We start from the raw sequence: 51,975 nt of genomic DNA on the forward strand, positions 1-51,975 counted from the left end.
ATCAATCGAAGAAACGGTGAGCGAGATTCCTGTGCGCATCCGGCAGACTCGCACACACACCGCCAAAGGGGAATCCCAAATCGGACTCTTCCGTTAGGTGGAAACCACTAGTCAGCCGCCCCACTAGGATTACTGACCATGAAATGCCGCGATTGCGGCATGGGCCCCCCCGAGTGCCAAGCCATACCTTGCAGCTAGTAAAGGCAGTTTCTAGGATTCAGAGATTGCGGGCGCACGCTCGCTAAACGGGGTCAGGACCGTGGTTGTGCCACCGCCACCGTAGGAGAAATTGGTTATATTCTTCCCTGAACTCGAACTTGGCCGTTCGATCGCAGAAGACCAGCACTGACTGGAGTGGCTACGTATCCAAAGCCCCCGTCAAGGGATTGCTGCTGGACCCACGATTCGTGTTCTACTCCCGGGAAAAGATGATTGTCTGGACCAGCCCTCCCCCCTGCCTGTTCTCCAGCGTGATCGTCCCACCATAACGCTCGATGATCTCCTTGGCGATCGCCAGCCCAAGTCCTGCGCCGGGAATGAACTGCATGCGCGCCGGGTCGACCCGGAAGAACGGCTCGAAGGCTTTGTTCAAAAGGTCCGGCGGAATGCCGGGGCCGCGGTCGGCGATGGTGAGAACCGCTCGGTTGCCTTGCCCGTATAGCGAGACCGTGCAGTTCTTGCCATGCGTGGCGGCGTTGACGATCAGGTTGCGCAGCGCCCGGCGCAAGCCAAGCGCGCCGGCTTTGACCGACACATGGTCGAGATGGTCGATCGTCACCGCATGACCGAGCGAGACCATCTCGACTTCGATATCGCGAACCAGCGTGTCCAGCGCCACCGGCTCAACCGCGTCCTGGTTGACCTCCTCGCGCACCAGGCGGATGGCGCTGTCGGCGATGCGATCGAGCTCGTCGAGGTCGCTCAGCCATTTCTCGCGATCCTCCTCGAGGAACTCGGCACGGAGCCGCATCCTGGTCATTGGGGTCCTGAGATCGTGGCCGGCGGCGGCCACCAGCCGCATGCGGCTTTCCATCGCCGTTCTCAATCTTGCCGACAGCTCGTTGAGCGCATGGGCGGTGGCCCTCACCTCGACCGTACCTTTTTCCGGCAAGGTCGCCAGCACTCCGTCCGATCCGATCTTGCTGACGGCGCTTTCCAGCATTTCCAGCGGCCGCACCAGCACGCCGGTGAAATAGATCGACACCGGCGTCGCGCCGAGCACGATCAGCGCCATCCAGCCGGCGAAAACATACCAGACATCGCGCGGCGGGCCCAAGTCGGGGACATTGACGATCATAAAGCGATGATCGGGCAGCGCGACCGAGGCGACCATCCCAGGTTGCCCGGCATTGCGGCTGACGACCGCCGAAACATCGAGGCCGTTCTGGCGCAGCATGTCGTTCAGCACCCGCGTGTGCTTGCGGTCCTCGAAACCCGGCGCCGGACGATCGCTGATCGGCACCCGCGCATCGCCGCTGCCCGGCACATGGCCGGGAGCCAGTTGCACCATGTACTGTATCTGGTGCGCCAGCGGCCCCATGGTCAGCTCCGGCGACGGCCCGCCGAGCACCTTGACGGCGACGAAGGTGGCGAGCCCGACCACGCCGAGAATTGACACGACCAGAAGGATGATCAGCCGCCGGCGCAGCGAGGTCATACCCCGGTCTCCGCCGTCTCGACGCGCGCAGTCAGTTGATAGCCGCCATTGCGCACGGTCTTGAACAGGTTCTCCTCGCCCGCCTCGGCGAACTTCCGGCGCAGCCGGCTCATCAGCACATCGACGGACCGGTCGAGTGGCTCGCGGTCGCGCCCTTGCGTCAGATCGAGCAGCTGGTCGCGCGACAAAAGCCGCCCCGGCCGGTCGAGAAAGACCTGCAGCAGGTCGAACTCGGCGCCGGTAAGATCGATCAGGGCTCCGTCGGCGTTCATCACACTGCGCGTGTCCGGCTCCAGCCGGTAACCGGCGAAATGATAGACGCGAACCTTGGGCGGGGCGACTTCGTCCGGCGCCGAGCGCCTGAGCACCGCCCGGATGCGAGCCGTAAGCTCGCGCGGATTGAACGGCTTGCCGAGGTAGTCGTCGGCGCCGAGCTCCAGCCCGATGATGCGGTCGACATCCTCCTTCAGCGCGGTCAGCAGGATGACCGGGATATGCGGCTTGCGGTCCCGCAGGCTCCGGCAGATGTCGAGACCGGAGCCGTCAGGCAGCATGACGTCGAGCACGATGAGGTCGAACTGGCCGGAGCCAAGCTTGTGCTCGCATTCGCGCCGGTCCGCCGCCACTGAGACACGAAATCCCTGTCCGTCGAGATAGCGCCCGAGCAGCGTCCTGATCTCGCGGTCGTCGTCGACGACGAGGATGTGGGATTGTGTCTGCATTCTTCGCCCGCTTGCCTTTTCGTCCCTGATTATAGGGAGCGACGCCGCCAAGCGGCACGGAAAATTGCAACGGAACGTTTCCGCAAAGCCGTTGGAAACATTCGGAAACAAATCTCCTTTTTCCGGAAACCTTCGGCAATGCCGCGACGCGAAGCGGCAAAAGACGCCTCCTATCCTCCAGCCATCCGAAGCATGCAGCAAAGGATCACGTCATGCGAAGCAAACTCTTGGCGCTCGGCCTGTTTTCGGTCGCGGCCATCCATCCCGTGCTGGCCGCTCAGCCCGATCCCGGCGCCGCACCGGGCGACGAGCCGCCGGCCATCAATCAGAAGGACGACACGGGCCCGGGGCCGATGCCCTGGCCTCGCCCGCCTGGGCCGATGCGGCACGGGCCGCAAGGGCCGGAAGGCTTCGGCTTCCGCCGCATGGGACCGCCGCCGCCGGAAATGCTTGCCGCCCGGCTCTCGGCCCTCGAGACCCGCATCGGCATCCGGTCTGAGCAGCTCGATGCCTGGCGCGACTATACCAGCGCGCTGCAGGCGGTGCTGGCGCCTCCGCGGTTCGACCGTGGCCCCGGCGCTCCCGGCGGTCCCGAGGCGGGCGGGCCGGGTTCCCCCGGCGGCCCCGGCCAGGCGCAACGCGATCCCTTCGCCTTCCAGGAGCGCCTGGCCGACGAGGTCACCAAACGCGCGGCTTCGGCCGCCAAGCTGAAGGATGCGATCGCCGTGCTGCGCACCAAGCTGACGCCCGAACAGCTCGAAATCCTCGCTTCGGCGGATCGGCCGCACGGCCCGCCCCCCGGTCCATGGGGCAATCCGCCGGACGACGCAGCCGGCCCCGGAGGTCCGCACGGACAGCTTCAGCCACCCCTACCCAGCAACTCTGACCGTCTGCGCCGGCCGGTCCGCTGATCCACCCGTTCAAGGGCCGGCCGGTACTTTTTGCGAAGCATGGAACGCATTTATGATCTGGGAAGCCCTGATGATGCTGCGGCTGCTTGCCTCCCTGGGCTCGCCCCTGACGATCCGCCCCGGCGCTAATGCCAGCCAGCGGATCCTGTCGAACCAGGCGCTGACGGGAGCGATTCGGCTGAGCTTCGCCGCGTATCGCCTGTCACTCCCAATCGCCTCGCCCAACGTCAAAAACGATGACCGCAAAATTGCGTAAACGATATCTTCTTCTGCTGGCTTTGCTTGTCGTGGTGGCCGCCGCCGCCGCGCTCAAGGCCTACGGCCGCGCCGCGCCCGTACCCGCCACGCAGACACCTGTGTCGGCGGCGGCACTTACGGTTTCCGTGGAGAAGGTCGCCTCCGAAACGGTCACGTCGTCGATCAGCGCCACCGGCACCCTCGCCGCCTGGCAGGAAGCGACGATCGGCGCGGAAGAAAGCGGCCTGCGCCTGACCGAGGTGCTGGTGAAGGAAGGCGACCACGTGAAAGCCGGCGATGTCATCGTCCGGCTCGACGACTCGCTTCTCAAAGCCCAGCTCGCGGAGCAGAAGGCAGCCGTCGCGCAGGCGCAGGCTACCCTCGATTCCGCCCTATCGGCCGCCGTGCGCGCCAAAAAGCTGCTCGCCAGCAACGCCGTCAGCACGGAGACCGCCGAGGAGAAGGCGACCGCCGTCAAGACCGGCAAGGCCGGTGTCGACCAGGCAGAGGCCGCCGCTCAGCGGCTGCAGGCCCAGCTCGACAGGACGATTATCCGCGCGCCGTTCGACGGCATTGTATCCAGCAAGCCGGCTGTGACAGGCTCCATCGTCCAGGCCGGTACCGAGCTGATGAAGATCGTCCGCGACGGCAGGCTGGAGGTCGGCGTGCTTGTCCCTGAAAAGGACCTGGCGTCCATCTCGGCCGGTCAGCCGGCGAACATCGTCGATGCATCCGGCCGCGCCTTTTCCGGCAGCGTTTCCCAGATAGCCGAGACGGTCAACTCGACCACCCGGCTCGGCACCGTCTATGTCGCCGTCGGTCAAGGCTCGGGCCTCAAGCCTGGCATGTTCGCCCGCGTCACGATCGAGACGGCGGCTTCCCGGCAGCTGACCGTCGCCGAAACGGCCTTGGTCTGGCATGCCGGCAAACCGGCTGTGTTCGTCGTCGGCGATGACGGCAAGGTCACCGAGCGTCCAGTCGTCACGGGCACGCGCCAGAACGGCCGCGTCGCCATCGAAAGCGGCTTGTCGGAAGGCGACCGCGTCGTCGTCGCCGGCGCCGGCTTCCTCAACGACGGCAATCTGGTGCGTGTCGCCGACGACGAGCCGAAGGCGGCCGATGCCGCGAGCACGGCGGAGCCGGCGCAATGAACGCCATCTCCTCCTGGTCGATCCGCAATCCGGTTCCGACCATCGTGCTGTTCCTGTCGCTCAGCGTTGCCGGCGTTTACGGCTTCATGCAGTTGCGCACCAACAACATGCCCGACATCGACCTGCCGACCGTCACCGTCACCGTGGCGCAGCCGGGCGCGGCGCCGAGCGAGATGGAAGTCCAGGTGGCGCGCGTCATCGAAAACGCGGTGGCGACGCTCGAAGGCGTCGATGACGTCTCGACGTCGATCAGCGAAGGCTCATCCGTCACCACGGTCGAGTTCACCCTCGGCACCGATCCCGAGACCGCCACCAACGATGTGCGCAATGCTGTGTCGGGCGTGCAGTCCAGCCTGCCCGCCGCCGCGCAGACGCCGGTCGTGGCGAAGATCAACGCAACCGGCAATTCGGTGCTCACCTTTGTCGTCGAGGCGCCGACCATGTCGCCCGACGCGCTGAGCTGGTACATCGACAATGACGTCGCCAAGGTCCTGCTTGGCGTCGACGGCGTCTCCAAGATCACCCGTTCCGGCGGCGTCGACCGCGTCATCCGCGTCGAGCTCGACCCCGACCGGCTCGCGGCGCTGGGCATCAGCGCCGGCGATGTCAGCCAGACGCTCGCCTCGAACAACGTCAACCAGCCGGGCGGTCGCGCCAATATCGGCGGCCAGGAGCAGTCGGTGCGCACGCTGGCCAGCGCCACGACCGTCGAGGCGCTGGCCGATACCCGCATCGCGCTGAGCGGCGCCGGCGACGTCAAGCTGTCCGACCTCGGCACTGTCGTTGACAGCTGGGAAAAGCCGCGCCAGGCCGCCTATCTCGACGGCCGGCGGGTCGTCGCCTTCAATGTCTACAGATCAGTCGGCTCGAGCGAGATCGACGTGGTCAAGGCCGCCCGCGCCGCGATCGCCGATATGGGCGCGAAGACGACGGCGGCAAGGTTCACCGAAGTCACCTCCTCGTCCGGCTTCGTCCAGGAAAGCTACGACGCCGCCTTCGAAGCCTTGTGGCTCGGCGCCCTGCTCGCCATCGGCGTGGTCTGGCTGTTCCTGCGCGACATCAGGGCGACGCTGGTGTCGGCGGTGGCGATGCCGCTGTCGCTGATCCCGACCTTCGCGGTGATGGCGGCCTTCAACATCTCGCTCAACAACATCACGCTGCTGGCGCTTTCGCTGGTCGTCGGCATCCTTGTCGACGATGCCATCGTCGAGATCGAGAACATCGTGCGCCATATGCGCCAGACTGGCATCAGCGCCTACCAGGCGGCAATCGAAGCGGCCGACGAGATCGGCCTCGCCGTGGTGGCGACCACCGCGACCATCGTCGCCGTGTTCCTGCCCGTCGCCTTCATGCCCGGCATTCCCGGCAAATTCTTCTTCTCCTTCGCCGTCGCCGTCTGCGTGTCGGTGCTGTTCTCGCTGCTGGTGGCGCGCATGCTCACCCCGCTGATGGGCGCCTATCTTGTGCGCGCCGGCGGCCATGACGAGGACGATACGCCTGCCTGGGTGCCGACCTATCTGTGGCTGCTGCGCAAGGCGCTCGATTACCGCTGGATCACATGGCTGGCCGGTATTGCCTTCTTCGCCGGTTCGATGCTGCTGGCGACCCGGCTGCCGACCGAGTTCATGGCGGCGGCCGACCGCGGCCGCTCGATGATCTCGGTCGAGTTGCAGCCCGGCTCGACCATCGAGCAGACCACGGCGGTGGTGCAGGACATCACCAGGCGGCTAGAGAAGGAGCCGGCCGTCGACAGCGTATTTGCCACGATCGGCACGGCTGCTTCTTCGGGCGGCGGTCCCAACCAAAGCTCGAGCTCGGCCGAAGTGCGCACCGCGACCGTCACGGTCAACCTCAAGCCGCGCGCTGAGCGGAGGATAAGCCAGCAGCAGTTCGAGGCCGAGGCCTCGCCTCGGCTCAACGACATCCCCGGCGCCCGCATTCAGTTCGGCGCCGACGGCTTCGCCGGCGCAAAGGTGTCGATCACCCTGGTCGGCGACGATGGCGCGGCCCTCGAGAGGGCGAGCAACGCGCTGATCGACGGGATGAAATCGGTTCCAGGGCTAATCAATCCGACCTCGACCGCGGCCACCACCAAACCGGAGTTGATCGTGCGGCCCGACAGCGCCAAGTCGGCCGAGCTTGGCGTCACCCCGACCGAGATCGCCGCGACGGTGAAGATCGCCACCATCGGCGACACCGACACCAGCCTGGCGAAATTCAATCTCGGGGACCGTCAGGTGTCGATCGTCGTCACCTTGCCCGACGGCGCCATTGATGATCCGGCGAAGCTCGCCATGCTGCCGCTGACCGGCAGCAGGGGCACGGTGCCGCTCGGCGCCGTCGCCGATATCGGCTTCAACGCCGGCCCCAACAGCATCACCCGTGTCGACAGAAGCCGCAGCGCCACGGTCGAGGCCGATCTTTCCGGCCTGACGCTCGGCCAGGCGACCGAAGCCATCCGCGCCCTGCCCGCGATGAAAAGCCTGCCTGCCGGCGTGCATGAGCTTGCGCGCGGCGATGCACAACGCATGCAGGAACTGTTTTCCGGCTTCGCCACCGCAATCGCCGCCGGCATCATCCTGATGTACCTGACGTTGGTGCTGCTTTTCCGCAGCTTCGTGCAGCCGGTGACCATCCTGGTCGCGTTGCCGCTGTCGGTCGGCGGCGCGCTTGGTTTCCTGCTCATTACCGGCAAGGCGCTCGGCATCTCACCGTTGATCGGCATACTGATGCTGATGGGCATCGCGGCCAAGAACTCGATCCTGCTCGTCGAGTATGCTCTCGTCGCCGAGAAGGAGCACGGCATGAGCCGCTTCGAGGCGCTGCTCGACGCTGCCCGCAAGCGAGCTCGCCCCATCGTCATGACATCGATCGCCATGGGCGCCGGCATGCTGCCGATCGCGCTCGGCATCGGCGCCGACGCCGAGACGCGTGCGCCGATGGCAATCGCCGTCATCGGCGGGCTCCTCTCCTCCACCGTGCTCAGCCTCGTCTATGTGCCGGTCGTCTATACCTTCATGGACGACATCCAGCGGTTCCTTGCCAGGCATCTCGGCAAGCTGCTGGTCGAAAGATCTGATGCTGAAACGTCGACTGAAGCAGCAACCCCAGGGAATCATCCGGACAATGCCTATTCAACTTAGTCGATCTGCACTTGGCGCACGTTTATCCCTTGTGCCCCGGACGGGGGTGGTCTGCGCCGTCATGGTCCTGGCAGGCTGTACTCAGCAAAGCGCGACTAGCGCGCCTCCCGGCGGGGCACCGGCCCGGCCGCAGGTCGGGGTCGTCACAGTGCATCCGCAATCGGTCGCGATTACCGCTGAGTTGCCGGGACGCACGGTCGCCTCCCTCGTTGCGGAGGTGCGCCCTCAGGTCGACGGCATCATCCAGTCGCGCCTGTTCAAGGAGGGCAGCGAGGTTGCCAAGGGCGATGCGCTCTACCAGATCGGTCCGGCGAGCTACCAGGCCTCCTATGACAGCGCGATCGCCACCGAGCAGAAAGCCGAGGCAGCGGTGCCGAGCGCGCAGGCGAAGTTCGACCGCTATGCCGGATTGATCAGTCAGAATGCGGTGAGCAAGCAGGATTATGATGACGCCGCCGCCTCGCTGGCGCAGGCCAAGGCCGAGGTTGCGTCAGCCAAAGCAAGCGTCGAGACTGCACGCATCAATTTGGCCTACACGAAGATCATCGCGCCCATCGGCGGGCGCGTCGACAAGTCCTCGCTGACGCCTGGAGCCCTTGTGACGGCAAACCAGACCGATGCCCTCACCACCATACGCACGCTCGATCCGATCAACATCGACGTCACGGAATCGAGCACCAACCTTCTCGACCTGCGCCAAGCAATTGCCGAGGGGCGGCTGAAGTTCAACGGCGAAGGTGTCAGCGTGAAGCTGAAGCTCGAGAACGGCACCATCTATTCGCAGACCGGCAAGATGGAATTCGCCGAGGCCAATGTCAGCGAGACCACTGGCACGTTCGCGCTGAGGGCCCAGTTCCCCAATCCCGACCGGCTGCTGCTGCCAGGCATGTATGTGCGCGCAATCGTCGAGGCGGCGGTGGCACCGAACAGCTATCTGGTGCCGCAGCGCGGGGTCAGCCGCAATACCAAGGGCGAGCCAACTGCCATGGTCGTTAATGCCGACGGCAAAGTTGAACAACGCATTCTCAGTGTGCGCAACAGCGTTGGTAACGACTGGCTGGTCGATTCCGGCATCAACGATGGCGAGCGTATCATCGTCGAAGGCACGCAACTCGTGAAGGCCGGAGCGGACGCGACGCCGGTCGAAGTGACGATCGATCCGACAACCGGCGAGATCAAGGACCGCGAGCAGAGCTCCGCTTCGGCGACCGCCACCGGCGGCAATGCCGCCGGTGCCGCCAAGCAGCCCGCTTCTGGCGCAACCGGGAACTGAAGCGATGTCGGGATTCTTCATCAACCGGCCGATCTTCGCCTGGGTGATCGCCATCGTGATCATGCTGGGCGGCCTACTGGCGCTCCGATCGCTGCCGATCTCGCAATACCCGCAGATCGCTCCCACCACCGTCAACATCAGCGCCACCTACCCCGGCGCCGACGCCCAGACCGTCGAGAACTCCGTGACCAAGGTCATCGAGCAGGGCATGACCGGCATCGACAATCTCGACTACATGACGGCGACCTCGACCTCGACGGGTTCGGCCTCGATCACTCTGACCTTCACCAGCGGCGCCAACGCGGACACCGCCCAGGTGCAGACGCAGAACAAGCTGCAGCTCGTGCAGTCGCAGCTGCCGCAGGTCGTCCAGAACAAAGGCATCACCGTCTCCAAATCCTCGACCGGCTTCCTGATGGTCATCGGCTTCGTCTCCAGCGACGGCAAGATGAACTCGACCGACCTCGCGGACTATGTCGACTCAACCGTCAACGACACGCTGAAGCGTGTCGAAGGCGTCGGCTCGACGCAGCTTTTCGGCTCCGGCTATGCCATGCGCATCTGGCTCGACCCGGACAAGCTCTCCAAATATGCGCTGATGCCGAGCGACGTGTCGTCGGCGATCGAGGCGCAGAACACCCAGGTGTCGGCAGGACAGCTTGGCGCTTTGCCGGCACTCAAGGGACAGCAGCTCAACGGCACGGTGACGGCCAGGAGCCGGCTGCAGACCGCCGAGCAGTTCCGCAACATCATTCTGAAAAGCAACACCGACGGCTCGCTGGTGCGGCTGAACGATGTCGCCAAGGTCGAGATCGGCGCCGAAAGCTACACCACCCAAGCCCACTACAACGGCAAGCCGGCCGCGGGCGTCGCCGTCAGCCTGGCGACCGGCGCCAATGCCCTCAACACCGCAGAAGCAGTGCGCGCGACCATCAACCGCCTGAGCTCGACCTTCCCGCAAGGCGTCGAGGTCGTCTACCCCTACGACACCTCGCCTTTCGTGCGCCTGTCGATCGAGGAAGTGGTGAAGACGCTGGCCGAAGCGATCGTGCTGGTGTTCCTGGTGATGCTGCTTTTCCTGCAGAACCTGCGGCCCACCATCATCCCGACGATCGCCGTGCCGGTGGTGCTGCTCGGCACCTTCGGCGTGCTCTCCTTCTTCGGCTATTCGATCAACACGCTCACCATGTTCGCCATGGTTCTGGCGATCGGCCTGCTCGTCGACGACGCCATCGTCGTGGTCGAGAATGTCGAGCGCGTCATGCAGGAAGAAGGCCTGCCGCCGAAAGAAGCAACGCGCAAATCGATGAACGAAATCACCGGCGCGCTGATCGGCATCGCCACCGTGCTGTCGGCCGTGTTCGTGCCGATGGCCTTTTTCGGTGGCTCGACCGGCATCATCTACCGGCAGTTCTCCGTCACCATCGTCTCGGCCATGGTGCTCTCGGTGCTGGTCGCGCTTGTGCTGACGCCGGCGCTTTGCGCCACGATCCTGCGCCCTGCCAAGGACCACGCGACGCAGAGGGGGCCCTTCGGCTGGTTCAACCGCCTCTTCGACCGCGGCACGATCGCCTATCGCGAAGGCTCGCGTGGCATCATCAACCGCTCCTGGCGCTTCCTCGCCGTGTTCCTGGCCATCGTCATCGCCATGGGCTGGATGTTCGCCCGCCTGCCGAGCTCGTTCCTGCCGGACGAGGACCAGGGCATCCTGATCACCAGCGCCTCGCTGCCCTCCGGCGCGACGCAGGATCGAACCGAGCGCGTGCTCGCCCAGGTGACCGACCACTATCTCAACGAAGAGAAAGACGCGGTCGAAGGCGTGTTCACGGCTTCCGGCTTCGGCTTCGGCGGCGCCGGGCAGAATGTCGGCATCGCCTTCGTGCGGATGAAGGATTTCGACCAGCGCAAAACGCCGGCTCTTTCCGCGTCGGCGGTCGCCGGCCGCGCCATAGGCGCCTTCTCCAAGATCAGGGACGCGCAGGTGTTCGCGCTCGCCCCGCCCGCCATCCAGGGTTTCGGCAACACCAACGGCTTCGATTTCTACCTGCAGGATGTCAATGGCGCCGGCCACGATGCACTGATCCAGACGCGCAACCAGCTTCTGGGTGTCGCCGCAAAGAGCAAGCTGCTCGCCAACACCCGTCCCAACGGCCAGGAGGATCAGCCGCAATTCTCGGTCGATATCGACCAGGAAAAGGCCAGCGCGCTGGGCATCAGCCTCGCCGACATCAACAACACGCTGTCGAGCGCCTGGGGCAGGGACTACGTCAACGACTTTATCGATCGGGGACGGGTGAAGCCGGTCTATCTGCAGTCGGACGCGGATTTCCGCATGCAGCCGGAAGATCTCGACAAATGGCAGGTCCGCAACTCCGGCGGCGCCATGGTGCCGTTCTCGGCCTTCGCCTCGAGCCACTGGACCTATGGATCGCCCCGCCTCGAACGCTACAACGGCTCGGCGGCGGTCGAGATCCAGGGCGCCGCGGCCGCCGGCCAAAGCTCCGGCGCGGCGATGGACGAGATCGACAGGCTGGTCGCGCAACTGCCCGCCGGATATTCGCATGAATGGACCGGGCTGTCGCATCAGGAGAAGCTTTCCGGCAACCAGGCGATGTCGCTCTACGCGATTTCGGCGCTGGTCGTGTTCCTGTGCCTGGCAGCGCTCTACGAAAGCTGGTCGATCCCGTTCGCGGTGATGCTGTCGGTGCCGATCGGCATCTTCGGCGCGCTGGCGGCGGCCACCCTCTTCGGCCAGACCAACGACGTCTATTTCAAGGTCGGCCTGCTCACCACGATCGGCCTTGCCTCCAAGAACGCCATCCTCATCGTCGAGTTCGCCATTGAGCGGCAGGCGGCAGGCATGGGCCTGGTCGAGGCGACACTCGACGCGGCACGGCAACGCCTGCGGCCCATCCTGATGACGTCGCTGGCCTTCATTCTCGGCGTCACGCCGCTTGCGATCGCCAGCGGCGCGGGCTCGGGCGCGCAGAACTCGGTCGGCATCGGCGTGATGGGCGGCATGATCGCGGCGACCGTGCTCGGCGTCTTCCTGGTGCCGCTTCTCTTCGTCACGGTGCGCCGCATCTTCAAGGGCAAGGCAGCCAACGAGAATTCGGACGGGACCCCAGCCACAGCCACTCAAGAATAGAGGTTTCTTTCCATGCCAGGTTTTGAACGCGGTCTCGCGACCGCGAAGGGGCTTCTTTTGCCCGCGTTTGCCGCTGCCCTGCTCTCGGGATGCGTCGTCGGTCCGGATTACCAGAAGCCTCTCCTGGCTATGCCGGCGAGTTGGAGCGGGCAGAAGGCGGTGAAGCCGGCTAAGCCGGCGCAGCTGTCGCAATGGTGGCAGCGCCTGCGCGATCCCGAGTTGAACGCGCTCGTGGAGGAAGCGGTCGCCGGCAATCTCGATGTCGCGACCGCCAAGGCCAAAATCCGCGAGGCGCGGGCAAGCTACCGCCAGTCGGTGGGCAAGTTGCTACCATCCGCCGAGGGTTCGGCCTCGGCCACCCGCAATAGGACCGCAGCAACCAGCTCGGGCACGGCAACCAGCACAACTTATGACCAGTACGAGGCAGGCTTCGATGCCAGCTGGGAACTCGACCTCTTCGGCGCCAACCGCCGCAGCGTCGAGGCCGCCAGCTACGGCTTGGACGCTTCCGAGGAAAGCCTGCGCTCGACCCTACTGACCTTGGTCGGCGATGTCGCCTCCAACTATATCCAGGCGCGCGGCTATCAGACCCGCATCGCGCTGGCGCGGCGCTCGGCTGCGTCACAAAGGCAGACCGCCGAGCTTACCCGCACGATGGCCCTGGCCGGCACCGCGACGGCGGCAGATGTCGCCAAGGCCATGGGACAGGCAAGCAGCACGGAAGCGGAGATTCCGACGCTGGAAGCAAGCTACGCCGAAGCCGTGCACCGGCTTTCGGTGCTGACTGGCCGGCCGCCGGCGGCCCTTACCGAGCGGCTGAAGCGCGCCAAGCCGATCCCAGCGCCCCGCCTGCCGATCCCGACCGGCATCCCGGCCGACATCCTGCTCACCCGTCCGGACGTGCGCATGGCTGAGCGGCAGTATGCGCAGTCCACCGCCAAGATCGGCCAGGCCGAGGCGGCGCGCTATCCGAGCGTCAGCCTGACCGGCGACATCAGCACCACATCCCTCAAGCTCGGCGATCTCGGCAAGAACTCCACCATCGGCTGGTCGTTCGGTCCGTCGCTCAGCGTGCCGCTGTTTAACGGCGGCCAGTTGCGGGCGGCTGTCGACGTCGCCAAAGCCCAGCGCGACCAGTACTTCATTGCATACAAGGCCGCCGTGCTGACCGCGCTGGAAGACGTGGAGAACTCCACGGTTTCACTATCGCAGGAGCGCATCAGAAACGGCAGGCTCGCCTCTTCCGCGAAATCCTATGGCGAAGCCGCGCGGCTGGAAAGGACGCTCTACAAGGCGGGCGAGACGAGCCTTCTCGATGTGCTGGATGCCGAGCGATCGGCCTACTCAGCCGATGACACTCTGCTCCAAAGCCGAGTGTCGATCGCCACCGACTATATAGCATTGAACAAGGCGCTCGGCGGCGGCTGGGACGGCGTCGTCGACAGCACGACACCCGAGATCATAGACGTCACGACTGGGCCACGCTTCGCGTCGAGAGCCGTGGCGCAGTGAACAAGATGCACGGTCAATCAGAGGAGAGAGAAATGACCGACAACGGCTCGAAAGATGCCATTTTGAAAGTCATGGCAGACGTGGTTTGTTCCGGCAGGCGAACTGCCAGTCGTGATCCACCAGATCTACCAGTCTTTCGATTTGCTGCGATCCGACCATCAGGCGAAAGCTAGGATGGAGCCGTTGAAGCCAGCGGTTCCAATCAAGAAATCCGTTACGCCGGATTTCATCATTTCGCTAGAGAGCGGCAAAAAGTTCAAATCCCTGAAGCGCCACCTGCGCGTGAGCTACGGCCTGTCACCGGACGAGTATCGCGCAAGATGGGGCCTGCCCTTTGACTATGCGATGGTAGCTCCAAATTACGCGGCATCGCGCGATCCTGGCAAAGAGATTTCGCCTAAAGCCGCAGGAGGCGAAAAGAACGCGGCGAGCAAAATATGAGGACCGTAAAATGGGTGTGGCGGAGAGATTGTGACGACCAGGAAGTAAATTCCGCTTCGTGTCAGTCGTCGCTTTGCACCGAGGATGTGGGGCACGTAATTTTCCGCTGGGCGCGGTCTGGAAAAATCGCGGATGGTGCTTAAACACCGCGGCGCGGTTGGTGTCGCAGGCGACGGTAAAGATCGGCTTCGCCGCCTGGGCAACTTGGTCCGCTTCGACGATGGCCGCCGTTATGACGCCGCGTCCGCGCCGCTTGTCTTGGGATTGTCGGTATCGCTCGAGGCGACGGTCAGCCGTCACCGGCAGGTGAGCGAGTGGCGGTTCTCAGGAGCAAGTAAAGTTGGCTCGAACGAATGTGAGACGCATAGCCACCGTTCAGCCGCACTAGGAATATAGCGACTTCGTGCGGACGCTCCGAGAGGAGGCATGCGTCAGAAAGCCGATGTTCCTGCCGAATCTACGCCCCAATTTGTCCCATCAACCCACGTAGTTCGGGCTGGTGGCGCGACCCAGAAAGTTCGAAAAGCTTCCAGGAACCCCAGCCAAACTGGATGCCCTGTGGATAACTTGGTTCCTCGAGCTTCTTGCAACGCAGCAGCCGTCGCTGTTTCTGCAAGTAAATCAAAAGGTTGCCTGAAGGCTGCACGAACTTCGCCCTGATGCCATTCGCAGTTCGATAGCACCAGCTTCAGAAGTCTTTTTTCTCGCCAGGAGCCCGCCGAGCAAACAAATGGCTGGCGTTGCGGGCCAGTTCCAGAAGCCGAACGCCGTCCTCCATGTAGGATTCTTCCGCTTCACCGTGGCGTTCGATCTCACGCAAGAGACGCGTCTGTTCGACCCGCCATTGCGCTGACATTCGACCGTAGAAGGCGTTGTCGATGCGCCCATCGAGTTTGTCCAAATACATGTCGCCCATGCGACGGCCAAGCGGCCAAGGATATTGGAATCAATTTTCGCGACGATTACCTTGTTTGAATCAATTTTCATGTACTAGGATTATTTTTCAGAGATTCCAAGAGTTCAGAGTTCAGATCAAAGTTCGCAGGTAAGGAACGGTTTTCATGGCTGCCCTACCGCAGCATCAATTTTCAGGGCCAGTAACTGTTTTTCAGGAAGTACGCCTTCCTGAAACCGCGACGCCTGCCGGCTATAGCGCCCTGATCGGGGCTTACGGGCTCGCCGTCCCGTTGCCGCGCACGCTTTTCGCCACCGGCGAACATCACCGGATCACCGAGCGGGACGGCTGGCGCATTATGACGCTGCGCCATGCGCCGCATCCTACTCTAGAAGGCCACCTGACCTTCGCCCTTAAGTATGAAGGGCTCGACCTTGCCATCCTCAAGCGGCTGTTTCAGGCGACCGGTCCCGCGCCGATCGAAGCGCTCGTGCGCGCAAGCCCGACCGGCAGCTACGCCCGCCGCATCTGGTTCCTGTTCGAGTGGCTCACCGGAATCCGCCTTGATCTGCCCGACGCGGACGCCGGACGCTACGTTCCGGTGGTCGATCCCGAGCTGCAATGGGCGGCGCCGGAGACGACGGCCTCGCGCTACCGCGTGAAGGACAATTTGCCCGGCACGCCGGAATTCTGCCCGCTGGTCTTTCGGACCAGGGCTCTTGACGAATTCATCGGCATGGACCTGCCGCAGCGCGCGCAGGCAATCGTCGCCGACGTGCCGCGCGACGTTCTCGCGCGAACCGCCGCCTTCCTCCTGCTCAAGGACTCGCGGTCAAGCTACGCGATCGAAGGCGAGCGTCCGCCGCATGACCGCATGCAGCGCTGGGGCCGCGCCATCGGCGAAGCCGGCCGCCAGCCGATCGATCGCGATGAACTGCTGCGCCTGCAACGGATCGTGCTTGGCGATGGCCGTTTCGTGAGACTCGGCTTCCGGCAGGAGGGCGGCTTCGTCGGTGAGCACGACCGCGACAATCGCATCCCGCTGCCCGATCACATCAGCGCCCGACACGAAGACCTGCCCTCACTCATTGACGGCATGGTCGGGTTCGACCGCGGCCCGGCGCAAGGTCTGGATGCTGTCATTGCCGCTGCGGTCCTCGCTTTCGGTTTCGTCTACATTCATCCCTTCGAGGATGGGAATGGACGCATTCACCGCTACCTGATACACCACGTCCTTGCCATGCGCGGCTTCAACCCGCCCGGCGTGGTATTCCCGGTCTCGACCGCCATCCTGGATGAGATCGATGAGTACCGGCGGGTGCTCGAGAGCTATTCGCAACGCCTGCTGCCGCTGATCGAATGGGAACCGACACCGCAATTCAACGTGCGGGTCCTGAACGACACCGGCGATTTCTACCGCTTTTTCGACGCAACGCCTCATGCCGAGTTCCTCTACGCCTGCGTGCGCAGAACCATTGAGCGGGATCTTCCCGACGAGACTGCCTTCCGGCAGCGCTACGACCAGTTCCGGCAGCAAGTTGACGCCTTCATCGACATGCCCGAACGGCTGACCGATCTGCTCTTCCGCTTCCTGCAGCAGAATGGCGGCCGTCTCTCGAATCGCGCCCGCGAACGGGAATTCGCCGCGCTGACGGATGCGGAAGCGGAACATATCGAGACGATCTATCGCGAGGTTTTCGGCAATGGCTGACGCGGGGGCGAACGCCATCAATTATCCCGAATGGATGGAATACCGCAAAAAGAACGGTCTTGATCCGCGGCACAGAACAGCAGCGTCAGCCTGTGTCAGACGCTCCTTCCCGGCAGCGTTTGACACGTCCCCAGCTGGCCGCGTCCAGCGTCAACTTTGTGTTTTAACGACTGCTTATGGACGGCATCTCCAACCCTGCCTCGTCGCGATCAGGCGCCTTGGATGGCGATTGCCGTGGTCAGCAGGATCAGGCTCAGCGTCGCCAACGCAGCGCGGGCAACATGCGAGAGTTCCCACCGGTTACGAAGCGCAGTCCAGTCATCGGTTTGCGGGAGTGCGGTCCCGGCGCGGCCCTCGGTCGCGAAGAAGCGCTTCGCCGGCGCGTTCAATTCCACCTCTTGCAGCCAGTGCTTGTTGATCGGCTGGGTCATGAACCAGAAAACGAGCTGCATGCCGAGGAGCGCAGCCAGCGCGCCGGCGCTCAGTCGGAATTGGACAGGATCGCCCGACGTCAGCATCAACGCAAACGTCGCGACGATCCCGCCGACCTCGGCGACACCGCCTCCGATCGTGAAGCCCGGATAGTAGATCCGCTGGACGACAAAATACTCTTGCCTGCCAAGCCGCAATTTGCCCGGCAACTCCAGCGCATGGGCGAGCGCCATGGCCATCGCGCTCGCCACGAGGATGACGGTCAGGACTTCCAGGAAAACATACATCGGATGAGGCCTCCGGTTCCGGCCTGCCTGCTCGGCAAAAAGCAGTTTCGATGATTTCGAGCGACGCTCCAGAGCGAACGTCACCGTCCCAACCGGGGTTCCATCGATGTGCGTTTCAATTGCGCCGCGTGGCGATCTGCTTCGGGACTAGGAACCTCGCTGCAAGGGTGTAGAGCAACGCGGTGAACATCAGGATCAGGGCGGCGGAGAAGAACCGGTGATCCAACCGGTCTAAACCTTTTGCGCCGACAGGCGTTGTTCGTTCCAGACGGAGCGAGCGAGCGCCGGCGGAGAGGATCACCCGATGTATTTCATGGCCTTGGCCACCGACTACGATGGCACGCTGGCGCATAACGGCCTGGTTTCGGCAAGCACGCTCGCGGCACTGGAGAAGCTGAAGAGGTCCGGCCGCAAGCTTATCCTGGTCACCGGCCGCGAATTGCCCGACCTCAAGGAGGCGTTCCGCGAGATCGGCATGTTCGACAAGGTCGTCGCCGAAAACGGCGCGCTGATCTACACGCCGGCGAGCGAAGAAGAGCGCACGCTTTCGCCCTCCCCTTCCGCCGATCTCGTCGACCGACTGAAGAAGCGCGGCGTCAAGCCACTGTCGGTCGGCCGCTCGATCGTCGCCACCTGGGAACCGCACCAGGCCACGGTGCTCGATGTCATCAAGAAGCTCGGGCTGGAGCTCGAAATCGTCTTCAACAAAGGCGCGGTGATGATCCTGCCATCTGGCACCAACAAGGCGACGGGGCTCGCGGCCGCGCTTGCGGATCTCAGGCTGTCGCCGACCAATGTTGTGGCCGTCGGCGATGCCGAAAACGACCACGCCTTCCTCAGGGCCGCGGGCTTGAGCGCCGCCGTCGCCAATGCCTTGCCGGCAGTGAAGGAGACCGCCGACCTCGTCACCAAAGGCGCGCGCGGCAAGGGGGTCGAGGAGCTGATCCAGAAGCTCATCAAGCTTGACCATCTGATCGTCGGTAAGCGCTCGCGCGGTGTCCTGCTTGGAACCGCCCGCGACAAAAACGTCTATCTGTCACCGGTCGAGACGGTCCTGATCGCTGGAAGTTCCGGCATCGGCAAGTCGACATTGGCCACGGCGCTGACCGAGCGGCTCGTCGAAAAAGAATTGCAGTTTTGCATCTTCGATCCGGAAGGCGACTATGACGGGCTGCGGGGCGCGGTGCCCCTCGGCAATGTTTCGAGCGCGCCGGGCAAGGACCAGCTGTTAGAGCTGGTCGACAAGCAGGGCACCAATGTGGTGGTCAACGGACTGGCGCTGAAGGTCGACGAGCGGCCCGACTTCTTTGCCGAATTGCTGCCCGGCCTCGGCAGCGTCCGCTACCGCACAGCAAGGCCGCACTGGCTAATCATCGACGAGGCGCACCATCTCCTGCCTAAGAAGCGCGAGGACACGCGCGCGGTGCTTTCACTCGAGCTGCCCGGCACGGTGCTGATTACCGTGCATCCGGAAGCGATCTCGACGGGTGTCCTGCGCCTGGTCACCGCGGTGATCGCGCTTGGCCCGAAGGCGAAGGACGTCATCAAGACCTTCTGCAAGGAGACCGATCTGAAGGTGCCCAAGGACATTCCCACACCGGAGGGCAACCGCGTGCTGCTGTGGCGGCCGCGCGACGACAAGAAGCCTTTTACCGTCAAGCCGGTCGAGCCCAACCAATCGCTGAAACGACACAGCCGCAAATATGCCGAAGGCGAGCTCGATGAGGCGGGCAGCTTCTATTTCACGGGGCCGAAGAAGGCGATGAAGCTCAGGGCTCACAACCTGATCATCTTCGCCCGGATGGCGGAAGGCGTCGACGACAAGACTTGGGAATACCACCTGCGCGCGGGCGACTATTCGAAATGGTTCCGCCAGCAGATCAGGGACAAGGACCTGGCGCGCGAGACGGCAGAGGCCGAGAAAGACAAGCGTCTATCGCCCGAGGAAAGCCGCAAGCGCGTGCTGGAAGCCGTGCGCCGCCGCTATACGGCACCGGCCACGGCTCCGGAGAAGTAGCGGCTAGCCGGTCCGGGCGCGATCCCGCCTCAGCTCGCCTCGCGCATCGCCTCAGCGGCCTGTAGATCGACCGAAACCAGCTGGCTGACGCCCTGCTCGGCCATGGTGACGCCGAACAGCCGGTCCATGCGCGCCATGGTGATCGGGTTGTGGGTGATGATGACGAAGCGCGTCTCGGTGGTCTTGGCCATCTCGTCCATCAGGTTGCAGAAGCGCTCGACATTGTGGTCATCGAGCGGTGCGTCGACCTCGTCGAGCACGCAGATCGGCGCCGGATTGGTGAGGAAGACGGCGAAGATCAGCGACATTGCGGTGAGCGCCTGCTCGCCGCCGGAAAGCAGCGTCATGGTCTGCGGCTTCTTGCCCGGCGGGCGGGCGAGGATTTCAAGCCCCGCCTCCAGCGGATCTTCGGACTCGATCAGCTGCAGTTCGGCCGTGCCGCCGCCGAACAGATGCGAGAACAGCCGCTGGAAATGGCCGTTGACCACCTCGAAGGCCGAGAGCAGCCGCTCGCGGCCTTCGCGATTGAGGTTATGGATGGCCTGGCGGAGTTTGCGGATCGCCTCGATGATGTCCTCGCGCTCGGAAACAATCGTCTCAAGCCGCTCGGACAGTTCCCTTTGTTCTTCCTCGGCGCGCAGATTGACGGCGCCGAGCCGCTCGCGCTCGATCTTCAGCCGGTCGAGCTGGCGTTCGACCTCGGCCATGTCCGGCATCGGGTCGTCGGCTTCGAGTCCGGTGTGTTTGATGACCAGATGCGGCGGCGTGTTCAGCGCCTCGTGGATGCGCGCCTCGACCTCGGCGCGACGCTCGTCCGCGGCGGTCAGCCGCTCCTCGGCGCGGACGCGGGTCTCGCGCGCTTCGGCAAGCGACTGGATTGCAGCAGTCGCCGCCTTGTCCAACTCGGCCTGCTTGGTCTCCGCCTCCTGCAGGCGGTCGCCGGCGGCCTGGCGCAGCGCTTCGGCCTCGGAAAGCTGCGTCAGCAGCGCGCGGCGCTTGGCGTCGATCTCATCGGGCGCGTCGGCCAGCCTTTCGCGCTCGGCTTCGGCTTCGGCCTTGCGCTCGCCAAGGGCGGCGATCTGCGTCGAGGCATTCTCGGCACGCTCCAGCCAGTTCCTGCGCTCGATACCGATGGCATCGAGCCTTCGGATACGCGCCTCCGCCTCGCGGCGCAGGCCCTCGTGCACGGCGCGCGCGTCGGCAAGCGTTGCGCGGTCGCGCGCGACATTGGCGGAGGCCTGTTCGAGCTGGAGCTGCAGGTCGCCGAGATCGGGCGCATCCTTCAGCATCTCCTCGGCTTCGAGGAAAGCGGCCTGCGTTTCTTCATGGCTGTCGACGATGCGGGCGCGCGCCTCGTCGAGCGCGGCGCGGCGGCTTGCCAGCTCGCCGCCGGCCTTCTCGGCCTCGGCCAGCGCGTTGCGCGCGGCGTCCAGCCCGTGCTGGGCGTCGCGGCCGGCCTGGCGCGCGTTGCGCTCGGCCTCGCTCGCCTGGCGCATAGCCTGCTCGGCGCGCGCCAGCGCCTCCTCGGCCTCGCGCACGACGCGCGTCGCCTGCACGGCTTCGGCGTCGAGCTCGGCCAGGCGGTTCTTCTGCGCCAGCCGCTGCGCGGCGGCAGTCGGGGCATCGGCGCTCGCCGTCAAGCCGTCCCAGCGCCACAGCGCGCCGTCGCGGCTGACCAGCCGCTGTCCGGGCGCCAACTGCCCCTGGAGACGACGGCCGTCGGCGGCTTCGACGATACCGATCTGCGCCAGGCGCCGGGCAAGCTGCGCCGGCGCGCGCACCACGCTCGCAAGGCTCTTCACGCCTTCGGGCAGCGCCGCGTCACCGGGCTGGACCGCGCTCTCGCCCCAATGCACCGGCGCGCTGCGGTCGAGCGGCACGTCGAGGTCCTCGCCAAGTGCTGCACCCAATGCAGTCTCGTAGCCGCGTTCGACGCTGATCTGCTCCAGCACCGAGGGGAAGAGGTCGCCGCTCGCGGCGTTGAGGATCTTGGCCAGCGTGCGCGCTTCGGTCTCGATGCGCGCTAGCTCGGCCTTGGCGTCCTGCAGCGGCGGACGGGCGGCGCTTTCGGCCGCGCGCGCCTCGGCGACGGCCTGCTCGGCGGCGATGGCACCTAGCTCGCTCTCTTCCAGGCGGGCCAGCGCATCCTCGACCAGCAGCCGCTTCTCGGCGGGGTCGGGGAGGCCTGAAATGCGCGCCACGATGTCGGAGAGCTCGCGGTCGACCTCGGCGAGCTGGCGGGCGAAGCGGTCGCGGCGCTCGGCGGTCTCGCGCAGCGTGCGTTCGATCTGGTGGCGCGAGGCGGCCGCCTCGGCGCGTTCGGCGGTTAGCGCGGCAAGTTTCGCCTCGCTCTGCGAGAGCGTCGCGCCGGACTGCTCGAAAGCGGCGCGCGTGGTGGCCTCGCGCTCGGCGGCGCCGGCGTTTTCCGAGTTGAGCTCGGCTTCCTCGGTGCGGAGGCGCTCCAGGATGTCGGCATTGTCGCGCACCATCCGCTCCTCGCGGGCGATGTCGGCGTCGAGCTGCTGCAGCCTGCGTTCGAGCTCCGCCTGGCGCGAGCGGATGCGGCCGGCTTCCTCCTCGATCTGCGTCTTGGCGATCGACAGGCGTTGGAAGGCGGCCGCCGCGGCGGCTTCCGCGTCACGCAGGTCGGGCAGCCGGTGCGCGGCGATGCCCTGCTCCCTCGCGGCCGCCATTTGCGCCGCGGCACGGTCACCGACCAGCGTGGTGGCTACGGCAAGTGCGGAACGCGCCTCGCCTTCCTGGGTCTTGGCCAGCGTCCAGCGCAGGTGCAAGAGCGTGGCTTCGGCCTTGCGGATGTCGGCTGACAGGTTCTTGAAGCGCGAGGCCTGGCGCGCCTGGCGCTTCAGGCTGTCGATCTGGCTTTCCAGCTCGCCGACGACATCGTCCAGCCGTTCGAGGTTCTGCTCGGCCCCTTTCAGCCTGAGCTCGGCCTCATGTCGGCGCGTGTGCAGGCCGGAAATGCCGGCCGCCTCTTCGAGAAGCGCGCGGCGGGCCTGTGGTTTCGCCTGGATCAGCTCGCCGATGCGGCCCTGACCGACCATCGACGGCGAGCGTGCGCCGGTCGACTGGTCGGCGAAGAGCAGCTGCACGTCCTTGGCGCGCGCTTCCTTGCCGTTGATGCGGTAGAGCGAGCCGGCCTCGCGCTCGATGCGGCGCGACACCTGCAATTCATCGGCATCGTTGAAGGCGGCGGGCGCCGTGCGGTCGCTGTTGTCGAGGAAAAGCGTGACTTCGGCGGTGTTGCGCGCCGGCCGCGCGCCGGAGCCGGAAAAGATCACGTCGTCCATGCCGGACGCGCGCATGTTCTTGTAGGAGCTTTCGCCCATCACCCAGCGCAGCGCCTCGACAAGGTTCGACTTGCCGCAACCATTCGGCCCGACAATGCCGGTCAGCCCGCGTTCGATGACGAACTCGCCGGGCTCGACAAAGGACTTGAAACCGAGGAGGCGAAGGCGCGAAAACTTCATTCGCGCCGCCCCATGCTACAGGCACGCGCGCCGAGCCGCTTCGGCGCGGCCTGGATGTCAGAGCAGAGGGTCGATGATGGCCGACATTTCCTCAATCGACATCGCCCCTTTGTAGGTCTTTCCGTTGATGAAGAAGGTCGGCGTCGAGTCGACCTTGAACTCGTCCGCTCCGCGTTTCTGGACTGCTCTCACATCGTCCAGAAGTTTCTGGTCCGTCAAGCAGGCCTCGAAGGACTCCTGTGTAAAACCGGCGAGCTTGGAGATCTGCAGCAGCGCTTCCTTGGTGTTGTTGACGCCAACCCAGCTCGGCTGCTGCTTGAACAGCACGTCGACCATGGCGAAATAGTTGTCCTTGGCGCAGCGCGCCAGCATGAAGCCGGCTTCGGCGCTCGGATCGAAGGGGAATTCGCGCAGGATGTAACGCACCTTGCCGGTGTCGATATACTTGGTCTTCAGCTCGGGGAAGGTCGTGTTGTTGAAGTGCGCGCAATGCGGGCATGTCATCGAGGCATATTCGACGATGGTGACCTTGGCGTCGTCCTTGCCGAGCTGTTTTTCAGGCAAAGCGCCGGGCTTGAGCAGTTGCGCCATGTCGACCGTGCCCTGCGCCTCCGGCACCTGAGCCGCCGCCGGCGTGGCCGGCTTGGCAGGCGTCGACGGATTGGCCGGCTTCACATCGGCCGCCTTCGCCTGCTCGCCCGAGTCGCTGCATGCGGCAAGCAGCGCCACCGCAGGAACGGCGGCCAGCGTGGTCAGAAGGTTTCTGCGGGACAAGCTTTTGCCAAAGGGGGCACTGTTCATGCGAATCACCTGATATCGGTTGGATTTTGCAATGCAAGGGCTAGAAAAGGCGAGAGTTGGCGCGAATTAAGGCATCGCCGTCCCCAATCCAATCGCCAAATTTTTCGGGCGCGATCACGAATACGCGATATTGACGACAATTTTGCAGCACGCCGCATGTCTTTTCCCGAACCCGCCGCACACTTGTCGAAGACATGCTCATGGCCTTTTTTGCCCCAGGATGGTTGCCCCAAGCCGCTCCAGCGAAGCGCGCAAGCCGTCGTCCTCGATCTTGCCGACGGTGCGCGCCAGCTTCGATTTCTCGGCCTCGCTCAGCGGCCTCGGCACCGGTTTCGGGCGCGTTTTCGCCGAAAGGACCGGCTTCTGCAGGATCTTGATGCGGCCGATGGCGTTGAAGCCCAGAAAGGCGTTGACGCGGTTGATGACCTCGCCTGCCTCATGTTGCAGATGCAGCGCCGCCATGCCTTCGCAGGCGATGATGAGCAGTGCCGGCTCGAACGGATCGTCCTCATTGAGGCGGCGCGGCCACTGGATCTTCTCCGGGCGTGAATGACGGGCAAGCCGGGGGCCGGCGATCTCTTCCCAGGATTGCACCAGCCCGATCGAGATGCCGGCGCGCTTCCTCAGCACCGGATCGAGGATCTCGGTCGCGAGATCGCTCACCGGAACGGGATTGCCGAAGGGCTTTTTCCCTGCCATGTGCGTTCTCCGATCCTGAACTCACCCGATCAATGGCACCGCTAGACCAGACCCGCAAGGCCGCCGCCGAGAAGGCCGTATCCGCAGATACGAGCCAAGCTCGATCCTTAGATACGAGCCAAGCTCGATCGTCAGATACGAGCGAAGCTGGATCCTTGGATATCGCCGCCCGCCTGCTTGCCTGGTACGACGCGCATCACCGCGACCTGCCCTGGCGCGTGACGCCCGGCGCGTTCGCGCGCGGGACAAGGCCTGACCCGTATCGCGTCTGGCTCTCCGAGGTGATGCTGCAGCAGACGACGGTCGAGGCGGTGAAGGCCTATTTCCGCAGCTTCCTGGAGAAATGGCCGACCGTCGAGGCGCTGGCGGCAGCGCCCGCCGAAGAGGTCATGAAGGCCTGGGCCGGGCTCGGCTATTATTCCCGGGCGCGCAACCTGAAAGCCTGTGCCGATCTCGTGGCGCAGCAGGGTGGCCGCTTCCCCGATACAGAGACAGGCCTGAAGGAATTGCCGGGAATCGGCGCCTATACCGCGGCGGCGATCGCGGCGATCGCCTTCGACCGGCCGGCTGCCGTCGTCGACGGCAATGTCGAGCGCGTCGTCTCGCGACTCTATTCCGTGGAGACGCCGCTCAGCGAGGCCAAGCCGGAAATCCGCGCGCTGGTCCAAAAGCTCGTGCCGCGAAAAAGGCCCGGCGATTTCGCCCAGGCGATGATGGATCTCGGCGCGACGATCTGCACGCCGCGGCGGCCGCGCTGCATGCTGTGCCCGCTGCACGGGGATTGCAGCGCCATCCTTTCGGGCGATCCGGAACGCTTTCCCGTCCGCCTGCCGAAGGACGACAAGCCGCTCAGGCGGGGCGCGGCCTTTGTCGCCCAACGCGATGACGGCGCAATTCTTTTGCGCAAGCGGCCTGATAAGGGTCTGCTTGGCGGCATGACCGAGGTGCCGACCACGGCCTGGACGGCGCGGGCCGATGGGGCGACCACACAAGATGCCGCGCCCTTCCCGGCGGACTGGCGTCGCGCTGGACGGATCGGTCACGTCTTCACCCATTTCGCGCTCGAACTCGACGTCTTTCATGCCCACATCAAGGTTGATGCGCCCAACGGGCATTTCTGGTCGCTGGCCCATGAAATTTCCGGGGAAGCGCTGCCCACCGTCATGAAAAAGGTAATCGAGGCGGCGATACCGGGCGCGACCAAAAAGCAAGCCCCGCAGCGCCCGCGTTGAAAGGACCGCAATGACCGAAATCCGCCACATCGTGTTCGACATCGGCAAGGTGCTGATCCACTATGATCCGGACATCCCGTTCAGCCGGCTGATCCCCGATGCCGACGAGCGGAAATGGTTCTTCGACAATGTCTGCACCAGCGAATGGAACATCGAGCAGGATCGCGGCCGCACGTGGGAAGAGGCCGAGGCGCTGCTGATCGCCGAGCATCCCGATCACGCCGAGAACATTCGTAATTTCCGCCGCTGCTGGCACGAGATGGTGCCGCATGCCTATGACGACAGCGTCGCCCTCATGGTCGGCTTGATCGAGAGCGGCCGCGACGTGACCATGCTGACCAACTTCGCCGCCGACACTTTCACGGAAGCCCGCCGGCGCTTCGATTTCCTCGATCGTCCGCGCGGCGTCACTGTCTCGGGCGAGATCGGCCTGATCAAGCCGGATCAGGCGATCTACGATCACCACGTCGCATCGTTTGGCTTGGAGCCCGCCGCCACGCTATTCATCGACGACAGCCAGAAGAACGTCGACGGCGCCAGGGCCGCCGGCTGGCAGGCGGTGCTGTTCACCGACGCCAAGGCGCTTCAAGCGGACCTTGAGCGGCTTGGGATTGCGGCTTGATCTGAATCGCTTGCGGCGATCCGTTGAAGTTTTGATTCAACGGATCAACCCCCTGCCCGCTCCATGCCGAGGCGGGCGATGCGGCGCAGCTCGTCGATCGGGGTGAGGCCGCCGCTGCGCTCGTAGTGCCAGAAGGTCCAGCCGTTGCAGGCGTCCAGCCCCTGCACTTCGGCGCCGATCTTGTGGATGGAACCGGCGCTGTCGCCGATGGCCAGCGTGCCGTCGGCCCGCACTTTTGCCGCCCAGCGCTTCTTGGCGTCATAGAGCGTGGCGCCCGGCGCCACCAGGCCGGTGTCGATCAGGCTGATGAAGGCCACGCGCGGCTCGGCGCGCTTGCCGGAAAGCACGGTGAGGTCGGCGCCCTCCAGCGGCCGGACGGCGGCGATGCGCTCATTGGCGGCGTCGATATAGGCCTGCTCGCGCTCGACGCCGACGAAGTGGCGGCCGAGCCGCTTGGCGACCGCGCCCGTGGTGCCGGAACCGAAGAAGGGATCGAGCACGACGTCGCCGGGCTTGGTCGAGGCCATCATCACGCGGGCAAGCAGCGCTTCCGGCTTTTGCGTGGGATGCAGCTTGTTGCCGTTGTCGTCCTTCAGGCGCTCGGCGCCAGTGCAGATCGGGAACAGCCAGTCCGAGCGCATCTGCAGATCGTCGTTCGAGGCCTTCAGCGCTTCGTAGTTGAAGGTGTAGCCCTTGGCCTTCTGGTCGCGCGAGGCCCAGATCATCGTCTCATGCGCGTTCTGGAAACGGCGGCCGCGGAAGTTCGGCATCGGGTTGGTCTTGCGCCAGACGACATCGTTCAGGATCCAGAAGCCGAGGTCCTGCAAGCGGGCGCCGACGCGGAAGATGTTGTGATAGGAGCCTATGACCCAGATGGTGCCGTTGGGCTTCAGCACGCGGCGCGCCGCGAGCAGCCAGGCGCGGGTGAAGGCGTCATAGGCCTCGAAGCTCTCGAACTGGTCCCAGTCGTCGTCGACGGCATCGACCTTGGACTGGTCGGGCCGGTGCAGGTCGCCGTCGAGCTGCAGATTGTAGGGCGGGTCGGCGAAGATCACGTCGATCGACTTTTCCGGCAGCCTGTCGAGCGCCGCGACGCAGTCGCCTTTGAGGATCGTGTCCAGCCATTCGGACTGCTGGGGAGCATGGGAAAGCTCGTCGAGAAGACGCACGGCAGACATCAGAACACCCAAAGCACGCGTTACGGTTTACTGGCTGTTATGGTTACCGATCAGCGTAAACATTCAGTGAAGGCTGCGGAACTGGCCGCGCGGTTTGCGAAGACCGGCCCATTGGTGTATGCCGCGCCGCTTGGGCCAGCCAGGCCATTTTCCTCCCACGCTTCGGATTGCCATGCCCCAGCCAGACCTTGTCATCTTCGATTGCGACGGCGTGCTCGTCGATTCCGAAATCGTCGCAGCGCGCGTCGAGGCCGAGCTTCTGACATCGGCCGGGTTCGAGATCTCGGCGGAGGAGATTTTCGAGACCTATGCCGGGCTGACCTTCAAGGACATCATGCTGCGGCTCGAGGAAAAGTCTCACATTCCGTTCCAGGCCTCGCTGATCGACCGCGCCGAGGAACTGGTCGACCGCAAGCTGCGCAGCGACGTGCGCCTCATCGACGGCGCGCGCGAGGCGGTGGCAGCCGTCACCGCGCCGCGCGCCGTCTGCTCCAATTCGCGCAAGGAACGGATCGAGTTCATGCTTGAGAAAGTGCGCCTGCTGCCGTTCTTCGCCGGCCGCATCTTTTCGGGGCTCGACATCCCCAGCAAGAAGACCAAGCCGGCGCCCGACGTGTTCCTCTACGCTGCCGAACAGCTCGGCGCGAACCCGAAGAACACTTTCGTCATCGAGGATTCCGTGCACGGCGTCACCGGCGCCAGAGTGGCGGGTATGCGCGTCATCGGCTTCACCGGCGCCGGGCACAGCTATCCCGGCCATGCCGACGCGCTGACCGAGGCCGGCGCCGAGACGGTCATCCGCCGCTTCGCGGAACTCGGCAGCACGATTGCGGCGCTATCGGAGTGGTCGGAAGACGCCTAGGGTTCGCTGGAAACTTTACTCCTGCGGCCATCTGGCGGCGTCTTCTGCGCTTCCGGTGCTCACGTACTTTAATGTACGCTCCGCTCCGGTTCTCGAAGCCACCGCCACATGACTCGCAGGAGCGAGTTTCGAACGAACCCTAGCTAACCTCGGCTAGTTCGTCGCCGCCGCGGCGGCGCGCTTCTTCCTCTTGCCTTTCGACTTGTCCGCGGTCGCAGGCGTGTTTTCGTCGTAGCCGGCATAGGCCTGGTAGTCGGTCGCGGCCGGCTCCGGCACTACGACATTGGCGTCGCTGAAGACGAATTGCGTCGCCGCCGACGGGTCGGTGACCTGCACCTGGTACTGATGCAACTGCGAATAGAGCACGTCGGTGCCGTGCTGGACCGCGACGCGGATCGGCATGGTGATGGTGCCGGGCGTGAACTGCGGCCCCGGCACCACCTTGCCGGCGACCGCGATCTTCATCGTCAGCTGGCCGTTTTCGTGGGTGCAGTCGCGGGTCACGTCGGTAATCGAAGCCTGGTAGACGATCTTGGCGGGGTCGCGATTGGGATCGACCGGCTGACCGTCCGGGCCGGTCTGCGCGGCCGCGCCGGCTGCCGCCGCATCGGTCTCCGCCGCAGCATCAGCCTTCTTTTTCTTGGGCTTGGCGGCAGCGCCCTTGGCATAGGTGTTGAAGAAGGCGGTGCCGTCGCGCAACGTCACCTTCGGGCAGTAGGCGCGCAGCTGGCTGGCAAGCACCTTGGGGTCCTGCGGCGGCAGCGGCGCGGTCGGATCCTTCTTGCTGAAGCCGAAGTTCAGGATGCCATTGTCGCTCGATTGGCAGCCTGCGGCGGCAAGCATAAAGCCGGCAAGCGCCAGACCCGCGACAAAACGACGGTTGACCGAATAAAACGCCATGAACTGCACTTCCCTCTCACAAAGCCGGTGACGTATATCAACGCCGCGGCAAAAATGCGACTGAGCCGGCTCGGAAAATTAACCAAATTGCCGTGGATGACGCGGCCGGCAACAATGGGCCTTTGACGATGCAATATGTGAGTACCCGCGGGGATGCGCCCGTGCTTGGATTTTCCGACGCGGTGCTGGCCGGGCTGGCGCGCGACGGCGGGCTTTACCTGCCGCGTGAATGGCCGCAGTTTTCGGCCGCCGACATCCGCGCCATGCGCGGCCTTGCCTATCCGGACCTCGCCATCCGCATCCTCACGCCCTTCCTCGGCGGCGAGATCGCCGCGCCAGTTTTTGAACGGCTGGTGCGCGAAGCCTATGGCACTTTCCGGCACGAGGCGGTCTGCCCGCTGGTGCAGACCGGCACCAACACCTTCATTCTGGAACTCTTCCACGGCCCGACGCTGGCCTTCAAGGATGTGGCGATGCAGCTGCTCGCGCGCCTGATTGACCATGTGCTTGCCGAACGGGGCCAACGCGCCACCATAGTCGGCGCCACTTCCGGCGACACCGGGGGTGCGGCCATAGACGCCTTCGCCGGGCGCGACCGCACCGACATCTTCATCCTTTTCCCTAACGGGAAGGTCTCGCCCGTGCAGCAGCGGCAGATGACGACGTCGAGCGCGGGCAACGTCCACGCACTGTCGATCGAAGGCAATTTCGACGACTGCCAGGGCCTGGTGAAGGACATGTTCAACGATCACGCTTTTCGCGACAGGGTGTCGCTATCGGGCGTGAACTCGATCAACTGGGCGCGCATCATGGCCCAGATCGTCTATTACTTTTCCTCGGCGCTGTCGCTCGGCGCGCCCGACCGGCCGGTGTCCTTCACCGTGCCGACTGGCAATTTCGGCGACATTTTCGCGGGCTACGCCGCCAAGCGCATGGGATTGCCGGTCGAGCGGCTGATCATCGCCACCAACGATAACGACATCCTGGCGCGCACGCTTTCCAGCGGCGAATACCGCACCAAGGGCGTGTTCGCCACCACCTCGCCGTCCATGGACATCCAGGTGTCGTCGAACTTCGAGCGCCTGCTGTTCGAGGCGGCGGGCCGCGATGCCGCAACGGTCAGGCGCTACATGAACGGGCTCAAGCAGTCCGGCGCCTTCACCATCGAGGCCGGCGAACTGGCACGGATCCGCGCCGAGTTCGACGCCGGTCGCGCCAGCGTCGACGAGGTCGCCGCCACCATCCGCTCCACGCTTGACGCAAGCAGCTATCTGCTCGATCCGCACACAGCGGCTGCCATGCATGTTGCGGCCTCGCATCACTCCGGCACCGTGCCCATGGTGGTGCTCGGCACCGCGCATCCGGCGAAGTTCCCGGCGGCTGTCCAGGCCGCCAGCGGCGTAACGCCCGCGCTTCCCGCTTGGCTCGCCGGCTTGATGACAGCCGACGAAAAATACACGATACTTCCATCCGAGCTGAAAATGGTGGAAGATCACGTGAGCCGCCACACGCGGGCGTCGCGTTAGGGAGTACTTGCCATATGGGTGTTGAGGTAAGCCGTCTGTCGAACGGCCTGACAGTCGCCACCGAAACCCTTCCAAGCCTCGAATCCGTTGCCCTAGGCGCCTGGGTCAAGTCAGGCGCCCGCAATGAACGCGACGAAGAGCATGGCATGGCCCACCTGCTCGAGCACATGGCGTTCAAGGGAACAGGGCGGCGCAGCGCCTTCCAGATCGCTTCGGAAATCGAGAATGTCGGCGGCGAGATCAACGCCGCCACCAGCGTCGAGACCACCTCCTACTATGCCAGGGTGCTGTCCGACGACGTGCCGCTGGCGGTCGATATCCTGGCCGACATCCTGCAGGACTCCGAATTCGACCCAGAGGAGCTGGAACGCGAGCAGCATGTGATCCTGCAGGAGATCGGTGCCGCGCACGATACGCCCGACGACATCGTCTTCGACCGCTTCACCGAAACCGCCTTCCGCCACCAGACCATCGGCCGCTCGATCCTCGGCACGCCCGACACGGTCAAGTCCTTTACCTCCAGGCAGCTGCACGATTTCATCGAGCGGCAATACGGCGCCGAGCGCATGGTGATCGTGGCCGCCGGCGACATCAAGCACGACAATTTCGTGCGCGAGGTCGAGAAACAGCTCGGCGGCTTCCGCGCCAAGGCCACCAGCAACATCCCGCAATATGCGCAATATGTCGGCGGCGATTTCCGCGAGGATCGCGACCTGATGGACGCGCAGATCGTGCTCGGCTTCGAGGGGCGCGCCTATCATGTGCGCGACTTCTACGCCTCGCAGGTGCTGTCGATGATCCTCGGCGGCGGCATGTCGTCGAGGCTGTTCCAGGAGGTGCGCGAGAAGCGCGGCCTCTGCTACTCGGTCTATGCCTTCCACTGGGGCTTTTCCGACACCGGCATTTTCGGCGTGCATGCCGCGACCGGGCAGAGCGACATCGCCGAGCTGGTGCCGGTCATCATCGACGAATTGCAGAAGGCGGGCGAAAGCATCCTCCAGGAAGAGCTCGACCGGGCGCGTGCGCAATATCGCGCCGGCCTCATCATGTCGGCTGAAAGCCCGGCCAGCCGCGCCTCGCAGATTGCGAGGCAGCTGCTTTTGTTCGGCCGGCCGATCGCCAAGGAGGAATTGATGGAACGGCTGGCGGCGCTGACCGTCGACCGGCTGACCGACCTCTCGTCGCGGCTGTTCTCGACCAAACCGACACTGACGGCGGTCGGCCCCGTGGGCACGCTGGCGCCCTACGAGGCGATCCTCGAATCGCTTGCAGGCCCGCAGACAACGGCCCGCAGGCTCGCCGTCTAACCTTCGACCAAAGCCATGTTCGCGCTTCCTTTCTTTCGCCGCGACCTGCCGGCATTGAAGGGCGACAAGGTCATGCTGCGCGTGCCGCTGACCAACGACTACCGCGAATGGGCGGCGCTGCGCGGCGAAAGCCGCGCCTTCCTGGAGCCATGGGAGCCGCGCTGGCAGCCGGACGAGCTCGACCGCACCGCCTGGCGGCTGCGTATCAGCCGCTACCGCGAGGACTATGCGCAAGGCACGGCCATCGCCTTCTTCATCTTCGAGAAATCGAGCGGCAAGCTCGCCGGCGGCATTACGCTCGGCAACATCCGCCACGGCGTCGCGCAAAGCGGCCATATCGGCTACTGGATCGGCGAGCGCTTCGGCGGCCGCGGACTGATGACCGAGGCGGTCATGCTGGTGTCGCGCTTTGCCTTCGATACGCTGAGGTTGCACCGGATCGAGGCTGCCTGTATTCCCGAGAACGCCCGGTCGATCCGTGTGCTTGAAAAAGCCGGATTCCAGCGCGAAGGACTTCTCAGATCCTATCTCAGGATCAACGGCATCTGGCAGGATCACTACCTCTACGCCCGGATCGCGGACGATCCGCCGGGCGGTGGAACGAAGGGCTGATATGTGACGAATTTTCCGCGAATCGCGTCGCTGTTCGCCCTCATCCTGGCGCTCGTCGTCACGCTCTCGGCAGCCGCGCCGGCACTTGCCGTCGAGCCGATCAAGATCGCTCGCGACGACAAGGCGCTCGACCTTTCGGGCGCCGTCCAGATCTACCGGGACCAGGGTGAGAATTTCCAGGTTTCCACCGCGCCCGGCCCCGACGGCATCGTGCGGCGCATCGAGGTCGAGGCCAAAGACGCGCGCTCGACCGGCGACTGGGCGGTGTTCGCGCTCGCCAACACCACCGACCAGCAGATCGACCGGCTGATCGTCGCGCCGCATTTCCGCCTGGTGAATTCCGGCATCTTCTGGCCGGACCTCGGCTCGACGCGCATCGCGGCGATCACGCCCAGCGAAGGCTTCGCGCTCGATCGCCAAACCAGCCCCGATGCGGACGTCTTCCGGGTGACGCTGAACCCCGGCACTGTGATCACATTCGTGGCCGAGCTTGCCTCGCCGAAGCTGCCGCAGGTCTATCTGTGGGAGCCTGAATCCTACAAGGACTCGGTCAATTCCTACACGCTGTTCCGCGGCATCGTCATCGGCATCGCCGGGCTTTTGGCGCTGTTCCTGACCATCCTGTTCGTGGTCAAGGGGACCTCGATGTTCCCCGCGACAGCGGCGCTCGCCTGGGCGGTGCTTGCCTATATCTGCGTCGATTTCGGCTTCCTCAACAAGGTGATCGAGATATCGCCCGGCAACGAACAGATGTGGCGGGCCGGCACCGAAGTGGCGCTGGCGGGAACCTTCGTGGTGTTCCTGTTCGCCTATCTCAACCTCAACCGATGGCACGGCCACTTCAGCTACGGCGCGCTGGTCTGGATCCTCGGCCTGCTCTTGATTGCAGGCGTCGCCATCGTCGATCCGGCGGTCGCCGCCGGCATCGCCCGCATCTCCTTTGCCGCCACCGCGCTCACCGGGCTCGGCCTCATCATCTTCCTCGGCATTCGCGGTTATGACCGCGCGATCATGCTGGTGCCGAGCTGGGTGATGGTGCTGCTGTGGCTATGCGGATCGTGGATGGCGATCACCGGCATGCTGGACAATGACATTGCCCAGCCGGCGCTGGGCGGCGGCCTAATCCTGATCATCCTGTTGATCGGCTTCACTGTCATGCAGCACGCCTTTGCCGGCGGCGCGCTGCATCAGGGCCTGTTCTCCGACCTGGAACGCCAGGCGCTCGCCGTCGCCGGATCGGGCGATATCGTGTGGGACTGGGATGTGCTGCGCGACCGCGTGGTCACCAAGCCCGATATCAGCCTGCAGCTCGGCCTTGCCCCCAACAGCCTATCGGGCGCCGCCCGCAATTGGCTGCCGGTGCTGCATGCCGACGACCGCGACACTTTCCGCACCACGCTCGACGTGGTTCTGGAGCACCGCCGCGGCCGGGTTGCGCAGAATTTCCGCCTGCGCGGTGCGGACGGCCACTACCACTGGTTCTCGCTGCGCGCCCGACCGGTGATCGGGTCGGACGGAGAGGTGATCCGCTGCGTCGGCACCATGGTCGACGTGACCGAGCAGAAGAAGTCCGAGGAAAGGCTGCTGCACGACGCCGTCCACGACAACCTGACCGGCCTGCCCAACCGCGAGCTGTTCATGAACCGGCTGGAGGCGATCATCTCGATCGCCCGCACCGAGGACAAGGTGCGCCCGACCGTCTTCGTCATCGACATCGACCGTTTCAAGCAGGTCAATGACGGTCTCGGCATCTCGGCAGGCGACACCATTTTGCTGACCATCGCGCGGCGGCTGCACCGGCTCTTGAAGCCCAAGGATTCGCTGTCGCGCTTTGCCGGCGACCAGTTTGCGCTGATGCTGCTCTCCGAGCAGGATCCGGCCCGCATCGCCGCGATGGCGGACGCCATCAAGCATGCGATCAACAACCCGATCACCTTCGCCAAGCGCGAGATCGTGCTCACCGCCTCGATCGGGCTGATCACCTGGACGACGGCGCAGACCTCGTCCGAGGACATGGTCAAGGACGCCGAGCTTGCCATGCACCAGGCCAAGCGCTTCGGTGGCGACAGGATCGAGCCGTTCCGGCCGGCCTTCCGCACCGTCGGCACCGATCGGCTGCAGTTCGAATCCGACCTTCGCCGCGCCATCGAGCGGCGCGAGTTCACGCTCGCCTACCAGCCGATCGTGCGGCTGGAGGACGGCAGCGTCGCCGGCTTCGAGGCGTTGCTCAGATGGGATCACCCGCGACGCGGCATGATCCCGCCGGGGGACTTCATCCCGGTGGCCGAAAATTGCGGGCTGATTGTGCAGCTCGGCCTGTTCGCCATGCAGCAGGCAGCCCAGGACCTCGCGACCTGGCAAAAGCAGATCGGCGACGCGCCGCTCTCGGTCTCGGTCAACCTCTCCAGCCGGCAGCTCATCCGCCGCGACCTCGTCAGCGACGTCCGCTCCGTCATCGCGCGCGCCAACCTCAAGCCGCGCTGCTTCCGGCTCGAGCTCACCGAGTCGCTGGTGATGGACAATCCCGAGCAGACCGCACATGTGCTGACCAAGCTGAAGCAGCTCGGCATCGGGCTCTCGCTCGACGATTTCGGCACCGGCTATTCCTCGCTCTCCTATCTGACCCGCTTCCCCTTCGACACGATCAAGATCGACAAGAGCTTCGTCGACGACGACACGCCGAAGCGGGCGGTGCTGCTCAAATCCATGGTCAACATGGCGCATGAGCTCGGCCTGTCGGTCGTTGCCGAAGGCATCTCGGACGAAAGCGACGCGCTGGAGCTGCGCCAGATGGGCTGCGAATATGTCCAGAGCTTCATGTTCGGCGCGCCGATGCCCGGCGACCAGGTGCTGAAGACGCTGAGGGAGCAGTATCCGCTAACGCAGGCTTGAGGCCGTTTGGAAACTCTACTCCTGCGGCCATCTGGCGGCGATTTCTGCGCTTCCGGTGCTCACGTACCTTAAGTACGCTCCGCTCCGGTTCTCGAAATCACCACCATATGACTCGCATGAGCGAGTTTCGAAAGGGCCTCTGCGTCGGCTCGAAGGGTCAAGCGTGGCCGGCGGCGGCGCTGAGATGGGCGAGGTCGATGCCGATCGAGGCAAGGATACGGTCGTACTTGTGCTCGATGTCGGCGTCGAACAGAAGCTCTGGCGTCGCCGGGCAGGTCAGCCAGCCATTCTCGGCGATCTCGCTTTCGAGCTGGCCGGCGCCCCAGCCGGCATAGCCGAGCGCCATCAGCGCATGACGCGGCCCGCGGCCCGTCGAGATGGCGCGCAAGATGTCGACCGTGGCGGTCAGGCAGATGTCGTCGGAGACGTTGAGCGAGGATTCCACGCGATAGTCGCCGGAATGCAGCACGAAGCCGCGGCTACGGTCGACCGGCCCGCCATTGCGCACGACAAAGTCGCGGGCATGCGCCGGCAGACGGATCGCTTCCTGTTCGTTCATGATCCCGAGCTGGACCAAGAGGTCCGGAAACAGCATCTGCTGCGTCTGGTTGATGATCAGGCCCATCGCGCCTTCGTCGCTGTGGGCGCAGATGTAGATGACCGAGCGCGTGAAACGGTCGTCCTTCATGCCAGGCATGGCAATCAGGAACTGATCGTCAAGGAAGCCGCGCCCGGCGGCCATCTTCTTGTGGCGCAACAAGTCCATGAAGGAGAGCGTAACGCGTTTCCGTCGCGCCGAAAAGATGGTCAGGCTGCCGCATGTCACGCAAATATGATACCGGCACGATCATGAAATCATTGCGCGGCCAAGAACGGACGATCAAATCACCGCCATGCGATATCTGAATATTCTGGCGCTCGGCGCCGTCATCGGGCTGGGTGCGGTTCCGCAGGCCGTGGCCTCGTCTTCGGCCTGGTACAGCAGCGAAGGCGGCAAGGTGCGGCTGGTGACCAGCGGCAAGCCGGACGAAGCTGGCAAGATTCACGGCGTGCTCGACATCGCGCTGAAGCCCGGCTGGAAGACCTACTGGCGCGATCCCGGCGATTCCGGCGTGCCGCCGCAGCTCGACATCTCGGCCAGCACCAACATCGCCGATGCGCGGCTGTCATTTCCGCCGCCGCAGCGCCACGATGATGGCTATGGCAAATGGTCAGGCTATGACCGCCCTGTGTCATTGCCGGTGACTTTCACACTGTCGTCGCCCGATCAGCCGGCGACCATCAATGCCAACGTCTTCCTTGGTGTCTGCGAGACGATCTGTATTCCGGTGCAGACCAGGCTCAGCGTCAATCCTGCTTCCGATCCCGACAACGCCACCGACGCGGCGCTGGTGAAGACGGCGCTGGCGACGCTCCCCTCGCCTGCGCGCCCCGATTTCGGCGTCCGCGTGCTGCCGGGCGACCACGAGACGCTCGTCGTCGAGGCGCATTCGCCCGGCGATCCGGATTCCGTCGATTTCTTCATCGCCGGCGAGCGCGACTACATGTTCGGCGCACCTGCACGCAGCGAGCGGAACGGCAAGCTGGTCTTCACCGTGCCGATCCTCGACCGGCCGTCGGCGACACCCACGGATGGCGGGCTCTATTTCACGCTGACCAGTACCGAAGGCGCTGTCGACGGGCAGCTGCCTTTCCCTTGAGCCAGACCCTTTTGGAGCCGCAATTCCGGACGGAAAACCGCTGCGCACTTTTCCTGGAATTGCTCTGAACGGTTGCGGGAAGCCGCTCAGTCCGATACGCAGGCACAGATCCTTCCCAATCTCCCAAGCGAGGAAATCATGACCATTTCGGTTGGCGACAAACTGCCCGAGGCGACGTTCAGGGTGATGACCGCCGACGGGGCGAAGCCGGTGACGGGTGCCGAGATCTTCGCCGGCAAGAAGGTCGTGCTGTTCGGTGTTCCCGGCGCCTTCACGCCGACCTGCAGCAACAACCACCTGCCTGGCTACCTGGAGAACCACGACGCTATCCTGGCGCGCGGCGTCGACACCATCGCGGTCGTCTCGGTCAACGATGTCCATGTGATGGGCGCCTGGGCGCGCTTCACCGGCGGCGAAGGCAAGATCCTCTACCTCGCCGACGGCAGCGGCGACTTCGCCAAGGCGGTCGGCCTCGACAACGACCTTTCCGCAAACGGCATGGGGCTGCGCTCGAAGCGCTTTTCGATGATCGTCGACAACGGCAAGGTCGTGGCGCTCAATGTCGAAACCAAGCCGGGAGTCGACGAGAGCGGCGCGGCCAAGATTCTCGAGCAGCTTTGATGCTCGACATCGTCTGGCGCGCCGTCGCGATCGGCATCGGCGCTACCGTCTTCATGGACGTCTGGGCGATTGTCCTCAACAAGGTATTCGGCCTGCCGCGGCCGAACTGGGGCCTGGTCGGACGCTGGGTGCGGCACCTGCCCGAGAAGGTGTTCCACGACGATATCGGCAAGGCCGCGCCCTATGCGCATGAGAAGGCGCTGGGCTGGGCGTTCCACTATCTCGTCGGTATCCTCTACGGCGTCATCCTGGTGGTGCTCGCGGGAGCCGGCTGGCTTGCCGCTCCGACCTTCCTGCCGGCCTTCATTCTCGGCATCGTCACCGTCGGCGCCGGCTGGTTCCTGCTGGCACCTGGCATGGGCGCCGGCTGGGCGGCGTCCAAGCTGCCCAATCCGATGCTGGTGCGCGCGCTGAACCTCGTCTCGCACACGGTGTTCGCGCTCGGCCTGTTCTCTACGGCGCTGGCGATCCGGTAGCGAAAGTCAGGCGCATCAATAGCTCTGGGTCGAGCGTCGGGGCGTTGGTTTCCTGACGGGAGCACCTTCCGGCCTCGGTGCAGTCGCAACCGGCGCCGGCCGCGCCGACTTCGGCTTGAACGGCGCCATGCCTTGCCTCGCCAGTTCGTCGGCGCGCTCGTTCTCAGGATGGCCGGCATGGCCCTTCACCCAATGCCAGATGACCTTGTGGCGGTTGGCGGCCTGGTCGAGCGCCTGCCAGAGCTCGCCGTTCTTGACCGGCTTCTTCTCGCCGGTCTTCCAGCCGTTCTTCTTCCAGCCATGAATCCACTTGGAGATGCCGTCCATGACATATTTGCTGTCAGTGTAGAGATCGACCGTGCAGGGCTGCTTCAGCGCATTGAGCGCCGTGATAGCGGCAAGCAGTTCCATGCGGTTGTTGGTGGTCTCGGCCTCGCCGCCCGAGAGCTCCTTGGTGACGCCGTTATAGCGCAGCACCGCGCCCCAGCCGCCGGGGCCGGGATTGCCCGAGCAGGCACCGTCGGTGAAGATCTCAACTTCTTTGTTCATCTCAGTCCGTATTCCGAGGGCGACTTGATCGCCCGGTGGAAGCGCATGCGACGGATATATTCGGTCGGATCGCGTTTCATAACCAGCCCGCCGTTGGGAATGGTCAGCCAGTCATAGAGCCTGGTCAGCATGAAACGCAGCGCCGAGCCACGCGCCAACATCGGCAGCGCCGCCTTCTCGTCGTCCTCAAGCGGCCGCACCGACTGGTAACCGGCAAGCAGCGCCGCGCCCTTGGTGAGGTTGAAGGAAAAATCCTTCTCGAAGCACCAGGCGTTGAGGCAGGTGGCGACATCATAGGCGTAGAGGTCGTCGCAGGCGAAATAGAAATCAATCAGGCCCGACAGTTTCTCGCCGAGGAAGAAGACATTGTCGGGGAAGAGATCCGCATGGATGATGCCTTGCGGCAGGCCGGTCGGCCAGTTGCGCTCGAAATCGAGAAAGTCGGCGTCGACCTCGGCCGCCAGCCCCGTCTCGACCTCGTCGGCGCGGTCGCGCGATGCGGCCCAGAGCTTGCGCCAGCCGTCGATGGCAAGCGCGTTCGGCCGGCGCATCGGGAAATCCCGGCCGGCGAGATGGAGCGCGGCCAGTGCCTTGCCGACCTCGCCGCAATGCGCCGCCGCCGGGCGCCTGAGCGACAACCCCTCGAGGAAGGTGATGATGACCGCGGGACGGCCGGCGAGCGTGCCGATCACCGTGCCGTCATGCGCGGTGACAGGAAGCGGGCAGGAAATGCCCTTTCTCGCGAGATGCCCCATCAGGCCGAGGAAGAAGGGCAAGTCGGCCTTGTCGACGCGCTTCTCGTAGAGCGTCAGGATGTAGGAACCGGTTGAGGCGTGGACGAGGAAATTCGAATTCTCGGTGCCTTCGGCGATGCCCTTGTAGGACAGGAGCTCGCCCACCGGAAAGGCTTTCAGGAAGGTTGTAAGCTCGCCTTCGTTGACGTCGGTGTAAACGGCCATCTGGCTTCACGCGGCTCCATTGACGAAAGCCATGTCGGCCGCCGTCAGTTCGACATCGCGCAACACCCGCATCACCGGGAAATCCTCCGTTTCCGTGGCCGTGATGGCCAGATCGATCGTGACGTTGAAGCGATGCCGGAAGGCGTCGATGATCTCATCGACAATGATTTCCGGCGCCGAAGCGCCGGCCGACAGGCCGAGCGTCGAGATGCCGGCGATCTCTTCCCATGGAATTTCGGCGGCCCGCTGCACGAGAAGCGACATTTTCGCACCGGCGCGCTCGGCCACTTCGACAAGGCGCCGCGAGTTGGACGAATTCGGCGCGCCGACGACGAGGAAGAGGTCGGCGCCGGCCGCCGTTTCCTTCACCGCCTCCTGGCGGTTGGTGGTGGCATAGCAGATCGATTCGGCTGCAGGCGCATGGAGTTCCGGGAAGCGCTCCTGCAGCGCCCGGATGATGCCGGCGGTGTCCTCGACCGACAGCGTCGTCTGGGTGACGAAGCCAAGCGCCGCCGGGTCGGCCGGCACGAAGGTTGCTGCGTCCGCCTCGGTCTCGATCAGGGTCACAGCACCCTCCGGCAGTTGGCCCATCGTGCCGATCACTTCCGGGTGGCCGGCATGGCCGATCAAAAGCACATGACGGCCAAGCCGCTGGTGGCGCATCGCCTGCTTGTGGACCTTCGACACCAGCGGACAGGTGGCGTCTAGATAGAAGAGGTTGCGCGCCTCGGCGTCCGCCGGCACCGATTTCGGCACGCCATGCGCGGAAAAGACGACCGGCGATTGGCGATGTTCAGGCGGGATCTCGGACAGTTCTTCGATGAACACCGCGCCCAGGCTCTGCAGCCCCTCGACGACATAGCGGTTGTGCACGATCTCGTGGCGTACATAGACCGGCGCACCGTATTTCTTCAGCGCCAGCACGACGATCTGGATGGCGCGGTCGACGCCGGCGCAGAAGCCGCGCGGCTGGCAGAGCCTGATCGTCAGCGGTGGCTTGGTCTCACTCATGAAAACGGACCGGTTCACTCGAAATCTGGAGCCGAAATGAGGTGCCTACCCCTGCCCTGTCAAGAGCGGCGGCGTTCACCCTTCTTTCGTCGTGCGGCGGAGTCGGAGGATCAGCACGGCGGCGAGCGCGGCGGCCAGGCCGTACCAGGTGACGGCATATTGCAAATGGTTGTTCGGCAGATCGATGATGGTGACGCCGCCGACCGGCAGGCCGCCGGGATTCGGCGTCTTGTCGGCATCGACGAAGAACGGCACCAGCACGGCTCCTGCCGGCAGGCCGGCGCTCGAGGCCATCGCATCGCGGTCCTTCCAGTAGAAGATGTTCTTGGCGATATCGTTGTCGGGCAGCATCATCGAAGGTTTGCCCGGCAGCGGATTGCGGGCAAGGCCGGTCACCGTCACCGTGCCGGCCACCTCGCCCTGCCGGCGCTTGGCCGGATCCTTCAGATCGTAAGGGACGAAGCCGCGATTGACGAGCACGAAGCGGCCGTCGTCTAGCTGCAGCGGCGTATAGACGTTGAAGCCGGTGTCGCCTTCCCAGGTGGCGAAGAAATGCCGCTCGCCCTGGTGCAGGAAGGTACCGGTCACCTTCACCGGCGTGTAGTCGACATCGTGCGTGGCTGCGAATTCATTCTCGACATTCGAAAGCGGCAGGGGTGCCGCATGGGTCCGCCTGTCGATCGTGGCGAGCAGATCTTCCTTCCAGTGCAGGCGCTGGACCTGCCAGGTGCCGAGGCCCAGAAGGATGGCGAACAGGACAAGGCCGAGCCCAAGCAGCAATGCGTTGCGCGGCCGCGCGCGGCCGGCAGTCGAACCGGTCGTGCCGCTCATTGACCGGCGTCCAGCCTGCCTTCGGAAGCCTTTTTTGAGTATTGCATGGTGATCAGCACGCCCTTGATGAGGCGCAATGCCGTCAGGCTGAGCACCAGCGCCAGCGGTATCCACAATATGAAATGCAGCCAGAGTGGCGGGCTGAGCGTCACCTCCATCCACAGCGCCAGACCGACGACGATGAAGCCGATGATCAGGATGACGAACACTGCCGGGCCATCGCCGGCATCGGCGAAGGAATAGTCCAGGCCGCAATTGTGGCAGCGCTTGCCGACCGTGAGAAAGCCAGAGAACAGCTTGCCCTCGCCGCAGCGCGGGCAGCGGCCGTGCAGGCCGGCCGAAACCGGGTCAATGGGGGGCCAGATCGCCTTGTCTTCGCTCATATCCGCACCGTAGACCCTTTCGCTCAAAAAGATAAGGCGGCCACGTCGACGCGGCCGCCTTTTTGGGATTCCGAAAGCCGTTGATTTAGTGGGCTTCGATCAGCGCGCCGTTCGAGGCCCAGACATAGATGCAGCTGAACAGGAACAGCCAAACCACGTCGACGAAGTGCCAGTACCAGGCAGCAGCCTCGAAGCCGAAATGCTGCTTCGGGGTGAAGTCGCCCCGGATCGCGCGCACCAGGCAGACGAGAAGGAAGATGGTGCCGATGATGACGTGGAAGCCGTGGAAGCCGGTCGCCATGAAGAAGGTGGCGCCGTAGATCGAATCCTTGAAGGCGAACGGAGCGTGCATGTACTCGTAGGCCTGCACCATGGTGAACAGCATGCCGAGGCCGACCGTCAGCACGAGGCCGTTGATCAGGCCCTTGCGATCGCCATGGATAAGCGAGTGGTGCGCCCAGGTCACCGTCGTGCCAGACAACAGCAGGATGATGGTGTTGTAGAGCGGCAGGTGGAAGGGATCGAGGACCTCCAGGCCCTTCGGTGGCCACACTCCGCCGGTGAAGGCGGCGCGGGCATATTGCGTCGCCTCGCCCGGGAACAGGCTGGCGTCGAAGAAGGCCCAGAACCAGGCGACGAAGAACATCACCTCGGAGGCGATGAACATGATCATGCCGTAGCGCAGGTGCAGCGACACCACGCGCGTATGGTAGCCCTCATGCGCTTCCTTGATGGTGTCCGACCACCAGGCGAACATCGTGTAGAGCACGATGACGAGGCCGATGAAGAACAGCCACGGATTGGCGATGTTGTGGCCGAAGATCGGGAAGCTGTCGGCCCTGAGATAACGCATCAGGCACACGCCGCCGATTGCGGTCACCAGCGCGCCGATCGAGCCCAGGAAAGGCCAGGGGCTCGGATTGACGAGATGGTAGTCGTGGTTCGGTTTTGCGTGCGCGTCTGCCATATCAACCCCCGAGGCTTGCTTCGGAATCTGGAACTTTTTTGCTGCCGCCGGCGGCGGCTGCGACCGGCTGTTTCTTCTCGACCGGGAACATCGTGTAGGACAGGGTGATGGTCTTCAAGTCCTTCAGTTCCGGCACGTTGACGATATCTGGATCGACATAGAACACGACCGGCATGTCCAGCGTCTCGCCGGGCTTCAGCGTCGTGTCGGTGAAGCAGAAGCACTCCACCTTGTTGAAATAGGCGCCGGCCATTTCCGGCTGCACGTTGAAGGAGGCGCGGCCGGTGATGGGGCGGTCGAACTTGTTGGTGGCGCTGTAATGCGCCTGCGTGGTCTCGCCGATCTTGATGGTCACCTGGCGCGCCACCGGCTCGAACTGCCACGGAATGCCATTGGTGTTGGCGTCGAAGCGGATGGTGATGTCACGGTCAAGCACGCGACCGGCATATTGCTTCTCGGCGCGCTGCGTCGTGCCGCCATAACCGGTGGCCTGGCAGAACATCTTATAGAGCGGCACCGCCGCATAGGCCATGCCGACCATGCCGGTGAAGAAGGCAAGGCAGACCGCCACGACGATGCGGTTGCTGTTCTTCCTGACGGGTCTGTTGGTGGTCTCGCCGTTCATCGCCGCCTCACATCAAGTTCGTAGGCGTGAGGCCAGACGCATTGTGGCCGAATTTCACGATGGTCGCGACGTAGAAGATGATGACGAGCGCGGCCAGCGCCACGCCGATTGCGACGGAGCGGTTGCGCCGCGCCTTCTGCTGGCGCTCGGTCAAGGTGACCAGTTCAAGGTTCTTGTCGGCCACGATCATGCTCCCCCCGTCATGAGGGCGCGCCCGACAACGCTGTCGACGAGATAGGCGGCGAAGATGGCGAACAGATAGAGCAGCGAATAGGCGAACAGCGCCTTGGCCGGCTTCATCGCGCGGTCGTCGTCGGCCATGCCGAGCACCTTCCAGGCGTACCAGACGAAGCCCGCGCCAAGCACGGCCGAGACGGCGCCATAGGCGGCCGTCGTGTAGCCGAACGCATAAGGCAGCACGCCGACCGGCGCCAGGATCAGCGCATAGGCAAAGATCTGGCGGCGTGTGGAGGCAGGTCCGGCGACGTTCGGCATCATCGGGATGTCCGCGCGGGCGTAATCATCCGATTTGAACAGCGCCAGCGCCCAGAAATGCGGCGGCGTCCAGAGGAAGATGATCAGGAACAGGATCAGGCTTTCGAGGCTGACCGATCCGGTCACCGCAGCCCAGCCGATCACCGGCGGGATGGCGCCGGCGGCGCCGCCGATGACGATGTTCTGCGGCGTCCAGCGCTTCAGCCACATCGTGTAGACGACGGCGTAGAAGAAGATGGTGAAGGCGAGAAGTGCTGCCGACAGCCAGTTGATCAGCACGCCAAGCGTCATCACCGACAGCACCGACAGCACCAGGCCGAAGCTCAGCGCCTCGCCGGGCGTGACGCGACCCGCCGGCACCGGACGGCCGGCGGTCCTGGTCATCACCGCGTCGATGTCGGCGTCGTACCACATGTTGAGCGCGCCCGAGGCGCCGGCGCCGATGGCGATCGCCAGGATGGCGATCACCGCCAGCAGCGGATTGATGGCGACGGGCGCCGCGACCATGCCGACAAAGGCCGTGAAGACGACCAGCGACATCACGCGCGGCTTCAGGAGGGCGAAGAAATCGCCCGCGGTCGCTTCCGACATGCGAAAGCCCGCTTCCTCCATCAATCTGTGGTCGGCAATGGCCATGCGTACTTAAAGTCCATCTTTCCGTTGGCCAAGACCGCCGGGCTGGCCGGCGGCCTCGCATGCGTCGGGACGCTGCCTACTTGATCTTCGGCAGCTTTTCCCACTGGTGGAACGGCGGCGGCGAAGGCAGCTGCCATTCGAGCGTGGTGGCACCCTCGCCCCACGGATTGGCGCCAGCGACCCGCTTCTTCTGGAAGGCCTCGAACACACCGTAGAGGAAGATCGCAACGCCCACGGCGGCAATGTAGGAGCCGTAGGACGAGACCATGTTCCAGCCGGCGAACGCATCCGGATAGTCGACGGTGCGGCGCGGCATGCCGGCGAGGCCGAGGAAGTGCTGCGGGAAGAAGATCAGGTTGACGCCGACGAAGGTGACCCAGAAATGGGTGTTGGCGATCACCGGCGAGTACATGTAGCCGGTCATCTTCGGGAACCAGTAGTACCAACCGGCGAAGATGGCGAACACGGCACCCAGCGACAGCACGTAGTGGAAGTGTGCGATCACGAAATAGGTGTCGTGCAGCGAGCGGTCGAGGCCGGCATTGGCGAGCTGAACGCCGGTGACGCCGCCGATCGTGAACAGGAAGATGAAGCCCAGCGCCCACAGCATCGGCGGCTTGAAGGAGATCGAGCCGCCCCACATCGTGGCGATCCAGGAGAAGATCTTCACGCCGGTCGGCACCGCGATGACCATGGTGGCGAACACGAAATAGCGCTGCGTGTCGAGCGACAGGCCGGTCGTGTACATGTGGTGCGCCCAGACGATGAAGCCGACGGCGCCGATCGCGACCATGGCGTAGGCCATGCCGAGATAGCCGAAGACGGGCTTCTTCGAGAAGGTCGAGACGATATGGCTGATGATGCCGAAGCCCGGCAGGATCAGGATGTACACCTCCGGATGGCCGAAGAACCAGAACAGGTGCTGGAAGAGCAGCGGATCACCGCCATTGTCCGCTACGAAGAACGAGGTGCCGAAATTGCGGTCGGTGAGCAGCATGGTGATGCCGCCAGCCAGAACCGGCAGCGACAAGAGCAGCAGGAATGCGGTGATCAGCACAGCCCAGGCGAACAGCGGCATCTTATGCATCGTCATGCCGGGCGCGCGCATGTTGAAGATGGTGGTAATGAAGTTGATAGCGCCAAGGATCGACGACGCGCCGGCGATGTGGATCGACAGAATCGCCAGGTCCATCGCAGGGCCGGGCTGACCGGCCGTCGAGAGCGGCGGATAGATCGTCCAGCCACCACCGGGGCCGAAGGCGCCGGGCGCACTCGGCACGAACATCGAGCCGAGCAGCAAAAGGAAAGCCGGCGGCAGCAGCCAGAAGGAGATGTTGTTCATGCGCGGGAACGCCATGTCCGGCGCGCCGATCATGATCGGCACCATCCAGTTGGCGAAGCCGCCGATCAGGGCCGGCATGACCATGAAGAAGATCATGATCAGGCCATGCGCGGCGCCGAAGGCGTTGTACATGCTCTTGCCGCCGTCGATGGCGGCGTCGCCCTGCATGCCGTAGACCATCTGCGCCAGACCGCTGAAGATCTGGATACCCGGCTCCTGCAGCTCCATGCGGATGGCGACCGAGAGCGCGCCGCCGATGATGCCGGCGATGATCGCGAAGATCAGGTAGAGCGTGCCGATGTCCTTATGGTTGGTCGAGTACACCCAGCGGACCCAGCCATGCGGCCTGTGGTCGTGGTGGTCGTGAGCTTGAGCCTCTGCCATGTTCCGCTCCGTTCCCTAATTCCTGCTTGGCCGCGACATCAATTGCCGGCAGCCGCTACCTTGTTGGTGCCGTCGATCTCGGCCATCAGCGCCTTGTTGGCGGCCGGCACGTCAGTCTTGGCCGTCTCCAGCCAGGTCTTGAACTGCGCGTCTGAGACGACGCGGACGGCGATCGGCATGAAGGCGTGGTCCTTGCCGCAGAGCTGCGAGCACTGGCCGTAGTAGAGGCCTTCCTTCTCCGCCTTGAACCAGGTCTCGTTGGTGCGGCCAGGCACTGCGTCCATCTTGATGCCGAAGGACGGCACGGCGAAGGAGTGGATGACGTCGGTCGCCGTGATCAGCACGCGGGTCATGGTGTTGACCGGCACCACCAGTTCGTTGTCGACGGCGAGCAGGCGCGGATAAAGGTTGCGATCTTCCTTGCCGGCCTTGGCACGGTCAGCATCCTGGAGCACGGCCGAGTTGAAGGAGAAGGTCTTGTCGACCTGGTATTCGTAGTCCCAGTTCCACTGGTTGCCGGTCGCCTTGACGGTGAGCTTGGCCTCTTCCGGCGGCGTGTACTGCGCGGTGAGCAGCTGGAAGGACGGGATGGCGATGAGCAGCAGCACGACGACCGGCCCGACCGTCCAGATCACCTCGATCAGCGTGTTGTGGCTGGTCCTCGAGGGAACCGGGTTGGCGCTCGCGCGGAACTTCAGGATGACAAAGGCGAGCAGGAACAGCACCAGAAGCGTGATCACCGTGATGAAGGCGAAGGTGTAGTTCCCGAACCACTCGATCTGCCGCATCATGCCGGTCGCCGGCGTCTGGAAGCTCGTTTCCCATGGCCGCGGCTGGTCCGCATAGGCGGATGCGCTGGAGAGGAGCGCGCCTGCGGCTGCAGCACCTGCCAGAAGTTTGGCGCTTGCCAGGAATTTTCTCATCGCCCTCTCGTCTCCCACTTCCTGCGATCGGATCGCACCAATAACGAACGACGCCGGGATTGGGAATCCCGGTCTGTTCCTAAGGTGGTTCAAACCATACTCTATTTCCCTCCGCAAGGAATGAGCGGCCGAAACCGTGCGGCATTTTTGCGCGCAACCCAAAGGGCGTTCCCGGCCATCGCCGCGTCGCGCGCCGGACGGTCGCAATTCGGGCGAATTTGCTATGGAAAAGCGCGTAATTGCCGGTATCGGGGCGGGCCGGCGACGGTCTCGTCCTTTACTTGGCCTTGGCGCAGCTTAAAGTGCCGTGATTCGCAATGGAGCCGTCATGACTTCTTGGCTTTCGAGACCCCTGGCGAAGGTCGTTTGCCTTGCCGCTCTGCTTGGCGCCGGCCTGTCGGGCGCGGCGAGCGCCGCGCCGCCGCAGACCGCCGCGCCGCCCAGCGGCACGGTCAAGTCTACGCATGGCGCGTGGTCGATCATCTGCGACACGCCGGCCGGCGCGACTTCCGAGCAATGCGTGATGATGCAGAACGTCGTCGCCGAGGACCGCCCGGAAATGGGCCTTTCGGTGGTGGTGCTGCGCACCGCCGACAACAAGGCCGAGATCCTGCGGGTGCTGGCGCCGCTCGGCGTGCTGCTCCCCAACGGACTTGGCCTCAATGTCGACGGCAAGGACATCGGCCGCGCCTATTTCGTGCGCTGCTTCCAGGACGGCTGCTACGCGGAAGTGATCCTCGAGAAGCCGTTGCTCGATACGCTGAAGAACGGCACGTCGGCCACCTTCATCGTCTTCCAGACGCCGGAGGAAGGCATCGGCATTCCCGTCGACCTCAAGGGATTCGCCGAGGGCTTCGCGGCGCTCCCCTGAGATCCGACGCGGCAGCAGGGTCGTCCTTTGTCCGCGGCGATGACAATCCCGTGTGAACGCTGCCGATTGTCTTGACCTGTCTTCGCCCCTACATCGGGGGAATGACAAACCGCCAGCGGACAGCCTTGCCATGAACAGCCTGATCGGCCAATTCGACATTTCCGACGATCGCGTCAAAGAGATCGTCGCCGACACCATCAAGGGCGCCGACGACGGCGAACTGTTCCTCGAATACAGCGAGAGCGAAGCGCTGATGGTCGACAATGGCCGGCTGAAGACGGCCAATTTCAACACCGACCAGGGTTTCGGGCTGCGCGCCGTTGCCGGCGAGGCGAGCGGCTACGCCCATTCGAACGACCTTTCGGAAGCCTCGCTGCTGCGCGCGGCCGATGCCGTCTCGGCCGTCAAGGGCGGCTATTCGGGCACGCTCGCCGCGGCGCCTGCCCGCACCAATCGCCACCTATATGGCGACGAGAACCCCATCCCCTCGCCCAGCTTCGAGGCCAAAGCCAAGCTCTTGCAGGAGATCGACGCCTGGCTGCGCGCTGCCGATCCGCGCGTGCGCCAGGTGACGGCCTCGCTCGCCGCTTCCTGGCAGCATGTCGAGATCGTGCGTGGCGACGGCCAGATGGTGCGCGACATCCGCCCGCTGGTCAGGGTCAACGTCTCGGTGGTGGTCGGCGATGGCGATCGCCAAGAGAGCGGCTCCTCCGGGATGGGCGGCCGCAAGAGCTTTGGCGAATTCCTGACCGAGGAAAGCTGGAAGCATGCCGCGCGCGAGGCGCTCAGGCAGGCACTGGTCAATCTCGATGCGGTTCCGGCGCCGGCCGGCACCTTCGACATCGTGCTTTCCAGCGGCTGGCCCGGCGTGATGCTGCATGAGGCGGTCGGCCACGGATTGGAAGGCGACTTCAACCGCAAGAAGACGTCCGCCTTCGCCGGCCTGATGGGTAGCCAAGTGGCGGCAAAGGGCGTCACCGTGGTCGATGACGGCACGATCGCCGAGCGGCGCGGCTCGCTTACCGTCGACGATGAAGGAACGCCCTCCGCTCGCAACGTGCTGATAGAGGACGGCAAGCTTGTGGGCTACATGCAGGACCGCCAGAACGCGCGGCTGATGGGCATGAAGGCGACCGGCAACGGCCGGCGCGAAGGCTACGCGCACCAGCCGATGCCGCGCATGACCAACACCTATATGACCTCGGGCGACACGCCGCCGGAAGAGATCATCGCCTCGGTCAAGAAAGGCATCTATGCCGTCTCCTTCGGCGGCGGCCAGGTCGACATCACCTCGGGAAAATTCGTGTTCGGCTGCACCGAGGCCTACATGATCGAGGACGGCAAGGTGACGCAGCCGATCAAGGGCGCGATGCTGATCGGCAACGGCCCTGACGCGATGCACCGCGTGACCATGATCGGCAACGACATGAAGCTCGACAACGGCATCGGCATGTGCGGCAAGGCCGGACAGGGCGTGCCTGTGGGCGTCGGCCAGCCGCATCTGAGGATGAACCAGATGACGGTGGGCGGCACCAGGGTTTGAGGCGGCAATGAGGTGAGCCATGATGGCCGGCCCCGAAAAATTCGGAACGACCGTCTCGACCAAGGGGCGAGTGAGCCTGCCCGCCGCGATCCGGAAACGGAGGGATTGGGGTGTCGGGACGCGCTTGCAGGTCGAAGATACGCTGCACGGCGTTCTTTTGAGGCCGGTGCGGGCTTTACCCCGACGCAGCCGGAGGACGTGTTTGGTACCCTGCCTCACAACGGCGGGCCGAAGACGCTGGAACAGATGGACGCTGGCGTCCTTGCCGAAGCGCAGCGGCGCAACGCAAGCGATTGATACCACCGCTGAGGAAGCCTAGCGATCTCGCCGGACGCGTACACAACCATGTTAGGAAATTATTAATTGTTTAGTTGATCCCACCGCCGTTTCCGCCTTAACTCGTCGCCAGTCTTCTCGTTGCGGTGGTGTTTGGCAGTGTTGCGTTCCCCTGGCGTCCTGACCTCTTCCTTCCTTCTTGGCCTTGCTTCGTTGATCGGTGCTACTTCGCTATCTGCCGGAACGGCAGTGGCGCAGACGACATTATTTAAGCAGCCGTCGACGCAGCCTTCCGCGGATACGGTGCGCTCCGCCTCGGTCGGCGGACGCACCAGCATTCCCTACGGCTGGGTCGATTTCTGCCACCGCCGGCCGAAAGAGTGCAATGTGCCCGCCCTGCCGGCCACGAACGTCAAGCTGACCGCGCAGAACCTGCGCATCCTCAAGCGGATAAACCAGAAGGCGAACGGCTCCATCAAGCCCGTCAGCAATTACGAGCATTGGGGCACGATGATGGACCACTGGGACTATCCGGTGGACGGCAAGGGCGACTGCAAGATCTACGCGCTCTACAAGCGCAAGCTGCTCATGGAAGCGGGATTTCCCCGGCAGGCACTGCTCATGACGGTGGTGCGCGACCTCAACAATGAAGGCCACACCATCCTGACGGTAAAGACGGACAAGGGCGATCTCGTCCTGGACAATCTTGTCGATGAAGTCCGGCCCTGGGACGCGACCGGCTATTATTTCCTTAAACGCCAGTCGCAGCAGAACCCGAACATCTGGGTGTCGATCAACCAGCGCGGCGGCACGCCGAAACGCATGACGCCAAACTCGTAGGCCAAGTCAACGAAACGATCCGCCTTTGACGGGCTGACGCGGTGCAGACCGGCGATCCCCTTCGCGCAAAGTTAATGGGCCGGAAAGTCCGGCCCATGAGTAGCTGCCCGACGGCCTACTGCTGGCAAGCCGGTTCGCCCGGCTGTCCGCAAGCCTGCTTCTTCTTGAGCTGCTGCGGCGGCTGCTCCTGCGGGACGCGCCGCTCTTGTATCTGCGGTCTCGGCTGCTCCTGCGGGACACGCCGCTCTTGCATCTGCGGTCTCGGCTGCGCGCGGAATTCCGGCTTCGGCTCCGATCTCTGCGGCCGCAGCACCTGCTCGCTCGGCCTTTCCTGCCTGAACTGGCGCTGTGCATTCTCATTCGGCCTGTTGACCTTGAAGTTGCGCTGGACGTTGACCTCCGGACCGGCGGTTCCCTCCTCGCTGTTCGGCAGCCTGCGGAGCTTCCTGCCTCTGTCGACCCTGTTGGCCGAGCCTTGATCCGGTTCGACAAAGGACTCGCCGCCCGACAAATCCCTGCGCAGCAGCTTTCTCGGTTTGCCGATGTTCTGGTCGGAGAGCTCGTTCGGATTGTTCTTCCTCAGCCGCTCCTGCACGCTCGGGCGATTTTCGGCCGGCGCACCGTTGACAGTCGGCAGCTTGCGGAACTTCCGGCCCTTCTCGTTTCCGCTGGGCGTGCCCTGTTCGTTCGGTTCGACAACGGACTGGCCGGCGGACAATTCCTTGCGCCTCAGCTTTTTCGGTTTGCCGGTGTTCTGGTCGGAGAACGCGTTCGGATTGTTCTTCTCGACCTTCTCCTGCGCGCTCTGCCCGTTTTCGGCCGGCGCACCGTTGACGGTCGGCAGCTTGCGGAACTTCTTGCCCTTCCGCTGATCCGTGCCCTGCTCT

Annotated in this window: 44 protein-coding genes and 3 pseudogenes; 24 read left to right on the plus strand and 23 right to left on the minus strand. The window is 64.5% G+C overall.

Annotated features, from left to right (window positions below; translation table 11 throughout):
- Positions 1 to 412: 412 nt before the first annotated feature.
- Together RFN28_RS28900 and RFN28_RS28905 are read right to left on the minus strand one after the other, a co-directional pair.
- Positions 413 to 1,657 (minus strand): ATP-binding protein, encoded by a 1,245-nt coding sequence (locus tag RFN28_RS28900; RefSeq protein ID WP_320290547.1) that lies wholly within the window; start codon positions 1,655 to 1,657, stop codon positions 413 to 415.
- Positions 1,654 to 2,379, minus strand: coding sequence for a response regulator (locus tag RFN28_RS28905; protein WP_320290548.1), 726 nt, complete (start codon positions 2,377 to 2,379; stop codon positions 1,654 to 1,656). The genes RFN28_RS28900 and RFN28_RS28905 overlap by 4 nt, the downstream gene beginning before the upstream one ends.
- Before the next feature lie 212 nt (positions 2,380 to 2,591).
- On the opposite strand from RFN28_RS28905, the gene RFN28_RS28910 reads away from it, so the two are divergent.
- The 8 genes and pseudogenes from RFN28_RS28910 to RFN28_RS28945 form a co-directional block, all read left to right on the plus strand.
- Positions 2,592 to 3,290, plus strand: a complete 699-nt coding sequence (locus tag RFN28_RS28910) for a hypothetical protein (RefSeq protein ID WP_320290549.1) — start codon at positions 2,592 to 2,594, stop codon at positions 3,288 to 3,290.
- Between the two features lie 52 nt (positions 3,291 to 3,342).
- Positions 3,343 to 3,546 (plus strand): hypothetical protein, encoded by a 204-nt coding sequence (locus tag RFN28_RS28915; protein ID WP_320290550.1) that lies wholly within the window; start codon positions 3,343 to 3,345, stop codon positions 3,544 to 3,546.
- Positions 3,539 to 4,678, plus strand: coding sequence for an efflux RND transporter periplasmic adaptor subunit (locus RFN28_RS28920; protein ID WP_320290551.1), 1,140 nt, complete (start codon positions 3,539 to 3,541; stop codon positions 4,676 to 4,678). The genes RFN28_RS28915 and RFN28_RS28920 overlap by 8 nt, the downstream gene beginning before the upstream one ends.
- The gene (locus RFN28_RS28925; protein WP_320290552.1) at positions 4,675 to 7,821 is read left to right on the plus strand and encodes an efflux RND transporter permease subunit; all 3,147 of its coding nucleotides are present in this window, start codon (positions 4,675 to 4,677) and stop codon (positions 7,819 to 7,821) included. Before RFN28_RS28920 ends, RFN28_RS28925 begins: the two co-directional genes overlap by 4 nt.
- The gene (locus RFN28_RS28930; RefSeq protein WP_430679123.1) at positions 7,805 to 9,094 is read left to right on the plus strand and encodes an efflux RND transporter periplasmic adaptor subunit; all 1,290 of its coding nucleotides are present in this window, start codon (positions 7,805 to 7,807) and stop codon (positions 9,092 to 9,094) included. The genes RFN28_RS28925 and RFN28_RS28930 overlap by 17 nt, the downstream gene beginning before the upstream one ends.
- Positions 9,095 to 9,098: 4 nt before the next feature.
- Positions 9,099 to 12,242, plus strand: a complete 3,144-nt coding sequence (locus RFN28_RS28935; protein WP_320290554.1) for an efflux RND transporter permease subunit — start codon at positions 9,099 to 9,101, stop codon at positions 12,240 to 12,242.
- Positions 12,243 to 12,254: 12 nt separating this feature from the next.
- Positions 12,255 to 13,754, plus strand: a complete 1,500-nt coding sequence (locus RFN28_RS28940; protein WP_320290555.1) for an efflux transporter outer membrane subunit — start codon at positions 12,255 to 12,257, stop codon at positions 13,752 to 13,754.
- Between the two features lie 87 nt (positions 13,755 to 13,841).
- Positions 13,842 to 14,229, plus strand: a pseudogene (locus tag RFN28_RS28945) (Ros/MucR family transcriptional regulator); the annotation flags it as partial.
- A gap of 654 nt (positions 14,230 to 14,883) precedes the next feature.
- On the opposite strand, the gene RFN28_RS28950 reads toward RFN28_RS28945, so the two are convergent.
- Entirely contained in the window at positions 14,884 to 15,096 is a 213-nt protein-coding gene (locus RFN28_RS28950) for a hypothetical protein (RefSeq protein WP_320290556.1), read from the minus strand.
- A 160-nt stretch (positions 15,097 to 15,256) separates the two neighbouring features.
- Here RFN28_RS28950 and RFN28_RS28955 point away from each other — a divergent pair, with 160 nt between their 5' ends.
- Positions 15,257 to 16,801 carry a Fic family protein gene (locus tag RFN28_RS28955; RefSeq protein ID WP_320290557.1) on the plus strand — a complete coding sequence of 515 codons (1,545 nt, stop codon included), beginning with the start codon at positions 15,257 to 15,259 and terminating at the stop codon, positions 16,799 to 16,801.
- Between the two features lie 209 nt (positions 16,802 to 17,010).
- Here RFN28_RS28955 and RFN28_RS28960 read toward each other — a convergent pair whose 3' ends face one another.
- Together RFN28_RS28960 and RFN28_RS28965 are read right to left on the minus strand one after the other, a co-directional pair.
- Positions 17,011 to 17,472, minus strand: coding sequence for an anthrone oxygenase family protein (locus RFN28_RS28960; protein WP_320290558.1), 462 nt, complete (start codon positions 17,470 to 17,472; stop codon positions 17,011 to 17,013).
- Positions 17,473 to 17,635: 163 nt separating this feature from the next.
- Positions 17,636 to 17,821 carry a hypothetical protein gene (locus tag RFN28_RS28965; protein WP_320290559.1) on the minus strand — a complete coding sequence of 62 codons (186 nt, stop codon included), beginning with the start codon at positions 17,819 to 17,821 and terminating at the stop codon, positions 17,636 to 17,638.
- A gap of 3 nt (positions 17,822 to 17,824) precedes the next feature.
- Here RFN28_RS28965 and RFN28_RS28970 point away from each other — a divergent pair, with 3 nt between their 5' ends.
- Positions 17,825 to 19,537: an HAD family hydrolase gene (locus tag RFN28_RS28970; protein ID WP_320290560.1), complete on the plus strand. Its 1,713-nt coding sequence runs from the start codon at positions 17,825 to 17,827 to the stop codon at positions 19,535 to 19,537.
- Positions 19,538 to 19,566: 29 nt separating this feature from the next.
- On the opposite strand, the gene smc is transcribed toward RFN28_RS28970, so the two are convergent.
- The 3 genes from smc to RFN28_RS28985 all read right to left on the minus strand — a co-directional run bounded on the left by smc (position 19,567) and on the right by RFN28_RS28985 (position 24,525).
- The gene (gene smc / locus RFN28_RS28975) at positions 19,567 to 23,025 is read right to left on the minus strand and encodes a chromosome segregation protein SMC (protein WP_320290561.1); all 3,459 of its coding nucleotides are present in this window, start codon (positions 23,023 to 23,025) and stop codon (positions 19,567 to 19,569) included.
- Positions 23,026 to 23,082: 57 nt separating this feature from the next.
- The gene (locus RFN28_RS28980; protein WP_320290562.1) at positions 23,083 to 23,826 is read right to left on the minus strand and encodes a DsbA family protein; all 744 of its coding nucleotides are present in this window, start codon (positions 23,824 to 23,826) and stop codon (positions 23,083 to 23,085) included.
- Between the two features lie 198 nt (positions 23,827 to 24,024).
- Positions 24,025 to 24,525 carry a DUF721 domain-containing protein gene (locus RFN28_RS28985; RefSeq protein ID WP_320290563.1) on the minus strand — a complete coding sequence of 167 codons (501 nt, stop codon included), beginning with the start codon at positions 24,523 to 24,525 and terminating at the stop codon, positions 24,025 to 24,027.
- Between the two features lie 32 nt (positions 24,526 to 24,557).
- On the opposite strand from RFN28_RS28985, the gene mutY reads away from it, so the two are divergent.
- Together mutY and RFN28_RS28995 are read left to right on the plus strand one after the other, a co-directional pair.
- Complete coding sequence (gene mutY / locus RFN28_RS28990; RefSeq protein ID WP_320290564.1) at positions 24,558 to 25,757, plus strand: A/G-specific adenine glycosylase; 1,200 nt, start codon at positions 24,558 to 24,560, stop codon at positions 25,755 to 25,757.
- Between the two features lie 10 nt (positions 25,758 to 25,767).
- A complete protein-coding gene (locus RFN28_RS28995) occupies positions 25,768 to 26,379 on the plus strand; it encodes an HAD family hydrolase (protein ID WP_320290565.1) in 612 nt (203 codons plus the stop codon).
- 44 nt (positions 26,380 to 26,423) lie between these two features.
- On the opposite strand, the gene RFN28_RS29000 is transcribed toward RFN28_RS28995, so the two are convergent.
- Complete coding sequence (locus RFN28_RS29000; protein WP_320290566.1) at positions 26,424 to 27,557, minus strand: site-specific DNA-methyltransferase; 1,134 nt, start codon at positions 27,555 to 27,557, stop codon at positions 26,424 to 26,426.
- Between the two features lie 172 nt (positions 27,558 to 27,729).
- On the opposite strand from RFN28_RS29000, the gene RFN28_RS29005 reads away from it, so the two are divergent.
- A complete protein-coding gene (locus RFN28_RS29005; RefSeq protein ID WP_320290567.1) occupies positions 27,730 to 28,419 on the plus strand; it encodes an HAD family hydrolase in 690 nt (229 codons plus the stop codon).
- Between the two features lie 153 nt (positions 28,420 to 28,572).
- Here the strand turns inward: RFN28_RS29005 and RFN28_RS29010 are convergent, their stop codons facing one another.
- Positions 28,573 to 29,319 (minus strand): hypothetical protein, encoded by a 747-nt coding sequence (locus RFN28_RS29010; RefSeq protein WP_320290568.1) that lies wholly within the window; start codon positions 29,317 to 29,319, stop codon positions 28,573 to 28,575.
- A gap of 128 nt (positions 29,320 to 29,447) precedes the next feature.
- Here RFN28_RS29010 and thrC point away from each other — a divergent pair, with 128 nt between their 5' ends.
- From thrC to RFN28_RS29030, 4 genes are read left to right on the plus strand one after another with little or no spacing between them, the layout of a single operon-like run.
- Positions 29,448 to 30,845, plus strand: coding sequence for a threonine synthase (thrC, locus tag RFN28_RS29015; protein ID WP_320290569.1), 1,398 nt, complete (start codon positions 29,448 to 29,450; stop codon positions 30,843 to 30,845).
- 14 nt (positions 30,846 to 30,859) lie between these two features.
- A complete protein-coding gene (locus tag RFN28_RS29020) occupies positions 30,860 to 32,152 on the plus strand; it encodes a M16 family metallopeptidase (RefSeq protein ID WP_320290570.1) in 1,293 nt (430 codons plus the stop codon).
- Positions 32,153 to 32,167: 15 nt separating this feature from the next.
- On the plus strand, positions 32,168 to 32,764 hold the full coding sequence (locus RFN28_RS29025) for a GNAT family N-acetyltransferase (protein WP_320290571.1): 597 nt from the start codon (positions 32,168 to 32,170) through the stop codon (positions 32,762 to 32,764).
- A 3-nt stretch (positions 32,765 to 32,767) separates the two neighbouring features.
- Positions 32,768 to 35,656 carry an EAL domain-containing protein gene (locus tag RFN28_RS29030; RefSeq protein WP_320290572.1) on the plus strand — a complete coding sequence of 963 codons (2,889 nt, stop codon included), beginning with the start codon at positions 32,768 to 32,770 and terminating at the stop codon, positions 35,654 to 35,656.
- Positions 35,657 to 35,813: 157 nt separating this feature from the next.
- Here RFN28_RS29030 and RFN28_RS29035 read toward each other — a convergent pair whose 3' ends face one another.
- Positions 35,814 to 36,422, minus strand: coding sequence for a YqgE/AlgH family protein (locus tag RFN28_RS29035; protein WP_320290573.1), 609 nt, complete (start codon positions 36,420 to 36,422; stop codon positions 35,814 to 35,816).
- Positions 36,423 to 36,549: 127 nt separating this feature from the next.
- Here RFN28_RS29035 and RFN28_RS29040 point away from each other — a divergent pair, with 127 nt between their 5' ends.
- From RFN28_RS29040 to RFN28_RS29050, 3 genes are all read left to right on the plus strand, one after another.
- Complete coding sequence (locus tag RFN28_RS29040; protein ID WP_320290574.1) at positions 36,550 to 37,356, plus strand: protein-disulfide reductase DsbD domain-containing protein; 807 nt, start codon at positions 36,550 to 36,552, stop codon at positions 37,354 to 37,356.
- A gap of 138 nt (positions 37,357 to 37,494) precedes the next feature.
- Entirely contained in the window at positions 37,495 to 37,977 is a 483-nt protein-coding gene (locus tag RFN28_RS29045) for a peroxiredoxin (RefSeq protein ID WP_320290575.1), read from the plus strand.
- Positions 37,977 to 38,453, plus strand: a complete 477-nt coding sequence (locus RFN28_RS29050) for a DUF2938 domain-containing protein (protein WP_320290576.1) — start codon at positions 37,977 to 37,979, stop codon at positions 38,451 to 38,453. The genes RFN28_RS29045 and RFN28_RS29050 overlap by 1 nt, the downstream gene beginning before the upstream one ends.
- Before the next feature lie 15 nt (positions 38,454 to 38,468).
- On the opposite strand, the gene rnhA is transcribed toward RFN28_RS29050, so the two are convergent.
- The 11 genes from rnhA to coxB all read right to left on the minus strand — a co-directional run bounded on the left by rnhA (position 38,469) and on the right by coxB (position 47,558).
- Complete coding sequence (gene rnhA / locus RFN28_RS29055; protein WP_320290577.1) at positions 38,469 to 39,002, minus strand: ribonuclease HI; 534 nt, start codon at positions 39,000 to 39,002, stop codon at positions 38,469 to 38,471.
- A complete protein-coding gene (locus tag RFN28_RS29060) occupies positions 38,999 to 39,961 on the minus strand; it encodes a homoserine kinase (RefSeq protein WP_320290578.1) in 963 nt (320 codons plus the stop codon). Before RFN28_RS29060 ends, rnhA begins: the two co-directional genes overlap by 4 nt.
- A gap of 6 nt (positions 39,962 to 39,967) precedes the next feature.
- Positions 39,968 to 40,972, minus strand: a complete 1,005-nt coding sequence (ispH, locus tag RFN28_RS29065) for a 4-hydroxy-3-methylbut-2-enyl diphosphate reductase (RefSeq protein ID WP_320290579.1) — start codon at positions 40,970 to 40,972, stop codon at positions 39,968 to 39,970.
- A gap of 75 nt (positions 40,973 to 41,047) precedes the next feature.
- On the minus strand, positions 41,048 to 41,803 hold the full coding sequence (locus tag RFN28_RS29070; protein WP_320290580.1) for an SURF1 family protein: 756 nt from the start codon (positions 41,801 to 41,803) through the stop codon (positions 41,048 to 41,050).
- A complete protein-coding gene (locus tag RFN28_RS29075) occupies positions 41,800 to 42,186 on the minus strand; it encodes a DUF983 domain-containing protein (RefSeq protein ID WP_320290581.1) in 387 nt (128 codons plus the stop codon). Before RFN28_RS29075 ends, RFN28_RS29070 begins: the two co-directional genes overlap by 4 nt.
- An 85-nt stretch (positions 42,187 to 42,271) precedes the next feature.
- Complete coding sequence (locus tag RFN28_RS29080; RefSeq protein WP_320290582.1) at positions 42,272 to 43,153, minus strand: cytochrome c oxidase subunit 3; 882 nt, start codon at positions 43,151 to 43,153, stop codon at positions 42,272 to 42,274.
- A 1-nt stretch (position 43,154) separates the two neighbouring features.
- Positions 43,155 to 43,778, minus strand: coding sequence for a cytochrome c oxidase assembly protein (locus tag RFN28_RS29085; protein ID WP_320290583.1), 624 nt, complete (start codon positions 43,776 to 43,778; stop codon positions 43,155 to 43,157).
- Positions 43,779 to 43,785: 7 nt separating this feature from the next.
- The gene (locus RFN28_RS29090; protein ID WP_127861141.1) at positions 43,786 to 43,968 is read right to left on the minus strand and encodes a cytochrome c oxidase system small membrane protein; all 183 of its coding nucleotides are present in this window, start codon (positions 43,966 to 43,968) and stop codon (positions 43,786 to 43,788) included.
- Complete coding sequence (locus tag RFN28_RS29095) at positions 43,965 to 44,909, minus strand: heme o synthase (RefSeq protein ID WP_320290584.1); 945 nt, start codon at positions 44,907 to 44,909, stop codon at positions 43,965 to 43,967. Before RFN28_RS29095 ends, RFN28_RS29090 begins: the two co-directional genes overlap by 4 nt.
- Before the next feature lie 76 nt (positions 44,910 to 44,985).
- Positions 44,986 to 46,635 (minus strand): cytochrome c oxidase subunit I, encoded by a 1,650-nt coding sequence (gene ctaD, locus RFN28_RS29100; RefSeq protein ID WP_320290585.1) that lies wholly within the window; start codon positions 46,633 to 46,635, stop codon positions 44,986 to 44,988.
- Positions 46,636 to 46,673: 38 nt separating this feature from the next.
- A complete protein-coding gene (gene coxB, locus RFN28_RS29105; protein WP_320290586.1) occupies positions 46,674 to 47,558 on the minus strand; it encodes a cytochrome c oxidase subunit II in 885 nt (294 codons plus the stop codon).
- Positions 47,559 to 47,886: 328 nt separating this feature from the next.
- Between coxB and RFN28_RS29110 the strand changes: the two genes are divergently transcribed.
- From RFN28_RS29110 to RFN28_RS29125, 4 genes and pseudogenes are all read left to right on the plus strand, one after another.
- Positions 47,887 to 48,429 carry an invasion associated locus B family protein gene (locus RFN28_RS29110; protein WP_320290587.1) on the plus strand — a complete coding sequence of 181 codons (543 nt, stop codon included), beginning with the start codon at positions 47,887 to 47,889 and terminating at the stop codon, positions 48,427 to 48,429.
- A 130-nt stretch (positions 48,430 to 48,559) separates the two neighbouring features.
- Positions 48,560 to 49,972: a metalloprotease TldD gene (tldD, locus tag RFN28_RS29115; RefSeq protein ID WP_320290588.1), complete on the plus strand. Its 1,413-nt coding sequence runs from the start codon at positions 48,560 to 48,562 to the stop codon at positions 49,970 to 49,972.
- A 22-nt stretch (positions 49,973 to 49,994) separates the two neighbouring features.
- Positions 49,995 to 50,269 (plus strand): annotated as a pseudogene (locus tag RFN28_RS29120) (AbrB/MazE/SpoVT family DNA-binding domain-containing protein).
- A gap of 138 nt (positions 50,270 to 50,407) precedes the next feature.
- Positions 50,408 to 51,088, plus strand: a complete 681-nt coding sequence (locus tag RFN28_RS29125) for a transglutaminase-like cysteine peptidase (RefSeq protein WP_320290589.1) — start codon at positions 50,408 to 50,410, stop codon at positions 51,086 to 51,088.
- Between the two features lie 115 nt (positions 51,089 to 51,203).
- Here RFN28_RS29125 and RFN28_RS29130 read toward each other — a convergent pair.
- Positions 51,204 to 51,975, minus strand: a pseudogene (locus tag RFN28_RS29130) (caspase family protein); the annotation flags it as partial.

Source organism: Mesorhizobium album (assembly GCF_033977205.1).
In the GTDB taxonomy this organism is placed as follows: Bacteria; Pseudomonadota; Alphaproteobacteria; order Rhizobiales; family Rhizobiaceae; genus Mesorhizobium; species Mesorhizobium album.

Bases quoted from the DNA above. Each gene is read 5' to 3' on its own strand.
- RFN28_RS28900 (WP_320290547.1), bottom strand. From the start codon at position 1,657: ATGACCTCGCTGCGCCGGCGGCTGATCATCCTTCTGGTCGTGTCAATT.
- RFN28_RS28905 (WP_320290548.1), bottom strand. From the start codon at position 2,379: ATGCAGACACAATCCCACATCCTCGTCGTCGACGACGACCGCGAGATC.
- RFN28_RS28910 (WP_320290549.1), top strand. From the start codon at position 2,592: ATGCGAAGCAAACTCTTGGCGCTCGGCCTGTTTTCGGTCGCGGCCATC.
- RFN28_RS28915 (WP_320290550.1), top strand. From the start codon at position 3,343: ATGATCTGGGAAGCCCTGATGATGCTGCGGCTGCTTGCCTCCCTGGGC.
- RFN28_RS28925 (WP_320290552.1), top strand. From the start codon at position 4,675: ATGAACGCCATCTCCTCCTGGTCGATCCGCAATCCGGTTCCGACCATC.
- RFN28_RS28930 (WP_430679123.1), top strand. From the start codon at position 7,805: ATGCCTATTCAACTTAGTCGATCTGCACTTGGCGCACGTTTATCCCTT.
- RFN28_RS28935 (WP_320290554.1), top strand. From the start codon at position 9,099: ATGTCGGGATTCTTCATCAACCGGCCGATCTTCGCCTGGGTGATCGCC.
- RFN28_RS28940 (WP_320290555.1), top strand. From the start codon at position 12,255: ATGCCAGGTTTTGAACGCGGTCTCGCGACCGCGAAGGGGCTTCTTTTG.
- RFN28_RS28955 (WP_320290557.1), top strand. From the start codon at position 15,257: ATGGCTGCCCTACCGCAGCATCAATTTTCAGGGCCAGTAACTGTTTTT.
- RFN28_RS28960 (WP_320290558.1), bottom strand. From the start codon at position 17,472: ATGGCCATGGCGCTCGCCCATGCGCTGGAGTTGCCGGGCAAATTGCGG.
- RFN28_RS28970 (WP_320290560.1), top strand. From the start codon at position 17,825: ATGTATTTCATGGCCTTGGCCACCGACTACGATGGCACGCTGGCGCAT.
- smc (WP_320290561.1), bottom strand. From the start codon at position 23,025: ATGAAGTTTTCGCGCCTTCGCCTCCTCGGTTTCAAGTCCTTTGTCGAG.
- RFN28_RS28980 (WP_320290562.1), bottom strand. From the start codon at position 23,826: ATGAACAGTGCCCCCTTTGGCAAAAGCTTGTCCCGCAGAAACCTTCTG.
- RFN28_RS28985 (WP_320290563.1), bottom strand. From the start codon at position 24,525: ATGGCAGGGAAAAAGCCCTTCGGCAATCCCGTTCCGGTGAGCGATCTC.
- mutY (WP_320290564.1), top strand. From the start codon at position 24,558: ATGGCACCGCTAGACCAGACCCGCAAGGCCGCCGCCGAGAAGGCCGTA.
- RFN28_RS28995 (WP_320290565.1), top strand. From the start codon at position 25,768: ATGACCGAAATCCGCCACATCGTGTTCGACATCGGCAAGGTGCTGATC.
- RFN28_RS29000 (WP_320290566.1), bottom strand. From the start codon at position 27,557: ATGTCTGCCGTGCGTCTTCTCGACGAGCTTTCCCATGCTCCCCAGCAG.
- RFN28_RS29005 (WP_320290567.1), top strand. From the start codon at position 27,730: ATGCCCCAGCCAGACCTTGTCATCTTCGATTGCGACGGCGTGCTCGTC.
- RFN28_RS29010 (WP_320290568.1), bottom strand. From the start codon at position 29,319: ATGGCGTTTTATTCGGTCAACCGTCGTTTTGTCGCGGGTCTGGCGCTT.
- thrC (WP_320290569.1), top strand. From the start codon at position 29,448: ATGCAATATGTGAGTACCCGCGGGGATGCGCCCGTGCTTGGATTTTCC.
- RFN28_RS29020 (WP_320290570.1), top strand. From the start codon at position 30,860: ATGGGTGTTGAGGTAAGCCGTCTGTCGAACGGCCTGACAGTCGCCACC.
- RFN28_RS29025 (WP_320290571.1), top strand. From the start codon at position 32,168: ATGTTCGCGCTTCCTTTCTTTCGCCGCGACCTGCCGGCATTGAAGGGC.
- RFN28_RS29035 (WP_320290573.1), bottom strand. From the start codon at position 36,422: ATGGACTTGTTGCGCCACAAGAAGATGGCCGCCGGGCGCGGCTTCCTT.
- RFN28_RS29040 (WP_320290574.1), top strand. From the start codon at position 36,550: ATGCGATATCTGAATATTCTGGCGCTCGGCGCCGTCATCGGGCTGGGT.
- RFN28_RS29045 (WP_320290575.1), top strand. From the start codon at position 37,495: ATGACCATTTCGGTTGGCGACAAACTGCCCGAGGCGACGTTCAGGGTG.
- RFN28_RS29050 (WP_320290576.1), top strand. From the start codon at position 37,977: ATGCTCGACATCGTCTGGCGCGCCGTCGCGATCGGCATCGGCGCTACC.
- rnhA (WP_320290577.1), bottom strand. From the start codon at position 39,002: ATGAACAAAGAAGTTGAGATCTTCACCGACGGTGCCTGCTCGGGCAAT.
- RFN28_RS29060 (WP_320290578.1), bottom strand. From the start codon at position 39,961: ATGGCCGTTTACACCGACGTCAACGAAGGCGAGCTTACAACCTTCCTG.
- ispH (WP_320290579.1), bottom strand. From the start codon at position 40,972: ATGAGTGAGACCAAGCCACCGCTGACGATCAGGCTCTGCCAGCCGCGC.
- RFN28_RS29070 (WP_320290580.1), bottom strand. From the start codon at position 41,803: ATGAGCGGCACGACCGGTTCGACTGCCGGCCGCGCGCGGCCGCGCAAC.
- RFN28_RS29075 (WP_320290581.1), bottom strand. From the start codon at position 42,186: ATGAGCGAAGACAAGGCGATCTGGCCCCCCATTGACCCGGTTTCGGCC.
- RFN28_RS29080 (WP_320290582.1), bottom strand. From the start codon at position 43,153: ATGGCAGACGCGCACGCAAAACCGAACCACGACTACCATCTCGTCAAT.
- RFN28_RS29085 (WP_320290583.1), bottom strand. From the start codon at position 43,778: ATGAACGGCGAGACCACCAACAGACCCGTCAGGAAGAACAGCAACCGC.
- RFN28_RS29090 (WP_127861141.1), bottom strand. From the start codon at position 43,968: ATGATCGTGGCCGACAAGAACCTTGAACTGGTCACCTTGACCGAGCGC.
- RFN28_RS29095 (WP_320290584.1), bottom strand. From the start codon at position 44,909: ATGGCCATTGCCGACCACAGATTGATGGAGGAAGCGGGCTTTCGCATG.
- ctaD (WP_320290585.1), bottom strand. From the start codon at position 46,635: ATGGCAGAGGCTCAAGCTCACGACCACCACGACCACAGGCCGCATGGC.
- coxB (WP_320290586.1), bottom strand. From the start codon at position 47,558: ATGAGAAAATTCCTGGCAAGCGCCAAACTTCTGGCAGGTGCTGCAGCC.
- RFN28_RS29110 (WP_320290587.1), top strand. From the start codon at position 47,887: ATGACTTCTTGGCTTTCGAGACCCCTGGCGAAGGTCGTTTGCCTTGCC.
- tldD (WP_320290588.1), top strand. From the start codon at position 48,560: ATGAACAGCCTGATCGGCCAATTCGACATTTCCGACGATCGCGTCAAA.